Here is a 57,671-nt window from a genome sequence, read left to right as displayed (position 1 = left end):
AAACGTTTCAGAGAAATGCTTAACATAAAGCAGGAAGCATTAGCTTATGATCTGGGAGAAGAATGGAATCAAAAGAAAATTTCTTTACTGGAGCAGAAAGATGTAATTGAAGATAATCTGCTCAAACAAATCTCTGCTGTATTAAAAATTCCTGTTGAAGCTTTTCAAAATTTTGATGAGGAGCAGGCAATAAATATTATTTCTAATACATTTGACAACGGTTCAATTGGGTATCAAAATAATGACACTTGTACATTTAATCCTATAGACCAAGTGCTAAAATTGCACGAAGAAAAAATTGCTTTGTACGAGCGTATGTTGAAAGAGAAAGATGAAATGATGATGAGGCTTGAAAAGTTAATCAGTAAATAATTATTCATAGAAGATATATTAATTCTAAAAAGAGACTTTTGAAGTCTCTTTTTTGTTTTGGAACATTATGTATGGGTGCGAAGTCATGAGATATTCCCATAGATTTTTACAAGAACGAGACTTTTATCAGGTGTAGAACTTATAAGAAGCAAAAATAAATTTTGCAAAGTTAGAGACATTTGCGCAGCTGTTAAGGAAGAATTCGAAGAGCGAGGGGTATTTACCTATATAAATTACGCTGCGCAAATGTCTCTGACTTTGCGCCATTTTAAACAAATATAATTGAAAACAGAGACTTCATAAAGTCTCTGACTTTTAAACTACTTCTCTTAGAATATTTTACTGAATGTAAAAATCCAAGACAATAATAAGAACTAACCGTAAAAAGTCGGGAGATTTTTATCAGGTGTAGAATTTCTAAGAAGCAAAAAAAAAAACGCAAAGTATCAGCAATAGACAACAACGATAGATAATCGGGATGTGATTGTATTTGAAACAAAAATTCATTTTTATCAATAAAGATGTCTTCCTTTTCCAAATATTGGAAAAGGAAATTCTCGGTCATTGTTTAGGATTATTTTAATTTTTTTTTGAGTAATTTTTCTAAATCTTCGGGACTAATATTCCTTGCAACTATTTTACCTTCGGGGTTAATTAAAAAATTTGATGGGGTAAAAGAAATGTATTTTTTTACAGCTTCGCTATCGTCAATACCTCTTTTTTCAATCAAATTTTTCCATTTTAGATCATTCATTTTCAAGAAATTTTGCCATTGTTGCAAATCTTTATCAACGGAAACTGCTAAAATTTCAAAATTCCTGTCTTTATATAAATCATGAATCTTTTGTAATTTAGGAAATGCAGCGATACAGATACTACAATAGGTTGCCCAAAAATCTATAAGATACCATTTCCCTTTTAAAGATACTGTTTTAAATACAGTGTTGTTTTCATCCGGCAATTCAAAATCATAAACCATATCGTTTACATTTATGTCGTTTTTAGGATAAAGTTTTTTTTCTATAATATAAATAGTGCCTTTTCGTTGATTTTTTTTATCTAATTTACTATATATTTTTTTTAATTGATTTTTATCCAAGGTGCTATCCCAACACATTTCCTCTATTAAATTACCCACATAATAATTTTTTGGGTTTTTAACTGCCATTGTGTTTAGCTTTCTGTATAACTTTTGAAGCCTATCTTTAGCAAATAAATTACTAGCAGCAAATCTTTCATAATCGGCCTGTATTAAAGCTGTTTTTGTACCCACAATTGAAGTTGCATGAAAAAAAACTGTCGTATCCTTGTTTTGGATTTCTTCATAAAAAGCTAAGTTGATTTTAACGTTTTTATTTTCGATAAAAAATTCTTTTTTCATTATACAAGGTTTTCCTCTCAACCAGAAAAATACATTTGTCATGTTACCTTGTATACGGCCTTTGAAAGAAAATTTATTGTTTTTTATTAAACAACTATCTTTTTTATCATCATAAGAAACGTATAAATAACCTTTGTAGTTATTTTTTAAAACACCCTTTAATGTAAAATAATCTGGACTATTTTTTTGTGCTTGAATTAGACTAATAAAAAAAAATAGGATAATGATATAGGTTTGTTTTTTCATGGTCAATCTTCTTGTAATTAGAATAATTATTGAGATGTTAGATTTTCAATATCTTGTGCTTGATCTTTTATACAAGATGAAAAAAAATTGCCATAGTAGAAAAACTTAAAAATTGGCAATTAAAATTCATGCATTTGCTACTTATAAATTATTGAGAACTATTCAGTAAACTTAATTTTTTTTGAATCATTTTCTTAGATAAATTTCTTTTAAAATTTCAACATTAGTTTACTACATTGATAAAGCATCATATTTATATGATGAAATTACACTTATCATATCCATATTTGCGTGATTTTCCGGCATAACAAAGCATTACTTAATATTTTCCGTCAGGATAATAGATAATTGGTACGAATTAATTTTATAAGTAATAGAGCAAAAGATATAACAAAATAAAACAACTGTTTTCTGAAATTTGATTAGTTAATAGAGCTGACATGAAAACATTTTTACGAAATAACGAACTTCCTGCCGTTTATAAAAATTCCTTAACATTAGTCCTGCTGGAGAATAATAATATAGACAAATAAGTATGACATCTGAAATTATAATCAAATGCAGCGAAGCCATAGCAGCCAAAGGCTGGAACATTGCCTTTGCAGAAAGCGCATCAGCTGGAAAATTAAGTTTTGAATTTTCTTTGTCTCCTGTCTCAGGACAAATTTTAAGAGGCGGGATTGTGTGTTACGAAGTATTTGTAAAAGAAGAAATCATGCTCGTGCCACACGATCTTATAGAGACCTATACGCCTGAATCAGCAGAAGTGACCAGTGCACTTGCAGAACGCGCTGCTGTTATATTTAATTCCGATATTACCGTTGCCCTAACAGGTCTTACCACTCCAGGAGGAAGTGAAAACGAGGAAAAACCTGTCGGTACAATATTTCTCTCTATAATTACACCTATGGGAACCATAAATCACAGAGAGGTTTTCACCGGCAGTCCGCAGGAAATCCTGCAACAGGCAGCAGACAAAACCGCTTCGCTGATTTTTGAAAAAATAAAATCTAATAAGCCGTATTAATATTTACAGACAATATAAATCAAAACCGCAAGAGCCAAGGTTATATTAAGACTGTCTCTGCATTAAACCTATCATTATGAGCACAATATTTAAAAAAGGACAAGATGTAAAACAGGAATTTGGCGGACCTGTAATGAAAGTAATCGGTTTTGAACCCGATTTGATAGAAAATGTCATAACACAGTGGGAAGACGAACAAGGAACCGTTATAACTGGAAAATTTATGGATTCAGTTCTGGTTCCCGCTCAGCAACAATAGAAATTGAGCTCGATGCAGACATACATAAATTGAATCCATCGCGCAATAACCTAAAGGAAGTCTCTTAAATTCTCAGCAATAAATACAATTACCAATGGATATTGAAAAAATAAAAAAACGAATTGCCATTCTCGGTGGAGGTCCAAGCGGGCTGTTTGTCTATAAGAGATTAATAGAATCAGGAAGAAATGATTTTGATATTGATATTTTTGAAAGAAAAGCAGAACTTGGATCGGGAATGCCATACAGTATTGAAGGTGCCAATGATGAACATGTTACCAATGTGTCGGATAATGAAATACCTGTAATTGTGAATGCTATGGCAGAATGGATTAAAACTGCACCTTCAGATTTACTGGAAAGATTTAAAATTGATCCGGAGCGCTTTAATGAATATAAAGTAGTACCGCGCCTTCTTTTTGGCTATTATCTCAGCGGACAGTTTGAACTTCTTCAGCAAGCAGGAGCAAAAGCCTGTATTGTCACAAAGGTTCATTTAAACAGCACGGTTACTGATGTCATTTGGAATTCAGCAAAACAAGTTGTAAATATTGAAGCAGCTCATAGTGAAAGCCAGGAATTTGATTACGTAGTAATTTGCACCGGACACAAATGGCCTCTACGTTATGAAGGTACCATACCGGGATATTATGATGCTCCTTACCCTCCTCAAAAACTAGCACAACGGCTTAATCATCCCATTGCTGTAAAGGGTTCTTCCCTTACTGCAATTGACGCTATAAGAACACTTGCCAGACATAACGGTAATTTTGAAGAATCAGCAGATGGCAGCCTCTTTTTTGAGCCGCTGGCCGAAAATGATGCGTTTAAAATTATCATGCATTCCAGAAGCGGGATGCTTCCGGCAGTGCGTTTTCACCTTGAAGACTCCCATCTTTCCAACAGCTCCCTGCTCACAGCAGAAGAAATTGATACGCACAGAAAAAATAATGATGGTTTTTTATCACTTGACTTTCTCTTTGAAAAAGATTTTAAAGAAATCTTCAGAGAGAGGGATCCCGAATTTTATCAGCAGATTAAAGGATTTACAATTGAAGATTTTGTAGCTGAAATGATGGAGCTGCGTGAACGGCTGGATCCTTTTCAGCTGTTAAGGGCAGAATTTAAGCAGGCAGAAAAATCCATTAAAAGACAGGAATCTATTTATTGGAAAGAAATGCTTGCTGTACTTAGTTTTGCAGTGAATCATCCCGCAAAATATTTATCGGCCGAAGATATGCAGCGTTTGCAGAAAGTACTCATGCCGCTTATTTCGATCATAATTGCTTTTGTACCCCAGAAATCTTGTTCTGAACTTTTGGCACTTCATCAGGCCGGAGTACTGGATCTGGTTCCTGTAGGAGCCGAAAGCACTGTAGAGCCTCAAAATAACGGCGGCATACTTTATAAATTTACTGATAATGATAATATACAGCAGTCTGTTTATTACAAAACATTTATTGACTGCGTGGGTCAGCCTCATCTCTCGTATAATGATTTTCCTTTTCAGGGTCTGCTCTCCCAGAAGGCTGTCAGCCCGGCACGATTAAAATTTAAATCATCCGAAGAAGGATTCACAGCATTTAATAAAAACAGCCCTACTATTGAAAAAAACGAGCAGGGCGACTATTTTATGCAGGTTCCCGGAATTGCAGTCAATGATAATTTTCAGATTATTGACCAGTACGGAGCCTACAATAAAAATATTTATATGATGGCTGTTCCTTATATGGGCGGCCTTAACCCCGATTATTCAGGTTTGGATTTCTGCGAGGCAGCATCGATGCGAATCGTGACAGAAATACTTGAGACTTACGGTAATCCATGAAGCAATAATGTGGAAATTTATAATATAAAAAACATGTACTATTTAAAATAAAAAACCTACACAGTGTGCAGGTTTTTCATTAATAATATTTCAATTATATTATAAAAAAGTAATGCGATATTATAGCCGCTTATTTCCATGGATCAAGAACTACCTTAACACATCCATCTTCCTTCTTATTGAAAATATCATAAGCATGTGAAATTTCAGAAAGCGGAAGCCTGTGGGTAATAATGTCATCAAGCTGAACTTTACCCTCTATGACGTATTGTAAAAGTTTATCGATATGTTTATGCGCAGGAGCCTGTCCGCCTTTTAAAATTATACCTTTATCAAAAAACTGTCCCAGCGGAAAATTATCATAATTGACAGGATAAACACCCAGAACAGAAACAATACCGCTTCGTCTGACAGCGCTCATACAAGCTTCTAATACTTTAATGGAACCTTTTTCAAAATTGATAGTGGCTTTGATTTTATCGGTCAGACTTCTCTCTGGTTCAAATCCTACTGCATCGATACATACATCTGCACCACGGCCTTTAGTAAGGGCTCTGATCTGTTCAACAACCTCTTTTGGATCATCCCATAAAATAGTAGTGGCTCCCGTAGAAACCCTGGCTTTATCAAGACGATACTGAAGGGTATCTACTATTATCACCTGCGATGCGCCCCTAAGCCATGCACTTTTAGCGGCCATGATCCCTACGGGGCCAGAGCCAAAAATAGCAACGGTCTCTCCTCCTTTTACTTCACCCCAGTCCACTCCTGTATATCCGGTAGGAAAAATATCGGTAAGAAAAAGCACCTGCTCATCCGTAAGGTTTTCAGGCACCACACGCGGTCCATAATTGGCATATGGAACCCGTACATATTGTGCTTGTCCCCCATCATAACCTCCGTAAAGATCCGTATAGCCAAAAAGCGCTCCTCCTTTTTCAGTCAGGATTCCTCCCTCAGGTCCATAATGCTCAGGATTACTATGTTCGCAATTTCCCGGAACATCATGATTGCAGAAAAAACAGTTTCCACATGCAATTGGAAAAGGAACCACTACCCGGTCTCCTCTTTTTAAATGGGTAACTGCTGCTCCTGTCTCCTCTACTATTCCCATAAATTCGTGGCCCAGAACCATTGGAGAAGTCGGCATTGCCCCGGAATAAATATGCAGATCTGATCCGCAGATCGCCGTAGAGGTAACCTTCAAAATAATATCGTCCTGTGCATTGATTTTCGGATCCTCTACCGTATCGTATTTAACAGAACCCGGTCCGTGTATAACTGCTGCTTTCATAATAGTTTTTTTTTAAAATTATCAGAAAACTAAGTAACTGTAAATTAAACGATTAATCTTATACAATAACTCCTAATTCTTACAAATACAACATGAATCTACAGCTAAACAATAAAGAACTGCTGCCAATAATTATTAAGGATAAGACTGGATTTTTATCGGTAAAAAAAAACCTGCACTATTAAAAATAGTACAGGCTCTTTATTTCAAATCAAATCTGGGATTTGCGATTGAAATTATTTTTGATCTTCCTCTTTCGCATCAAAATTGATCGTATTATAAGCCGCTTCAGTTAATAAAACATCCGCTTCTTTTTCTTCAGCAAGTGTTTTTTCAAGCAAAAGTACCGCATCATCTTCTCCCAAAGTCGTTGCAAAAGCCGCCAGTGTACCATAAGTAGCAATTTCGTAATGCTCAATTTTTTGAGATGCGGCAATAATTCCGGCATCTCTTACCGGTCCTGATTCTGTTTCCTCCATAATGCTTTCGCCCTCTTTTATAAGTCCTTCCATAGCATCACACTTTTTAGCTGCTGCTTTTTCGCCTACAGATTTAAAAACTTCTTCAAGTCTGGCTACTTGTTTCTCTGTTACAGCTAAATGATCGTTTATTGCAGTAATTAGATTTTGAGATGTGGCATTTTTTGCCATTTTTGGAAGTGCTTTAACCAATGCTTTCTCAGCCCAGTAGATATCTTTTAATGAATCTACAAACAATTCTCTTAGTCCTTCAGCAGCAGAAGGTTTTGCTTTTACTGTTCCTTTGGCTGTGGTTTTAGATGTTGTTTTAGCAGTTGCTTTAGCTGTTGTTGTTTTATTGGCAGCAGTACCTGTGTTGCCTGATTTGCTTTTTGAAGCGGTCGTTTTTTTTATCGCAGTTTTCATAATGTTTTTTTTAAGGTTAAATGCCAAAATTACAACAGCCTATATCTTAAGACTTTATAGATTTTAAGCAATTTCTTATAGTATTCAAACCTTGCATCGCTTAGATTAAAAAAAGCCTTTTCTAAAAAACTAATATAAATATGTTTTAGGCAAAATCTTATAAAATGTTATATAAATTATGTAAAGAAAAAATTAGTTAACATTCTGAAATTTGTTGTAAATCAATTTGATATGAAGCCATTTTTACACAGATACGGATTATTCATTTATTTTATGCTTATCTCCTTCAGTACGATGATAGTGGGCATTTATCTTTAATAATAACAGTGAGCTTGCTAAAAGATTAAAATGCATGGTTCATGTTTTATTTCTTACTCGCTTACACGCTATTATAACTAACTAAAAAATATCATTATGCATACAGTTACACCTTGGAGCGCGACTGCTCAGGCAGATATTGAGAATAGTGAGATCCTTTTAGAAAGAAAAATTAGTTCTTTTACTTATCAGCTTTATAACACAGGTGATTCGCTCTGGATTGCTGTTATAATGCCAAATAGTGGAAAAATAGCTTTTCGTACTGCCTTTGCTATGAACAGCTGTTTTGAGGTATCAAATTTGTTAGATGATCAAGATAGCATTGTTATTATTTTAAATTCAAGACTTGGGAGCTATGAAGTCCGTATTAATTTTCCGGATACAGTAACACCTGTTTTACACTATACCACGTCATTTACGGCCGTTGTTCCATTGATGATGCCGTTTTGGCCTCGTGATATAATTCCGCTGACACAAAATGGAAATGTCGAAAATACTGCAGGCACAATTCATATGGCACAATTCGGTTCCCGCTCCGGACTATTGTTTGCCAGCATAACAAAGCCTAAAACAGGATCGTTTTTTTATTTCCAAAATCTTACTTCATTATCGGAATATTGTGAGGCTACCCAAACTGAATCTAAAAATACAGTCGGGGGAAAATGGCCCGAACTTGGTTTTCAGCTTCCTGCTACTGATAAACTGCCTCTGCCTGCAGGTAAAGCTTTTATCCTGTCAGATGCCTATGTCATATTAGAAACGGAAGTTGTAAATAAACCAACGGCCATTTGTGAACACTTTTTAAATAATCTTGTCAAAATATATAAGGTATTAGAACAACCCGCAATTGAATATAACAATTGGCCGGATATTGCAAAAAAGGTAATTGCCGACTTAACTAATAATAAAGGTTCATGGACTCAAAAAAACGGAATTCCTTACCTCAATGCTTACTTATGCGATTATGAAACTCCCGCTGAAAGTATGGTTCAGCTTGCTGTACTAACTCCTTTTAAAGAATATGAAAAATGGAGCGGCGAGAAACAGGCAGTGTGCGAAGATTTGATTAAAGGGCTTCCTGCTTTTTACGATCCCAAAATAAAATGTATAAACCGCTGGCTTCCCGCCCTTGCTGATCAGCTGGATGGTTCTGAAGAACAGAAAAAAGAAATGGTGATGGATTCCTGGTACCTGCATCACCCGCTGATGAATCTGGCGAGACTGGCGCTCCAAGGCAATAAAACAGCAGAGAAACTTCTATTGGATTCCGTTGATTATGTAATTAGGACTGCGCGTCATTTTAATTATAAATGGCCTGTATTTTATAATATGGAAACACTGGAAATTATAAAAAAAGAAACTGCCCCCGGCGCCGGAGGGGAAAATGACGTCCCGGGCTCCTATGCTCATTTAATGCTTTTAGTTTATAAGCTCACAAAGGAAAAACGTTATTTAAACGAAGCTGAAAGAGCGGCAAAAAAACTGGAGGATCTCGGCGTTTCTATTTTATACCAGGCCAATAATACTGCCTTTGCTGCCGGTGCCCTACTAGAATTGTATAAAATTACCAAGAAAAAAATGTACCTCGATCTGAGTTATATCTGTCTTGCCGGGCTCTTTAAAAATGTACAGCTGTATGACTGCCGGTATGGATTTGGAAAAAATTACACCAATTTCTTTTCGATATTTCCTCTCAATGATGCGCCTTATACCGCTGCATATGAAGAGCTGGAAGTTTACGCCGCTTTATCAGAATATTTAATTAAAGCGGAAGATGTAGAGCTGCTGCCTGCTGTAAAAACGCTGATTCCTGAATTTGTTAAATATGCCGTCAATAGGATTGCCTATTATTACCCGCCTTTACTTCCGAAAGAAATGCTTTCTGATGAAGTAAAAACTGGTGAGTTGCAGCGTGACTTATGGATTCCGTTAGAAGACCTGTACAACGGCTGGGAAAAAAGCGGCCAGGTGGGTCAGGAAGTCTATGGTGCCGGAATGGCATTTGGCGTTGTACCAAGACAATACATCAAAATCGATGAAGACTTTTTAATCTTTATTGACTATCCCATTACCCGCCAAAGTAAGAAAGGAAAATCAATCACCATAAAACTTGACGGCGATAAGGAAATGTACTGCAATTTGAAAATTCTAAAATTGGGCCAGAACAGCATTAAAATGACTGTTTTTCAGGATAAGGAACTACAAAAGGCTTTTCATAAAAAGGCAGCAATACATGAATATAAAATTTCAGGTCGGGGCACAATTAAAATTCAATGGTAATATTGAATTACAGCTGCAGGATAACTAATAATAATCACTTTATAAAAGATATATAATGGAAAAATTGACAAATTACTTTGGACAGAATATTAAAGGTAAAAGAATAGTAATAACAGGAGGAACAACCGGAATAGGAAAAGCAATCGCCGATGTTCTGGTATCGCTTGGAGGCAGGGTGCTGATTTTTGGGAGAGATGAGAAGGATTTTAAAGATGCCGTTGCTGATATTCAAAAACAATTTCCCGACAGTGAGGTTTACGGTACTCCTGCCGACGTTACTAAAAAAGAAGACATACAGAAAATCTTAAAAATAGCAGACACAGAACTTGGCGGTATTGACATTCTGATCAATAATGCGGCACTGGCAGCTCCGGGAATAACCCAGGAAAGTTATGATGAATATAAATACATCATAGACACCAATATTACCGGATATCTGGCATTTGCACAGGAAGCGGCCTTAAGGATGAAACAGCAAAAATCAGGACATATTATTAATATCGGGTCGATGAGCGCAGAAAGCAAAGAAGCAAAAAGCACCATTTATGTAGCAACAAAATCTGCCATTAGAGGTTTTAGCACTTCGCTTCGTAAGGAATTAAACCCATTAGGCATTAAAGTTTCTTTAATTGAGCCGGGAGCCGTTACAAGTGATATGCAGCCGGACACTAAGGCCGAACAAGAAGAAAAAATAGAAAAATTAGAGATGCTGGAGGCGTATGATATTGCAATGAGTACATTATTTTGTCTTTCCCAGCCCAAAAGGTGTGATATTGTAACCATGCAGATCAGGCCGCATCTTCAGCTCATTTAAGGGCTTTGCTCAATGGGCAGGCCCAGCTCAATGGTGGAAAAATTTTTATTTCCATAATCTCCAAATAATAGCTGGCTCCAAAATATGAGCTGCAATCAACAGAGTTTCAAATAGAATAAAAAAACTGATTTACTGATAATTATGCAAACAAAAACATCTTATTCTGTAAGCTGAATGATTGTTATTGCTTGTAATTTTAAATAAAACACAGAACGTCAAATTAATATACTTATGGAAAATTTACTCACTCAGGAAAATTTGAATGATATCAAAGAATTAATAGAAAATAAAATTGCAGATATTCCCGGAGAATTCCTCCTTCTTGGGGGACTCGGCACCTTACTGTTATCATCTTATCTATTAAAAAAAGGAAATAAACAGGCTGCCGCTGCTATAGGCTCTTTAGCTGTACCCATAGTGGGAATAGGTCTTACTAAATACAAGGATCTTTTAAAATCAGATTTGGAAAGTTTTAAGCAATATGTACAGCCTGCTGAATCATAATTCTGACTATTTTATTGCAGATTAAATTCAGGTCTTAATTCAGAAGGCTTTAGGATTATTAAAAATATTAAATTTAAAAGTCATGGAAAATTTACATAATTACAGCAGTGAAGAACTTCAAAAATGTCCGTACCATCAGCAGTTAAATGCATCTGCTGACAAGAACACAGGTAAGCATGTCAACACAGGAGACTGGGGCGAAGAACGCGATGAGGACGGAACAGATCCAAACCGCTATGAAAAAGGTCTCAACAACAATTCCGGAGAAACAGGAAGCGCGGCCGCTAATAAAATCTATAAATTTTAAAAATATACATTATGCACACTTCAACTATATCCAATAGAAAGGTCAACTCAAAAAGTAACGTAAACGTTTCTACATTAGAACGTATTCTTATGACAGCAGCAGGATCCTATCTGCTGTACAAAGGCTTGACCCAGGAAAAGAAAAGTATTTCGCAGATTACATCTGGAGGCGCCATGCTCGCGCGAGGTATAAGCGGCTACTGCCCTGTTTACAGTGCTGTTGACCATTTAAAAAATGACAAAGGCTCTAATGTTAACATCAGAACTAATGTGACTATCAATAAACCTATCAGTGAGGTATATGCCTTTTGGCGCAACCTGGAGAACCTTCCAAAATTTATGAACCATCTGGAATCAGTGAAGACTATCAGCAGTACACAGTCAGAATGGACCGCTAAAGGACCAGCCGGTATTGGGTCATTGAACTGGAAAGCCGAAATCATCAAGGATCAGAAAGAAAAGCTGTTAAGCTGGCAGTCCAGCGATGGTGCATCGGTTAAAAACTTTGGAAAAGTGCTGTTTAAAGCTAACGGTGATACTACTGAAATAGATGTAACAATATCTTATCGTGCTCCTCTGGGAATTGCCGGTCAGGGTGCCGCAAAACTACTGAACCCACTTTTTGAGAAAATCATACACGATGATATCATAGGGTTTAAAACCTATATTGAATCAAAACAATAAAAAGAAAATGTTCTTTGTTTGTTTTAAAAAACCTTTTGGAAACTGGTTTCCAAAAGGTTTCTTTTCTTTCTGGATTCCAAAAAAACGTATGAATCAAGCAGATAGAATTTCTTACAATTAATTTATTTTAAAAAGAAAAATAGATAAAAGAGTAACAATTAAAATGTAACTTTACTACATGAGAAGAAATGGTGAAATTATTATAATTGAAGATGATGAAGATGACAGGCTTTTTTTGAAAGATATTTTTGAAAGTCTGGATTATCCCAACAAAATAAAGTTTATAGAAGACCCAATGGAAGCGATACCTTATTTATCCAAGCCATCAGTTCTCCCCTTCCTTATTATCTCCGACATTAATATGCCGAAAATCAACGGCTTTGAACTCCGTGAGCAGATCACTTCCATTGCGGAGATCAGCCATAAATGCGTGCCTTATATTTTCCTTTCGACTTCCCGAAATCCTGAAAATGTAAATAAAGCTTACAGCTGTAACGCACAGGGATATTTTAAAAAAGAAGAAGATTTTTCGGTCTATAAAATCATGATGAAAAATATTGTCGAATACTGGCTTACCAGCTTGACACCGGCCGCTATGCTTTAATAAATATACAAGAAAATGGCACTAAGCACCTGCCGTATAAAAGGCACCGACATAACCTGGATCGACATATACGATCCAAGTGAAGAAGAAATCGAATCGGTCAGCAGTAAATACAGTTTGAATTCTTACGCCCTGCTCGATTCACTTGATCCTGATCACCTTCCTAAATACGAAGAGCACAATGATACCCATTTTTTAATCATTAGGCTCCTGCACGACGAAAGTCAGAAACTGCCAACAATACAAAGCCTGAGCAGCAAAATTGCCGTATTTTTTACCGATAGTTTTATCATTACCATACATCGCTCTGCCCAGCCGCTGATTGAAAATATCATGAAGAATGTGGTGAGTGCGGGAAAGATAAAATCTGCTTCGGGAATTGCCATACATATCGTGGGTGATGCCCTGCGTTCATTTGAAGAACCTGCCATGAAACTTTCAGCCGATATTGATTCTTATGAATCCACCCTGTTTTTAAAGAAAAATATACCCGATGATATGATCGAGGATATTTATTACTTGAAAAATCGTGCAGGCCTTTACAAAAAACTGCTCCTGCTGAGCAACGAAGTGGTAAACTCCATCAAAGCCGAGGGAGAAGAACGTCCTGCTCAGCGTGACGTACGTGACCTTCATACCAAACTGGTCCTGCTTTATGACCAGGTACAGGAAGATGCCAACAACCTGCTCAATATTTATCTTTCCCTCTCTGCCCGTAAGACTAATGACGTTATGAAAATCCTCACGGTTTTCTCAGTCTTTTTTATGCCGCTTACTTTTATCGTGGGAATTTATGGAATGAATTTTAAATTTATGCCTGAATTAGAATCGCCTTTAGGATATCCCCTTACAATCCTGTCGATGATTGTAATATCTGTTTTGATTTTTTTCTGGTTTAAAAGAAAAAAATGGCTGTGATTATAAAATTGAATCCAGTATGGCAATAAGTTCTGAATAACTGTTAGGTTTACTAAAGAACTTGATGATTTCATTTTGGTCAAGTTTTAGTTTCATAAACTCCTCAGAAGGAGTTGAAATTAAAATTACAGGAATAACAGAAAGCCTTTCACTACTTTTTAGCTTTTGCAACAGTTCCCCTCCATTGATACGGGGCATATTGTAATCCAAAAAGATAAGATCTGGCAGCTGCTCTGCAGACTGCAGTTCATCAAATGCCCTTTCTGGATTTCCAGCCCATTGCAGCTTTACTTCTCTATTAAGTGCTTTAACAGCTTCCTCGAATATCTCGGCATCTTCGGGGTCATCATCAATGAGTAAAATATTTTTATATGACATTCAAATACATTTTTAATCTGCTGCAAAATACAGTTATTATAGTTACGTATTTTAATCTGCTGCGGTTTAGCAATCTATAAAAAAATATATGGCATTTCTATTACGCAGAAATTATAAGTGGAAATTTTACAACAATACAGAAAAATTATATAAATCCAGTTCTTTTCCAAAAATTATTTTTGCATTTATGTGATACTTTTTTAGTTATACACACTGCTTTGTCAGTATTTAAGATTTATATTTAATCAAGACCATGAGAACAATACTAATCTTTTTCTGTTTTTTAAATGTATGCCTTTGTTATCCGCAGCAACAGCAGCATTATTCTCCCAAAGTACAGCTTGCCATTGAGACGTACGCTTTTTTGAAAGCACAAAGTGCCGCCCTGAAAAAAGTCGCCATGCAGTTTCCTTGCTTTACTAAAGAAGTCAGATCCTTAGAAAAAAATGCTCAGGCAGTATTTGGCAGGGCTGAGAAAAACATTGAACATTTTCTGCAGGAGGAACTTAATGATTCGCAATTCACCAGTTTAGAAAAACATATCGACTCACTTGTAAAAGAACAGCTAAAAAATCCCATACAAAAGAAAAAATATGCAGACGAATTTCTTGAGAATATCAAAGACAAAATAGAGTTTAGCAAAGACGCCGCTGTTCACAAAGGAATTATCTCTTTCGCCTATCATGATGCCCCACATCAGGAAGTTACTGATGGGCATTCTGTAAAATTTACTATAGAAGGCCATCCCAAAGCAGAAGAAACTGTACTCACACTTCCAATACCTAAAAGCTGGACAGCCCAGGAAGCTGAAATGCCTGCTACCGTGCAGGAATTTACCAGCTGTGATGGCAAAGGAAATGAAAAAATACTCATCCTGATTCATGAACTTCCTCAGGAATACCAAAACTTTGTCCTTACTGAAAAATCAGTTTTGGAGATGATACCGACACAAAGCAGACTCATTCGTACAGAGCCGATTACCATCGATAATAGGACAGGCATAATGGTTGAAATTGAAGAAATCTTAGATTTACCAACAAATAAAATGAAAGTACGTATGCTGCAGTATATGCTGGCTCATGAGCAGAAATTATTCTGTCTGCAGGGCAGTATTGGTCCTGTATCGATGCACCAAAATCTGGATCTTGAAATGCGAAAATATGAACCGCTTTTTAGTCTGGTTGCCAAAGGAACGCAGATAGATTAAATGAAGGAAAAATATCATCTGTAATTTAATGAGCTGCTATAATTTTAAACTTTCATGATCAAAAAGATATTACCTCTAAAGGTCAAACTTCGGAGGTTTTTTATGGACATGCACAGCAATAGTTTAAGATGAAAATTGGATAATCCCCAGCACAAATTGTATAACAGATCCATTGTAGTAAAGTATTAATTTAGATATCTAATGAAAATTAGAAATCCAGCATTAGTATTAATTAAAATAATTACAATATGGACGAGATACAAATACAAAAAAACAGCCTTAAAGGAAAAGTTGTCGTGATAACCGGTGCCACCAGCGGTGTGGGCAGAGCCGCAGCTGAAGCTTTTGCAAATGAAGGGTGCACTATTGTTGCAGCAGCCAGAGGCAGTAAAGGTATTGATGATGTGGTACAGTATTGCCGTTCATTAAATGTTCCAGCTTTTGGCATTTCTGCAGACATGTCTATTGCTCAGGATGTTGAAAAGATCGCCAGCACAGCTTTGTCTATAAACGGAAAAATTGATGTCTGGGTTAACAACGCCGGTGTTATGGCCAGTGGCAAATTTGAAGAAATACCAATGGAAATCCATGAGCAGGTCCTTAAAACCAATTTGTTTGGATATATGCACGGAGCTTATAATGCTGTTAAAATTTTTAAAAATCAGAATGAAGGTATTTTAATCAATAATATATCTATCGGCGGATTTATGCCTGCCCCATATAGTGCCGTATATTCGGCATCTAAATTTGGAATAAGGGGGATGATGGAATGTCTTCAAGGTGAAATTTCTAATTATAAGCATATTCATATCTGCAATCTGTATCCGCAATTGCAAAATTCTACCGGAAATCTGCATTCAGCCAAGTATTCCGGTTTTAACATGACAATTCCTTTTATAGCTTCAGATCCGCGTGAAACTGCCGCCAAAATGGTACAGCTTGCCAAAGAACCACAAAAAGACCTTTTTCCCGATTTGCGCGCTGCGGCAATCACAAACCTTTATAGATTATTTCCCAAGACTGTAATTAATACAGCCTCTGCCGCTGTTAGGACTAAAATGGCACTTAATACCAATAAGCAAGATGATTCTGGAAATGTTTTAAATATTTCTAAAGATCCGCTGAGAGTTTACGGAAATGAACCGTCAAAAAATGCTCCCAAAATAGGTTTAGCCATGCTTGCGGGAATTGGCATCACTGCTGGATTATATCTAATGAGTAAAAAGTTATAGACTAAAAAAAATTAAGATAAACGATCAGGATTCAGCTAATTTCCCTCTTACTTCTCTATTTCTATATATTCAAAAATAAGCAACGTTAGAAGCAGCTTAATTTAAAAATCATCATTATATAAAAAATGTCTCAATAGTGAAACATTTTTTATATACCTTTGTGACATGAAAGACACTAAGGGCAAAATAATAGAAGCTGCAATATCAATTCTCAATAAAAATCAAAGCGCTTCTATAGAACAGATAGCAGCAGAAGCAGGAATTACAAGACGTACTATTCATCGTTATTTTAGCGATAGACTGAGTTTAATTGAACATTGCAAAGAGAATATGCTGACTGTATGCAACGAAAAAATGAGCAATGCATATAAGTCCAGTCAGGATCCTATTACTCAAATTGAATATATGCTGTATGCTGCGATTGAAGTAGGTAATCAATATTGCTTTTTGAAAAAATTATATCAGCATACTGATTATTCTGAAATTAAAAATAACAATGAATCTGAATACAACAACATTAAACTGCAATGGTTTAAGCTTATAGAAAATCTGCAGTCTGGTGGTTATATCAATACTGAACTAACTATTGGATGGATATACAATTTATTTGGAGGAATAATTGAAACAGCAGTTCTTTCTGTGCAGTCAGGAAATATATCACTTAACGATGTCAAAAAATTTGGCTGGATTTCTTTCAAAGGAGGTATTGGTTTACATAAATCAGAGTAATAACCGATAGTTTTTCAAAAATAGCAAATAAATAAAAAATGAATTTATACAGCAACGAATCTTTACTACAACAATTGCCCGGTTTTAAAAATAATTATACTACCGTAAACGGAGTCAATATACATTATGTAACCGGAGGACACGGGAGTCCATTAGTCCTTATTCCGGGATGGCCGGAAACCTGGTGGAGTTATCATAAAATTATGCCCCTTTTAGCAGAAAAACACAGTCTAATCGTAATAGATTTACGAGGAATGGGATCATCAGAAAAACCTTTAGAAGGTTATACGAAAAAAAATATGGCTAAGGATATACATGAATTGATTACTCATTTGGGACATCAAAAAATAAATATAACAGGTCATGATATTGGAGCTGCAGTTGCTTTTAGTTATGCCGCTAATTTTCCTGAAAGTACAGATAAACTTATCATTTTAGATACTCCACATCCGGATGAAAACATATACAAACTGCCCATGATGCCAATAGGAAATCCGGTGTTTCCGTGGTGGCTGGCATTTAACCAGGTCAAACAGCTGCCAGAAGAATTACTGGAAGGACGTTATGATGTATTACAAAATTACATTTTTAACCATCTTTTGGTCGATCCGGAAGCAATTAATGACTTTGACAGAAAAGTCTATGCAGAGGCTTATAACAATAAAAATGCAATTAGAAGCTCTAATGGCTGGTACCAAGCCTTTACACAAGACATTGAGGATATAAAAAAATACAAAAAAGTATCCATCCCTGCTATTGGAATTGGAAGTCATGAAGGTGCAAAAATGCTTAGCTTTTTCTTTTCTGTTTATCTTGAAGATTTTAGCATAGAAGAAATAGAAAATTCCGGTCATTTTGTACATGAAGAAAAACCGGAGATTACGGCATTACTGATAAATAAATTTTTAAGTTAAAATCTAACCTGCTGTAAAACTTTAAAATCCCATTTCTAACGAAATGGGATTTTTTTAAATGTCTTTTTTTTATCTTTTTTTTTCTATTTCAAATCAATATCAACTTTATCAATTATTCCAGTAAATTTAAATGGAAGTTTATACGATTTTGCAACCGGAGAACCAGTATCTTCACCAATTCCGAAAGTATCAATTCCGAAACGAGCCGCAACGGTTTTATCGATTCTGCCTTCTCCAACTAACTTATCGTTGATATAAAGTTTTCCGGTTCCGCCTTTTCCGGTTCCGCCGCCATCATAGGCAAAATCAAATCGTACAGTACTTTTTCCAATTGGGAGTAATTCTTTAGAAGTAATAACATAACGGGCATCATCAAAATAATTATAATGATACACTAGTTTTCCATTCTGCACATACAATACAAATCCCGCCGAACTTCCTCCTGAAGCCACAATAACGCCACTATCTGATTTTGATTTTAATTCAATTTCAGCCGTAATACTGTGCGATTTATTCTTAGTATTAGGAGAAGCTGTTTCTGCCAGTCTTATTGCACCTGTGTAAAAAGTAAAATGTTTACGTTTAGGATCTGATGGTGTAGGTTTCGGTGAAATTAATCGGCCTGTACCTCTGTCATCTAATGGATAAACATTATATTTTTTCGCTTCTTCTTTGAAAATTGCTTTTAATTCCTCCAGTTTTTCAGGATTCTTTTTCGCCAAATCAACAGATTCGCTGTAATCTTCATCAATATTATAAAGCTCCCATTTGTCTTTATCCCAATTTCCGGGGGCAAAATCCTGTCGCCATGGGAAAGTATGCTGTGTTGCAGCCACCCAGCCATTATCATAAATTGCCCGGTTACTGAAAATCTCAAAGTATTGTCTGGTTCTGACAGGTTTAGCATTTTTGTCTGTAAAAGTAGATAGGAACGAAACGCCGTCCATAGGTTTTTGCTCTACACCATCAACGTTTTTTGGAGCTGGAAGATGAGAAGCGTCTAAAACAGTAGGAAGCACATCAATTAAATGAATAAACTGACTGCGCATGCCTCCTTTATCTTTTATCACTTTTGGCCAGCTTACCACCATTGGGTTTCGGCTTCCGCCAAAGTGAGAAGCTACTTGTTTTACCCATTGAAAAGGCGCATTTCCTGCCCACGCCCAGCCTACAGGATAATGTGGCTCTGTATCAGGATCACCAATTTGATCTAAATGTTTTAAGTTATCTGCTAAAGGAGTTGCTATACCACTCAAAGCCTTTATCTCATTAACTGTTCCTTCCATTCCTCCTTCAGAACTTGCTCCGTTATCTCCAACTATATAAAATATTAGAGTATTATCAGCATCTGGAAGTTTACTTATAGCTTCCAGAAGCCGTCCTGTTTCATGATCGGCAAAAGAAAGATATCCGGCATAATTTTCCATTAAACGTGCAAAGAGTTTTTTCTGATCTGTCGAAAGTTTGTCCCATGGCGTAACCCAGTCAGGTCTTGGAGTAAGTTTTGTTCCTGGCGGAATAATTCCCATTTTCAACTGGCGTTCGTAAGTTTCTTGTCGCACAACATCCCACCCTTTGTCAAATTGTCCTCTAAATTTTTCACGCCATTCTTTTGGTGCATGATGCGGAGCGTGTGCAGCACCCGGAGCAAAATACAGCATAACTGGTTTTTGAGGTGCGACAGATTTACTGTATTCCAGCCAGTTAATTGCTCTGTCCGTCATATCCGTCATAAAATGATAGCCTTGTTCTGGAGATTTATCTGGTTCGACAGCTTTAGTATTTTCAAAAAGAACTGGATAATATTGATGTGTTTCTCCTGCATTAAATCCATAAAAGTAATCAAAACCTAAACCTGTAGGCCAGCGATCAAAAGGACCAGTAACAGAAGTTTCCCAGTCTGGCGTATTATGATTTTTCCCGAACCAACTCGTGCTGTATCCGTTTCCTTTTAATATTCTTCCTGATGTTGCAGTAGTTTTAGGAATCATGCAATTGTAACTCGGATACCCTGTCGCCCATTCGGCTAAAAAGCCGGAGCCAGCATTATGATGATTTCTTCCTGTTAATAATGCAGCTCTTGAAGGGCCACAAATTGCGGTGGTATGAAATCTATTATACTTCAAGCCATTTGCAGCAAGTTTATCCAATTCGGGAGTTGGAACGGGCCCGCCAAAAGTACTTACCTGTCCAAAACCAACATCGTCTAAAAGTATAATAATAACATTTGGTGCTCCTTGTGGAGGTGTAACCAGTTTTGGCCATTCTTCTTTCGAATCTTTGTAAGTTTCTCCAATTTTACCACCAAAAGGTGGTTCAGGAATTGGAAGTATGGTTCGGTCTAATTCTCCAGAATCTGTCTTTTCTGTTACAGAATCCGTTTTCTGAGATTGATTGCAGCTGAAAAAAAATACAGCCAAAATTATGAGCAGTTTTGGGTAAGTAAAGGATTTCATATTTCTAAATTTTTGACAAACACTAATTTACAAACATGAGTAGTATAAAAATTTTTAATGATGTTTCAGATTATAATTTGCAACAAACTTTTTTAAAATTTGAACATTTTATCTCTCTAAATGCTACATAAATTTATAGAAATTCTCAGGTCGAGCTCACAAAAATTAAAATCCTATTTCTTACGAAATGGGATTTTTTTATGTTTTTTCGAGTTATTTTAATTATCTAAAAAAAGTACAACAAATAAAAAAAGGCCGCTTCATAAAATTATGAAGCAGCCTATTATATTTTGTAAGAGAACTCTAATTCAACTTCTAGTATAAATAATTCAGAGCTGTAACATCATTAGCATTGAAAGCTCCTGTCTCGTTTGAACTAAAACATGCTCTCATGTAAGATGTTGCATCATATCCTGAAGGTGTTCCCGGAATTTGGATTGCTCCAACGCCAGCTGTTCCTTCATTTGAATTTTGCCCGCAGCTTTGACGGCTGAACCAGTCTGTATGGCGTAAACCAATACAGTGTCCTATTTCATGTGCTGCTACGTGTGCATTTACATTTGTTGAATAAGAATCTAATCCGGAATATAATGTAACTGAATTATATGGATTTCCTCCAGATGGGAATCCTGCTACTCCACCCGCAGATCCAGTTTGTCTCCGGACAACAATATTTGCTCCAGAAGTACTTGAACTAAAGGTTAGTGTAAAGTTAATAGACAATCCTAAATTATTGTATCTGTTTATTGCAGCCTGCAATCCGTTGCGCATATTTGTGGTTAAGGCTGTCGTACCAGTTCCTGATAATCCAACAACTCTAATAGTTCTTGGGGCAGATACTAAATTAGTAGTACGGTATTGTTCTGTAGTAATACCACCATGAAGATCCATTTTATTTAATTGATCTTGTGTCACGATAATATCTCCTTCTATAAGGAAAGCATCCTCAACATTACCATCTAAATTAGTATTCTTAATTACCTGAACATCTGAGGTATTTAATGACAGTGATCTAAGTTTGTTTAACACCTCTGGTGTTACTTTAAGAGATTCCTGATTTGATTGTACTGCTTCATCTTTGTTACAAGAAAACAGTGTTAGCGCTATAAATGACAGAGCTAAAATTGATTTAATTTTTTTCATAATAAGTTCTTTAGTTTGTTAAATAAGTTGATAAATAGGGGCTCTTTTACAAAATATTGTAATATTTATTATCAAATTTATATAAATTTTAATCTTAAAATACTTATAAAATAATTATTTAACAAATTTAACACTTTTTGTTATAATAATTTAATAAATGTTTTTAACAAAAATTATCTCATATTAATACAAGCCCAGTAAAATCAGTAAGAAAATACAAATCAGCTTGTTAAGCATAAAAAAATATTTCGAAATTTTATTTTGTTTTGAATGTGTTAAAAAATGATTTTACAGTTTTTGTATATTATTTAAAATATAAAACCGACTTCAAAAGAGAATATCTTTCCTGCCGATTTTGAAGATTATGCAGGAAATAAAAAATCATATTTTTTTTACAAATATTTTAATAACTTTGATTTACACACAACAGATAATTATTTCAAATAGAAATCATTATGTATAAATTTCATCTTTGCTTTATCTAAATGAAGACAAAAATTACTTTTTTCATTCTTATGATAACGACAATCAGTCTCTCACAAAGCTCTGATAAATGGAAACAATACATAAAAAAGGAAACCGAAAGAAAATTTGAAAAATATTATTTTACGTCTTTAGAAAACGCACATCACAACAACTACAAGGTTGTGAAAAAACTAGACAATACTTTTTGCATTGTTGAAAATCAAAGTAGAGGGCTTCAAAAATCTTCCCAAAAAAATTTTCCGGTTAATAATTTATGGAAATTACCTTCCAATTTTTCAAATCATAAAGAAGAAAAACAATATATAATAGCAACAGATTCTCTCAAAGAATTAATCACAGACTTGAAATCAATGAATATTTCTGGAATCGAAATACTGGATAATCATCTTGTAAGGATAAAAAGTGATTTCCAAAAAATCAATAATGAAGTGATAGCTCTGAACAGTGTATCTTCTATTTCGCAAGAATCGCTGCAGCCAAAAGCTGAATCTAAAATAATAGATCAAAACTTTAGTATCAATTATATAAATAAAGCCCATGCAGATTTTCCTCTTTTAAAGGGTGAAAATCAAACTGCTGTAATCAAAGATGATTTTTTTGATGTAAATGACATTGATCTTTTAAACAAGCACATTACTTCCACCACACAATCTAATATTGTATCAAGCCATGCAACGGCTATGGCAACTATAGTCTGCGGATTAGGAAATAGTTCTGCTTTAGGAAAAGGCGTCGCGCAAAAGGCAAAAATATTATCATCAGATTTTTTGAATATTTATCCTGATGAAATAGCGACGTTACAAGGAGCCGCCACTCAAAACCATTCCTATGGTACAGAAATTGAAAATTTTTATGGTTCGCTTGCTAATGCTTATGACGCTCAATTATTTTCAAATTCAGATTTGACTCATTGCTTCTCTTCTGGAAATACCGGTCTTCAGGGGTATAAATCTATAACCGGTAATTTTAAGCAATCTAAAAATAGTATCGTATTAGGCTGTATTGATCAAAACGAAATAATTATGCCTTTTTCTTCAAAAGGTCCGGCTTATGACGGCCGAATAAAACCAGAATTAGTCGCGTTTAGTACACAGGGAACTTCAAATTCTACGGCATTGGCTACAGGAATTATTACGCTGATGAAAGAACATTATAAAAACATCAACAATGTGTCCCTGAATAATGCTATGACAAAAGCAATTTTAATTAATAGTGCCAAAGATTTAGGCAATCCTGGCCCTGATTTCACCTATGGTTATGGTAATATTAATACTGATAAATGCTTAAAAACCATCAGCGAAAATAGAATTATATCCGGCAGTTTGACATCTGGACAGACGAATGCACACACGATTAATGTTCCGGAAAATGCAAAAAACTTAAAAATCACATTAGTCTGGAATGATCTGCCTGCCGAAATCAACAGTAATATAAGTTTGGTTAACGATTTAGACCTGGAAGTTATCGCTGCTGACAACACTGCTTTTTTACCCTGGATTCTTAATCCTGATATTCCAGAACAGCAAGCTGTGAGAGGAAAAGACAAACTTAATACTATAGAACAAATTACTATTGAAAACCCCATATCAGGATCTTATACAATAAATATTAAGGGTTTATATGTTTCAAATACTTCTCAGCAATACAGCATTGCTTATGAATATGATTTGAAAAATCAATTTGAATGGAATTACCCCATTGCAAATGATAATTTCCCTTATGATGGTAAAACTATTTCACCTTTTAAATGGGATGCTTCTTTTTCTGGTACTTCGGGAGAATTGTCTATTAGTTACGATAATGGGCAGACTTGGGAAATTATCGCAAAAGGTATTAATGTGGATTCTGAACAATTTCTCTATACTCCTTCTGAACAAAAATTTTCGAAAGCAAAATTAAAAATGACCATTGGTACTACTGATTATATCTCTGACAGTTTTATTATTTCTTATGATTTAAATATCAGTACCAGTTTAGTTTGTGATGGCACAACAGAAATTTATTGGGAAAAACCTGCCAATGTTGCTTCTTTTAATATTTATCAGCTCACGGGAGATTATTTAGAATTTAGAGAACAAACAACAAACGCCAATTATACCTATACAGATGGAAAAATTTACACTGTTACTCCGGTATTTGACAATAGCGAAGGAATAAAAAGTGAGTCAACTTTACAGTATGCCCAAAACTCAAATTGTTATTTTGAGCTCGCTTTCGCAGAAATTTATCAGGAGGATCAAGTAAAAATTGATGCCAGTCTTTTTAGTTTGTACAACATAAAAAAAATTGAGGTGATAAAAATAACTAACAATACCGAAGAGGTCATTAACACCATAAATAACATCGATTCAAAAACATTTTCTTTTGTCGACAGCAAGCCCATAAAAGGCAGTAATCGATATAAAATAAATATAATTTTAGAAAACAATACTATAATAAGTTCTTCAATTCTTGATGCCAATTATTTAGGCGATGATTTGTTTTTTATCCATCCTACGTTATTAGGCAAGAACGAAGAATTATTTGTCGAAGCCAAAAAAGACGAAAACGCTGTTTTTTATTTATACAACATGAGCGGACAAAATACATTTACTTCTCCCCTAATTTCTAAAATCAATAACATTAATCTTAAAAATATGGCTTCGGGAATTTATATCTACAAAATAATTACAAGTTCGGGCGGAATTCAAACAGGGAAAATTGCAGTTTTTTAAGCAATTTATAGAATTAGAATAACACATTTAAAATCCATTTTTAAATAAATGAACTTTTTATATCTTTCTTATTATCACGAATAAGAGAAAATCGATGTTGAGGTTTTCTTAACATCAAAAAAAGATCAAACATTTTAAATATTTGATCTTTTTAATTGATTTTTTAATAAGGTTTCGAATTCGTTGTATTAAAATTCCAAGGGAATATAAATATTAGTGATTTTCAAATTCTCTTTGATTGTAAAAATTATCATCATCACTGTCAAAACCGGACTCATTTTTAGGATAATAGGACTTCAGCACATTTTTTTCATAATCCCTGTCAAAATTGTGTTGTCTGTTGTATCTGCTTGTGCTTCTAAAAGTATCATATCCTATACTGTTAGCCATGACAATTTTTGTATCTTTATTTATACTTACAGATCCAATTGGTATAATAATATGGCTGTCTCCATCTTTATATATAAACTCCCTTCCATTCTCGTTTGCTATAGCATCATGCACCTCATTGCGGCTGTCGTCTATTAATCCTTTATCTAAATTAACATCCAGATAAACAACGCGCTGCATATCTTTATTAACCCAAAGATTATCTATTTTGCCTATAGTTCGGTTATCAGAATCTACTATTTTCCAACCTCTAACATCAGAATAGTTAGAAGCAATTTTGTAATCAGAAAGTTCGTCGAGTCTGTATAAATTTCTTTCTTTATTTTCCATACTTTCTTTTTTAATATTATAATTTATTTTTTATGGTAAGTCTCGCTGCAGGAAACTTTTTCACTTACGTCATCCCTTACCTCTTTACAACAAATGCATTTAGTTTGTCGTGTTATCTGTACTTGTAGTGTTCTCAATTTGTACGTTGTTTTCACTTTGTACCTCATTATCTCTCAAAAAGATATAATATATAATTGCTGAGATTAACAGAACAGCTACAATCCATGGCCATACTGGCTTTTTTTTCTCAATTTTAATTTCTGCCATAATTTATGTTTTTTTGATTATCAACATTTTAACTTGATAATAAAGTTACAAATGACAACGGACTATGAAGTATTTAATTTCAGCAAGAAGTTATACAATTCCCAGTAGAAAAAAATTGAAAAGATGATGTTGTATGAGATTAATAAGCCTTTAAAAAAAGAAATTCATTCAGTGATCGCTATGTTTTATTTATTCCGTTACAAAATCAATCTTATTCTTTTTCCTGATTTTTTCAACGCCCCTTTCTCTTATAATTTCTGCTGCATCGAGCATTTTGATTAAATGAATATAAGGCGTTGTTATGTCAGATTCCGGATCTCCAATATCTGGAGACAAGGAATGCTCGAGAATTTGAAATAGAAATAATTCAAATTCTTCAAGCTTTTTTTCATCAAATGCTTTTTGAAATACAATAAAAGGATTATTGTATTCTTCCTTTGTTAGGGATGAAAAATGAAAAAGCCTTTCACTAACCAAAGACGCTGTAATTTTCCATTTTTTGCTTTTCTTTTGCAGGCAGTAACACACCTTGATAAAAAAGCTGAAAGCTGTATATAAAACAAAAACATCGCTGGGATTTTCTTTTTTGTGCACTTTTCTTTTATAGCTGTAAATTACCGCCTCACTTAAATTTTGTTTATAATAATCAAGAACTGCAAAGTCAAAAAAGGCTTCAATTGCCTTAAATGGATTTCCTGCCTCAAACCCTGCCCAAAATCCTGTATCGTAGGATATTTTATTCATTTTCATAATAATGAGATTTAAAATTATCAAGCGAAATTCTATTCTTTTAAAAGGATAACCTATTCTCAACATAGGTATAATATCTTACAAAATTGATGTATTATGGGATGTTTTTATCTTTTAGAAAATTCAGTTTTTTTAATTCAAAACTATTATATAAAAAAAGCCGGGATAATAGTATCCCGGCAATTAAAGTATGCTTTAAAATTATTATATAACAGGAAGACTTCCTCCGTCTATTGCATAAATAGAACCTGTTAGATAAGATGCCCTTGGTGAAACCAAAAAACCAACAAGATCTGCAACTTCTTCAGGTTCAGCCATTCTCCCCATAGGTACACCACCAACATGTTTCATCAATTCCTTTTCGGCATCTTCATTTTTAATTCCCGATGAAAGAGCAAAATCTTCAACGAATTTTAACATTGGCGGAGTTTTAGTAGCACCTGGTGCAACAGTAATTACGCGTATTCCATCAGAAGCTACTTCTGTTGACAAGGCTTTACTGTAGCTGTTTAATGCAGCTTTAGAAACGGCATAAGCCAGATTAAGATTCCATAAAGCCTGTTTTCCTGCAACAGAGGAAATATGTATAATTACACCGCTTTTCTTTTCTTGCATTTTAGGCAGTAAAGTTCTGTCTAAACGTATTGCTGAAATCAGATTCAGCTCCAGCTCATTCTCCCAATGTGAATCAGTTAATACTTTGTAGCCGCCACCCGGTGTTGTAAGTCCGCCAACATTATTAATAAGAATGTCAATAGTGCCAAATTTTTCAGCAATTTGTTCTTCCAGTTTTAAAACATCGTTAGCAACCGTAAGATCAGCAGCAATAAAATGAGTCTTAGTGTTTTCTAATTCAGGTTTATTTCTTGCAGTAACAATTACGACTGCACCTGCTTGGTACAAACGTTCAGCAATAGCTTTTCCAATTCCTTTTGTTCCGCCTGTAACCAAGGCAATTTTACCTTCTAATTCGGTATTGTAATTTGATTTGATTTCCATTTTAAAATATTTTTAATAAAATTCAAATCTATATAGTTTTTACTATACTTTTGTTATCAATTACCTTTAGGAAAGTTACTATTTATGGATAAAAATTTTTGTATAGAAACCAGTAAAGAAAATATGCTGGCATTAAAAGATTCTCTCGAATTGCTTAGCGGAAAATGGAAATTTTGTATTCTTTTGAGTTTATACATCTATGGAAGTCAAAGATTTAAAGATTTACTTGCAAATTCTGTAGGAGGTATTTCTCCCAAAGTTCTATCTAAAGAATTACAGGATCTGGAAAATAATTTACTTATTACCAGAACAGTAAATAATACTAAGCCAGTTACAGTTACTTACGCACTTACCAAGCATGCTGCTGAAACGCAGCCTGTTATAAATGCCTTAATTACATTTGGGAAAAAACACAGATCTCAAATTATAGCAAAATAAATTCATATTGCATTGCTCTATTTCATATTACATTGGGATATGCCGGAAATTGGTCTAAAATAGAAACAGAAACGGTATAATATCTGACAAAATAGATGTATTATGGGATATTTTTTTATCTTTGAAACTCAGGATTTTTAAGCCAAATGGCTTTATCTTTGAGCCTTCAGTAAAATTGATATTCATTATGGAACAGAAAATACATCAGGGAAGAAACGTAAAACGTTTCAGAGAAATGCTTAACATAAAGCAGGAAGGATTAGCTTATGATCTGGGCGAAGACTGGAACCAAAAGAAAATTTCTTTACTGGAGCAGAAAGATGTAATTGAAGAAAAGCTGCTGAAACAAATCTCTGCAATTTTAAAAATTCCTGTTGAAGCTTTTCAGAATTTTGATGAAGAACAAGCGGTGAATGTTATCGCAAATACATTTAACAACAATGACAGTGCAATTGGTTTTGTAATTAACAATCATAATCCAATTGAAAAAATTATTCAATTACACGAAGAAAAAATTGCTTTATACGAGCGTATGTTGAAGGAGAAAGAAGAAATGATGGTGAGGCTTGAGAAATTGATTGGTAAATAAAATGATAACATTTTCTTTTCTTATTATTTTTTTCGGTATCACATCAATTGTTTTATATACAGTAAAAAACAATAAAAATCCAAACGAAAACAGCACCATTCTAAGGTCATATGATTTTTCCAAAGGTAAAAATGAAATGAATACTATAAATAATTATGAAAATAAAAAGTATTTCATTCTAGATTATCAATATAATTATGAAGTAATAGCAATTCATTTTGATGAACATAATAAGAAAACGTATCAATTGACATCAAGAGATTACTCTTTATATTTAAAATTATACGACCGTGAACTTAATTTTTTGAATGAAATTGATTTAAAACTTGATCATTCTCCTGAGTTTACCAAAGATGTTGTAATAGAAACATTTAGAGAAGATGATGAAGATTACACTATAATAGTTCTGATTAATGCTGACAGCATCAATTATTACCATTTTGACGCTGATGGAATAAAAATTTATAAAAAATATTTTTCAGTAACTAATAATGAAACCTACCTGATTTATCATAGAGAAAATGAGTTTATTCCAATTCTGGATGAATATCATAATTACAAACCCATAAAAATATTTTGGAAGAAGGATGAAGTTTCTTTTGAAGTTTTATTGAGTGATGACATGATTTATCCGGAAAAAGAATGGTGTGGTTACGAGTACATTGAATCAGTTACAAAGACAAACATAACAAACCAATTTGCTTTTATAACGCATCATGCAAATTATGGTGTTCAAGGCGTAAAAATATTTAAAATCAATCATTCAAAAACTATTGATTTGATTTATGATATGGATGACCTTGACTTTAATGGAGCATTTCATCATTTAAGTTTTAATTCAAAAGGAGATCGTTTTGTAGTACTACTATATACGAACGATAAATTTTACAACGATAGTTTTTCTATTTTGGAATATTCTGTCCTAGATAATAAAAAACCAATACGAATAATTAAAACTAAATATGCTTATTGGGAATTTGGCACATTACATACTCGTTATATTACGGATAGATTGGTTTGTGTGATAAGAAATTCTGACATAATAATCTACGATTTAGAATTCGAAAAATTAAAACAAAGACTTAAAAGAGATTTCAATTCTGCATTTTATGCAGGAAACGGTATTTTAATGTATCAAGCTGAAAATGAAGTTATAGTTTTATCTTTTTAAGAATTATAGGTTTTGTACCCGATCGCGCGGATTTATAATCCGTGCCCCGCTGGCGCGAGCGTCTCGCTCGTGAGCGTCAACTATTTTAATATTTAACTAGAACTAATTTTTTCTATATTATATTAAGCAAAAAAATAAAAGTTATTATATGCGCCAAACTTATCTTATTTCTTTCCTATTGTTTTTAATTGTAAATACTTTACATCCACAAAGTAATGATTTGTCTGTTTCAGACTTCACAGGAAAAGTAAAAACCGTAGTAACTTACGTAAATAATGAAAGAGAAAAAAGCATTTCTTATAATGAGGATGGAAATATAATAGATTATGTCGGATATGATCCTAAAACGCAATATTTCAATAAAAAATATGATGTTAAAGGAAGAATGATTTATTATAATGATGACTATCGCATCACAATAAAAAAATACAACGATTCTGAAAACTCATCTTTCGAATATACAATGCTTACATTAAGAAAAGACACAACAAATTCTTATTTTAATCAATTTGACAAAAATCAAAACTTACTGCTTAACAAACACATACAATATAGCAGTGGTAAAAGATGGTATTATCAAATCACAGAATATAGATATGATACTCTTAATAGACTTACTAAAGAAATTTTTACGCAACAAAATTCTAACAAGACAATTGGAAAAGCTTTAATAACTTACAAAGATTATATTTATAATAACGGTATTATTAAAAAAATAGTTTCGGATGGCGAAGGTCATGAATTCATTACAGAAGACTTTAAATTCCCCTCAAATACAACACTTTACAAAAGTATTTACGATTACTACAAGTTCAACAGCGATGATTTTATTTATGATAAAGAAACGAAATTAACCAAAGTAGTTAGATACATTAATAAAGATCATTCGCAAAAAAAAATTTTAACATTTTCTGCTAATAAATTACTATTGGTTGAAGAAGAATATGCAAAAGAAATACTAATTCTTAAAACTGAAAACAAGTATGACGAAACCAACAATATTATTGAAAAGATCATGAAGGATTATAGAAATGGAAAAACTCGAAAAATTAAACACGTAATTACATATTATTAAGCCCGATAGCGCGGATTTGCAATGCGTGCCCGCAAAGTATATCGTTACAGATTTAAAAAGAAAATCCAGTATTTAATTCTATAACCCGATAGCGCGGATTTGTAATCCGTGCCCGCAAAGTATATCTTAGCAATAAAAAACTATTTTCATTTAAAATATAATTTCCCTCAACAAATCAACAATAACCTATACTCCCCTTCATTTTCTATAGGTGCTCTATGAATACAAGGCAGAACTTGTTGTTTTGGATGATCGACAGCCAGACGCCAAAGATGTCCTAAACCTAAATTAACAGGTTCTGCATCTTCATGTACCTGATAATGCAAATCAAAATAATTTTCTGTTAAAAAGTCTTCGAATTCTTCTGCTGGTCCATCGTGCAGCTCTTTTAGCTTTTCTCGGATTTCTGGAATCAGGATTTTTTGTTCTGCCTGCGAATTAGAAACAATATCGCTTGCCGCTCCGTAATAAGTGCATAAAAAAGTATCGGTTACTATGGGCGAACGATCAACATGAAACGAATACACATCTGTCGAAATGAAATCAAATTCATCATCACGTTCGTAACATTTCAGTAAATTAAGAGAAGGCGAAGCGCCAAAATCAGTTAATAATTGTAAATCATTTAAGATTATTTCTCTTGCTATATTTCCCTTTTCTGAGAGTTGGAGAGCGATTAAATCTTCGGGATGAATTTCTGTTATATTTTCTTTTAAAGATAACTTGGCTACAATTTCGTTAAAATCTCCATCTAAATTTCTGTGCCAGCATAACGCATTCATTTCTCCCTTGAAATTGGTATGTACAAGATCTGAGAATGTAGATACAACTCCAATTTGGCTGTTTTCAGAAAATATATTATTCATAATATGATATTAAGAGATTAAGTTACTTCTCTAATAAAAAATAGAAATGATACAGCCATAGTTTCTGCTGAATCACAAATTAAAAAAACTTTAAAGTCAAAAATTATTTGACCTCTTTCTCCATTACAACCATACCTTTAAATTCGTCTTTTATAAAAGGATATGTCAAATCCATTTCGGCTGTCACTTTAAAATTTTGCTTTTCATAAAACTTTAGTGCGTCTGAACACTTCATTGCTTTGAGCCAAATCGTCTTTTTATTTTCATGAGCTGCAAGTTGTAAAACCATTTTAAGAGTAGCTTTTCCTAAACCTTTCCCGGCAGCTTCTTTTAGAAAATACAACCGCTCAATTTCTAAAGCATTAGTATCTTTTTTTCCGTCTGCAGATTTATTATTATTAATTTTTAATACGCCTATAGCTAATTCCTGATCGTAAATGAGATAGAACTGAGTTTGGGGCACATTCATTTCTGAAATTATTTTTTCTTTTGTAAAGCTGGCGTTCATATAATTTTCACCATTATCAGTCCATAAATAGAGATAATGTTCTTTATAGGACTGCTTATATACTTCCAAAATCTGCGGTATATCATCTTCTGAACAAATTTTGTATTCAGGTTCTTTTATCATGTGCTAATATTTTCAATCTTGATTTTTAATAGAAACGCAAATGTAAGCATATAATAAATAAATTACAGCCGTATTAATTACGATTAGCACTACTCGCCTGCCTGATTGCTTTTGGATCTGTTAAATTAAAACGATACACAAAACTAAGTCTGTAGCGGGCTGCATTTGGAATACTGTTTTCGGTAATATAATAATCTGTACCCGTTGTTGTGCTTTTATTTTGGCGTAAGTCAAAAGCATTTGTTACATCAAATACAATGGTAGCTTTATCTTTTAATAAAATTTTGCTTAAACCAAAATCAAGCGATTGCAATGCATCATTTCGTGTTTGCGCATTTTGCTGTGCACCTCGAAAGTTATAACGCCCCTGAAAACTGAATTTTGATGGAAGTTTAACCTGTGTACTTAAACGTCCTGTAAAAGTTTTTCCGCTATAATCAAGGTTTTCGTCCTGATAAATTCCTTTTTGTGTAAAATGATAAAAATTCATTTCTAAATTGACCTGAAGCCATTTTAACGGATTATATAAGGTCGAAAGTTCTATACCGCTTCGTATTTCATGCTGAATATTAATAGGCGTTGTAAAAAATATATCATTTTCACGATACGTAAAATCCTGAATATAACCACTCTCCCATTGATAATAAACAGAAGGATTAAGCGTAAGCTTTTTCCACGCTTTAAGAAAACCCAGTTCAAACACATCAGAATAAGAAGGATTTAGATCTGGATTACCAACATATTGCGCATTTAAATCGGTCAGTTCGTTAAAAGGGTACAAAGCATATAACGGCGGACGGTTAATGCGTTTGCTGTAATTTAACTGCAAAGTAGATCCTTCAAACTTGTAACTTAAATTAACGGTTGGAAATAATCTATTGTATTTTTTATCGTCGTTGTAGGTGTTTTTAATATCTGTAATAGAAATTTTGGTGAATTCTGTACGAAGCCCAAACATATAATTAAATCTCCTAAACTTGTTGCTGTATTGCGCGTAAGCACTTGAAATGGTTTCGGTATAATCCAGATCATTGTCAATATTTTGATAAATCGACCAAACATTCCCCTGTTCCTGCTCTGCCAAAAACTGACTGGAAACTTTACGAATCTCTGTTTTAACACCCATTTCAAATACAGAAACAGAATCAATTGGCTGGACAAAATCAGTTTGTATAAGCAAATCTTTACTGCTTCCTATTGAGTTGGTTCTAATACCGGGATAAGCCGGCGTTTCCGGATATATACGCTGTGTTGAAAGATCCCACTTTTTATCACTGTTCCACCAATCGTACTGAACATCGATAGTCCATTTTTTTGATGGCTTTTTAAAAGTCTGCGTATAATTAAACTCGAATTGGTTGTAATCTCTTTTTTCTAATGATTTTCCTTGTCTTGTTAAAAGACTGTCTTGTACATGGTTTGCATTGCTGTAATCATACAATAAACGGGTTTTATCATCATCTGTCGTGGCATTTTTTAAAAAAGCTGCAGTAATGGTGTGATGTTCATCAATATAATAATCAGCACCCAGATACATCAATTTTCCGTCGTCGTGGCGATCCTCATTTTGCACATGGTTAAGGTAATTTGGAGTACCATTATTCATAGTCGACTGATTTGTAGTATATAATCCAACATAATCCGAAGAACGTATACCAAAATTGGAAAAAATATTAATTTTATCCGATTTAAAATTGATGCTTGGATTAAGTCGGCTGTCATTTGGCGATCCGGCAACTAATCGAACCTGACCGCTGAAACCACTTTTTTTATTTTTCTTTAATATAATATTGATAATTCCTGCCGACCCCGAAGCGTCATATCGGGACGAAGGATTCGTTATTACTTCAATGCGTTCAATTTGGTCGGCTGCAATTTGGTCGAGTGAATTGCTTTGCGTTAAACCAGACTGACGTCCGTTGATTAATACCAAAACGCTGCTATTGCCACGAAGACTTATTCCTCCCGTTGGACTAACTGTTACCGAAGGAACTCCGTTTAAAACATCGTGAGCAGAGCCATTCTGCGAAAGCACATCTTTACCTACTTCAAAAACTTTTTTATCGAGTTTTAAACTTACGCTGGATTTTTGTCCTGTAACTTCAACTGCATTTAATTGCACAGCATCGGCATTTAAAAGAATAGTTCCTAATTCTGTTTTTGGTTTCCCCGAAATGATTTCGAATGTTTGAATATAATTTTGATATCCGATATAACTAAAAGAAATGATCATTTTACCGCTTGGCAGTTCTTCGAGATTAAACATACCTTGGTCGTCTGTTACGCCAACTGCAATTGTTTTTGAGGTATTGTCTTGTATGGATACGGTCACATACGGAATTGCTTCTTTAGTTATATTGTCCTGAACTTTGCCCGAAACAGCTGCTTTCTGCGCCAGGCTAAACATTGGAATAAATAAAATTAAAATACTGGCTATTAAGGTTTTCATATTTATTGGTTTTGATGATACAAGATTACTTTATAAAATAAAATCTTACCTTTTAAAACATGCAAACGGCTCTAAGAGCTTTTGAAATGCATTTAGGTATTCGATATTTATTTTATCTTTATCTCATGTATCGACCGCCCTTTTTTATAGTTTTATTACTGCTAATGTTTTCATCCTGTAAACAATATACTGAGTACGTGAAATCGGATGTAACATATTATGTTGATGATGAAAATCGTCCTCATGATTATTTGGGCAAATCCGACAACTCTGTTTTTAAAGTTCCAATAGAAATCGAAATCCTTAAACGTGAAAATAAATCTACTCCGTTAGGTTTACAGGTAACTGCTTTTGGTTCTTTTGATGTTTATTGGGATGGTGTTTTTGTGGGAAGCAACGGTAAAATGGCAAAATCAGGACAGCCTGAAATTCCGGGAACTGAACTGACTTATTATCAAATACCCGAAAAATTGGCTAATACAGGCAAACACATTGTTACGGTAATTGGAACACAATCTAAAATTCGGGATGCAAACCGCAGCATTGGCTTAAAATTGGAGAGCTTTTTAAGACTTCATCGTGCACCGCTTGTTGTGATGTCTTTTATGAATTTGATGGCTGGGGCTTTTTTAATTGCCTTTATTTATTATTTCTTTCTCTACATAAATAGTACTCATAAAGAAGCAACCGTTTTACTTTTTGGAATAATCTGTCTGCTCTTTTTCTGCCTGCTTATTATAGAATACGTGAAATTTTATATTGATATTCCGTATACCCACTTTTATACCCGATTGCAGATTGTCGGTTTACTGACATTTGTAATTTCAATACTGGTTCCCTGGTATTTTATGCTGCAGTTTAGTTTTAAAAGAAAACGATTGTTTTTATTTCTTTTGATTGTAACTCTTCTAATAATTTATATTGTTTACTACGGTCATTATGATTACACGGCCATTTATTTTAGTTATGCCATGTGTGCTTTATCTTTAATTATTGCTATCGATGCGGCATTTAGAAAAATTAAAGGCAGCTTAATAGTCGTGATGGGTTTACTGGCAAGTGTAATTGTAAATAAATATATGTTTTATGATTTTGGATTGTTTATAGCCTTTACAATCATTGTCCTTTCTATGCTTTATCTGCATACTATCAGGGCAAAAGCACTCGAAGAAGCTCACAATGCTTCGCTATTGCTTTCATCGAGATTACAGCTAGAACTCGTTAAGAAAAATATTCAGCCGCACTTTCTGCGTAACACACTGACTTCATTGATAGACTGGATCGAAGAATCTCCGCAGCAGGGCGTTGTATTTATTCGGGCACTGGCTGATGAATTTGATATCATGAATTCTATTGCAGAGGATACCTTGATTCCAATTCATCAGGAAATCGAATTATGCCGAAAACATTTAGAAGTAATGTCTTTTCGAAAAGAAGTTTGTTATAACTGGGAAGAAAAGAATATTGATGCCAATGAAGAAATTCCGCCTGCAGTTATTCATACCATTATAGAAAACGGAATCACACATAGTTTACCTCCAAAACAAGGCTGTATTACTTTTTGTTTGAGTTTTACCAGAGAAAAACAATACAAACAATATACCTTGTTAACCGTGGCAAAAAACCGAAACAGAAAGAAAGAAAACAGCAACGGAACAGGTTTTAAATACATCAAAGCCCGATTAAATGAAAGTTATGGCAGTAATTGGGAATTTGACTCTTTTGCTGTAGAAGATGGATGGTGTACAACAATTAAAATTTTTGATAAAAAATGAAAATTCTAATTATTGAAGACGAAGCCCGAATTGCCAAAAGAATCGAAAGAATGACCCGTGATTTTTTTGATAAAGAGGTTCAGATTCTGCTTAGCGATTCTGTTGAAAACGGACTAAACACAATCGAAAAACAGTCCATTGATTTACTGCTTCTCGATTTGAATTTGAATGGCGAGGACGGATTTGAAGTACTTCAGACCGTTGTCGCAAAATCTTTTCAAACTATTATTATTTCCGCTTATACAGATAAAGCGATTATGGCTTTTAATTATGGTGTTTTGGATTTTGTTCCTAAACCATTTGATGCAAACAGACTTACTCAGGCCTTTACACGTTTTACAACACCGGAAAAAACAAATAGTCAGGATATTCAGTTTTTAGCCGTAAAAAAGGCAAAAACAATTAAACTGATCACAATTAAAGACATAAGATATATAAAAGGCGCAGGAATTTATACTGAACTACATTTGGTAAACGGCCGTGTAGAACTGCATGATAAATCTCTGGAATCATTAGAAAAACTCCTCCCAACAGATTTCGAGCGAATTCATAAATCCTATATTCTGTGCTGGCAGGAAGCAGATAAACTGATTGTTGAAGCCGGCGGAAAATATAATATATTACTTAAAAGTGGTGAGTTATTACCTGTGGGTCGTTCAAAATACAAAGAAATCAGACATAAGTTGATTTAGTTTTTGGTTTGAATAATTACTCAGATTCAGACATGTTATTTTAAAAAAAGATCAGATAAACTTTATTTTCCAGATGTTTTAATATTATAAACTATTTTCTGGTAAGTCTGTCTTACCTTTCTGAATTGTGATAAGCTAATTATAGGAAACTGTCAATTTTGTATCTGGAAGAGATATTCTTTAAGAGTGTCATAATATTGCCAAAGGAGTTGTTACAGCTTTGGCCGCTTTTCAGTTCATGAGAATTTCTGGGAAAGAGGGAAAAATAATTCTAAAAAAATGAATTAAGACAAGAAATGTTCTAATCTGGTTTTTAGTGTTTCTTCATTTATATGACCGAAATGATGTCCTAAAATATTATAGTTGTCATCAAAAATAATAAAAGAAGGAGTTCCTTGTAATTGATTAATTGTGAAGGTTTCTGCTATTAAAGGCATCTCAGAGTAATATGACTTTATTTTCATCAGTAATATTTCTTTTTCTTTTTCTGAAAAATTTGAAAAATTTGGAATAGCATTACAAATTACTTCAATCTTATCTGAGTTTATTAACTCTTCAGAAGATATAATACTGTCAAAAGCTACAGGAAATTTTGGAATTTCTGAATAGTTAGAAAGTCCATAATTTGATTTAAAATATTTTTTGGTTTCTCCAACTAATGTACCGTTATCTAATAAAAGTTTTAAGTTTGCTTCGTTATTGTATTCAAAGTCTTCAAAAGCAGTTGCTACACCAATAAAGCCAACATTACTGCTAAATAATCTGTAAAGATTATTTATAATAGGAATACCATATATAAAACACCCCGGGCAGTTTACTTGAAATACAAATGCTATATTTACCTTTTGTATTTTAAATTCCCCTTGAACTAATTTCTGAATATTGAGATGAAATTTTGACATTGGTGAAATAATTATTCATTAAGTTATAGTACAAAATTAGTTAGGATTGCTAACTTGTTAATAGACCAGTTTTTACAATAACTCTTATTTTCTGGTATACATAATGCTCAAAAAACATATAAAAAAAGCCTCTAATTAAAGAGGTTTTTTTTATATATAAGATCAGAGCAATACAGTTACTATATCATTACTTAACTCCATTCCGGAAACTGGGTTTTATTTAAGTCCAATTTTTCAATTGCACTCATATCTCCTTTATCGAGTTTGAAATTAAATATATCAAGATTTTCTACAATGTGTGCTTTTTGAGAAGATCTCGGAATGGCAACAATACCGCGTTGATAATGCCATCTCAAATTTACCTGAGCAACGGTCTTATTGTACTTTTTGGCAATCTGAGTGAATACTTCATTTGTAAAAAGTCCATTGCGACCTTCGGCAAAAGGGGCCCACGCCTCCATTTGGATATTATGTTTCTTTAGTAAATTATAGGCATCTCCCTGCTGAAAATAAGCATGTGTCTCAATCTGGTTTATAACTGGTTTTACCTGAGCATAAGACAAAAGATCAGCTAATTGATTTGAATCGAAGTTACTTATTCCTATAGCTCTAATTTTTCCAGCTTTATAAAGTTCTTCCATTGCTTTCCAGGATCCTTTCACATCACCTCTCGGACGGTGTATAAGATATAGATCAAGATAATCAAGTCCCAATTTAGTCAGTGTTTCTTCAAAACCTTTTTTTGCATTTTCATAACCGGCATCATCAACCCATAGTTTTGAGGTAACAAAAAGCTCCTTTCTGTTGATTCCGCTTTGTTTTATTCCTTTTCCTACTGCTTCTTCATTTCCATATATTTTTGCAGTGTCAATAAGGCGGTAACCTACTGATAAAGCATCTGCTACAGATTGCTGGCATACTTCACCTCTTAATCCGTAAGTTCCAAATCCGAGGATCGGCATTTTTACGCTATTGTTCAGCTTAACATTTGTAATTTCTTTAGCATTATTATCCATTATTTCATTACCGAATAGATTGGGCATTCCAAATAGACCCAGGTAAATTCCTGCAGCTGCAGTGCTTTGTAAAAATCTGCGTCGGTTTATTTCATTTTTTTGGTTTTGGTTATTCATAATAGTTAGTGTATTAGTCAATTTAAATGAGCTAATAAAAGTAGATATTATATTTTAAATTGAATATTAATTTTTCAATGCGAAATTAATTATTAGGATGTCAACGCTTACTATAAAAAAAACTCCAAATCAATGATTTAGAGTTTTTATAATGCATTTAAATTATTTTTATAATCATTACTGAGACAACTCAGCTTCAGTATGCAAAGCACAAACCCAATTATTATTTTGTTTGATCCAGGTCGAAGTGCAGGCACATTTTACAGGAGCTTTTTCTTTAGCATCTTGTATTCCTAATTCTATTACGTATCCTATTATTGCAGTATTTTCAATCGACTTTGCTTCGACATCAGAAATACTTAATACTTTTATTTTATCACCATCGCCTGATTCAAACATCTTTTTAAATTTGGCTTCATCGACACTTTGTACACCATTTTTGCCGGCAATTATACAAGGAAAATATGTAAGCTGTTTTACCGTTTCGTAATCGTGATTCTCCATTCCCTGCCAATATTTTTTTTCCAGTTCAATAATTTGCGTTTCCATAATCAATCTTTTAATAATTAAATAGTTATACAAATTACAAACTAATAATGAAATGCAGGTAAAGCTTTAACATAGATTTAATCCTTTATAAATTACATTATTTCTTAAATAGATGACAAAACAACCTTTTTGTTATTTTACATGTTTCTTTGTTCTGTAGGAACATCTCATTGGTAGAAAAATTATATTGCAATAATGGTTTACGTTCCGTAGGAACGTTTGATTTTGACATGGTTTTTAATAATCTGACCTGTCAAACGTTCCTACGGAACGTAAATGTTACTGATCTTTATTTTTTCTACCTACGAAACATTCCTACGGAATGATAAATCGGATACCAAAAAGTGATCAATTGAATCACTAAAAACAAATTAATTATACTAAAAGAGGCTGTCTCAAAAATTGAGACAGCCTCTTTTATATTTATTTTCAAAAATTAACGCCAGCCCAGTTCCGGGGCAATATATTTTAGAATAGAAGATAATATATGTACATTATAATCAACTCCCAAAGTGTTGGGTATAGTTAGCAATACTGTATCTGCTTCCTGAATCGCTTCATCCTGAGCAAGCTCTGCAATAAGTTTTTCCGGCTCGGCGGCATAACTTTTTCCGAAAATGGCACGTTTATCACTTTCAATATAACCAAAACTATCGGCTGCTTTACCCTGATTTCCAAAGTAAAGTTTATCCTGATCGTTTACCAGAGCAAAAATAGATCGGCTTACCGAAACTCTTGGTTCGCGATCATGTCCGGCTTTTTTCCAGGCTTCTTTGTATATCCTGATTTGTTCTGCTTGCTGGATATGGAAAGGTTTTCCGTTTTCGTCAAATTTCAGTGTTGAACTTTGCAGATGCATTCCGTTTTCAGCTGCCCAAACAGCAGTAGCATTAGAGGCTGCTCCCCACCAAATTCGATCGCGTAATCCTTCTGAATGTGGTTCCAAACGCAATAATCCCGGCGGATTTGGAAACATCGGATATGGATTTGGCTCGGCAAATCCTACACCGTCTAATTTCTCTAAAAATTCCAACGCTTTTTTACGTCCCATATCAGCATCAGTTTCTCCTTCTAAAGGTTCATAACCAAAAGAGCGCCAGCCGTCAATAACTTGTTCCGGCGATCCCCTGCTGATTCCTAATTGTAAACGTCCTTCTGAAATTAAGTCTGCGGCACCGGCATCTTCAACCATATACAAAGGATTTTCATATCGCATATCGATAACGCCTGTTCCAATTTCTATTTTGCTTGTTTTGGCACCAATGGCCGAAAGCAAAGGAAACGGAGACGCAAGCTGCTGCGCGAAATGATGTACTCTGAAATAAGCTCCGTCTATGCCTATTTCTTCTGCAGCAACGGCTAAATCAATTGATTGAAGAAGTGTATCGCTTGCTGTACGTGCTTTATATGATGGATGATTGGCCCAATGCCCAAACGATAAAAATCCTATTTTTTTCATAGATAGCATTGTTATAATTTATAATCTCAAATATACGCATCATTATTGAGTGAAACTATACTCTTTATATCTAAACTGTTATGATTTGCTAAGATTTGTCGTAACGAACACGTAATATGCTTTTAAGTTTTAGCAGGAAATTCATCTCGTGTAAATATCCTTTTTATCTTTTCAATTGTTTCTGTACATTTTTTCTGTATCACTTTTCATCAACAAATTATAACAGTTTTTTAAAAATTTTTTGATCCAAAAAGTATGAGCAGCTTTGTTTTTTTCAATAGTAAAATCAACTAATTCCTTAGCTTCTTTAACTGCTGATGTTTCTATTTTATTTTTAAATGAATTCGAAAAGAAATTTTTAGCTAAGTTTATTTTAGGGTCAATTATAGGATTTATAATTTTCATAATCTTTAAAATAAATTCTGTTACTATAAACCTAAACTATTTTAGAGATTAATAAAACAGCAATAAAGAAAACGATGGCAAACACCATTAAATTGATAAATCTATCTTTATTCTGCAAAGATTTTTTTGATACATATAGTTTCGTAATCTCCTTACTTCTTGTTTTATCTGCTTTCATATTAGTTTTAATTGATATTGATTTATTTAAATTTCTCTAACAGAAACAAATGACATGCCAGAGCATTTTAGATAAAAGCAAAATACTAACTATCAACAAACTACAAAAAAAGAATATCCCTCTTATTTTTAAATACCTATCAAAATGATAAGATAGGCTATTCAAAATGAAAGGGATATGCTCTAAAAAGAAGTTCGAAAAGAACTTGATTCGACTTTTTATTTTAAATTCTTCAAAAAGAGTAACGCTTTTACTCTAATTATTTTTTGGATAATTCCAATTCAAGTTCTTTTACCCTATTTTCCAAATCAGAAATATATTTTTTCTGCGGTAATAAGGCCTGTTCAATTTCTTCAGTTGAATAACGCGGCGTAATATGCTGCGGACAGTTCCAGTCGTAAGCCTGAATTTCAAAAACCATCATGCGCTCCGGACGAAACTTATAATCTTCTGGTTTTAAGAGATCATATAGTTCCTTGTTCTCTTCTAAATCAACAATTTTCGCTTTTGCATACAGTTTTAATCTAGCTCTTTGCGGATACGAAACCATAATTAAAGCTACTTTTTCATTCTTAGAAATATTCCCCGTAGAAATATATTGTCGGTTACCCGAAAAGTCAACAATTCCAATTGTTTTATTATCAATTACTTTAATAAATCCTGCTGGTCCGCCTCGGTGCTGAATGTATGGATATTCATTTTCTCCAAAACTGGCCATATAAAAACTATCTCTGTCACTTATAAAGTTAATTTCGTTTTCTGTCAATCCGTCTACAACCGACATTTTTTCCATGCGATCATAAGCGCTTCTGCTTCCCGCTTCTTCCTGCATTTTTTTAATAGTATCTGTAAAAGCTAATTGTCCGTAATTCATAATAGAAAATTTAAATTGTTTTTAATCTTTCCTGTAATTAACTGTAAAGTTCAACTATTAGATTGTAATATGAAATGGACAATTTTTACTTTATGATGGATAATTATTATAGATGCAGAAAACAAAAAAGGTTCGCTATTGCTAGCGAACCAAATCATCTTTTTTAACACCTAAACTGCTGTCTATTTTTTCATTTAGTTCTATTCTCGCTTTCAGGATATAAGTGATCGCTGTGCTAATTAGAAAAAATAAGGAGATAATCAGTATTACTAATGTAACCAGAAGTCCTTTTATTATTTTCCAGGAGTTCATCATTTTAAAATAAACGAACAGATAATCCTGCCTGAATTTGCTGGCTGTTTGCCTTTTCGCCAAAATTACTCACATCAGAAAATCCCCAGATATATCTTCCATAAATAGTAATAGGTCTTATATTTATTTCGGCTCCGGCAACAACGGCAAAATCTGTTTTTTTGAAAAGCTTTTTACTATTATCTAAAACACTTTGATTACCGCTGGCCAAAAAACTGAACTGAGGCCCAGCCGTAAAAGTAATGAACCCTTCACTGTTTAAACGCAGTAATACCGGAACGCTTACATAATTAAGTGTTTTATCTTTTTTGAAAGCATCTTTAAAAATGTCTTTATAACTATCTGTGATTTTGGTATTGGTTTGATTGAATAATACTTCTCCCTGAACGCCTACAAAATCAGTAAAATTGTAATATACAAAACCGCCAAGCTGATAACCCAGCTCAAAATCACTGTCAAAATTTTTACCATCTAATTTATTCATATTTACCCCTCCTTTAACACCAAGATGAACCTGACTGTAACTAAATACAGACATGAATAAGGCAGTTGCTGCAATAATTTTCTTCATTTTTTAATCTTTTAAATTTGAAATAATGGCTATTTCGTGATACTATTTTTTCGTGTAATTAGAGTATTCCGTAATTGTTTGAATGTTCGTTGCCTGCCCTATAAATTTAGCTTCCATAGTAAGGTTTTCATTTACAGGAACAAATTGTTTTGCCTGATCGTTCCACTTGTATTTTAAGACAATATCAAATTTATCAGCAGTAAGAATGTTCACTTTTACAGGCTTTTCGTTTAGCGTTTGTACTTGCTCCAGTTTTTTAGTTTTAAGATTGATTGTCATATAAAATCGGCAGTCTTTTACAAAAGCATTTTCTTTGGTAAGAGAGCCTGGATCGACTTTATAACTAATCACCAATTGATCTGGCGTTTCCTTTTCAATCTTATACGTTGCATCATCTGTTGGAGTTGGAGCTGCTTCTGAAGCTTTTCTTTGATTTTTTCTAAAAGAATTTGCTTCTGATTTTGATGGCGATTTTCCATCAATAGAAACAACAGTCCATGGTTCTGTTCCTGCATTAGACGGATCAAATTTGGCGATTGTTTCCGTTTCCTTCGCGCTCGTTATAATGGTTTGTTTAAAATCGAAAGCAAAGTTGTCAGGCTTTTTTATTTTTTCGGGATTAAGAATACTAGAGTCAATTCCGTATTTAAAAAAGGCATCCAGTATTTTTGATTTTTGTGCCGAAACCGCAGAAGTAAACAGAACCAGAAAAAATAGAATTAATGCATTACGCTTATAATTTTGCAATTGAGAATTCGATTTTGCAGTACTAAAATCTTCCTTTGTTATTACCATTGTTTTTTTCATTTTTGTGATATTAATTGTTATAATTATGGCGCAAAAATATTGTTGGTAAATCTGTTTCAGAGAATTTTTAAAGTGAAGCGGCAAATCTGTACGGTGAACCGTCAATTTGGGATATTGAATTGAAACGAGATTGTTTTTATTTTACGAAACCCTTTATATACAGCACATTTACAGATGATTAATAAATAAAAAGTACTGTTGATTTATTTTAAAATCCTTTTATTTGCACTCTCAAAAAGGAATCTAACAAACTTTTGATTTCCTGTAAAAACAAATTTTGTGAACCACACCGACGAAATAACTGATCCTGTAAAAAAGAGCCACTTAAAGAGTCTGCTCTTAATTACGTTTCTATTTTTAGGCTCTTACTCTACCCTGTTTATCATATTTCCATTTGCTTATTGGAAAGAATATTTTAATCTGCCAGCTCATTTAATGCTGATAGATATAGCAACTAATGTCCTTTTTTGCATTACAATATTGGTTACTAGTCTTTTTATTGACAGGGTTTTAAATAAGAAAATCTCCTGGATGGTTCGCCCTATAACACGCTTGATTATTCAAATTGTATGTCAAACCTTTGGAGCATTGCTTGTCACAATTGTTTTAAGCACTATTTATTATATCTACGGAGAGTATTTAATTGTGATACAGCCAATTGATGTAGGTGTACGAGAAGCAGTATATACTATTATTTCAATCGTATTATGGGCTTTAATGGTAAGTGCTCTTAATACGGGTGATTTTTTACTTAAAAATTGGAAAAACGCGACTTTAAAAGCGGCAGAATATAAAGTAAAAGCAGCCGAGAGTAAACAAATAGCAGCCGAAATAGAATTGCAGGCACTCAAATTACAGCTGGATCCGCATTTTGTTTTTAATAACCTCAGTGTACTTTCGGAGTTAATTCTTAAAGATCAGCAGTTGGGATATGAATTCACCGAAAATTTTGCTAAAGTGTACCGTTATTTGCTGGTTAATTCCAAAAAGAAATTGGTTACGTTACAGGAAGAATTAGATTTTCTCGATGCTTATCTTTTTCTTATTCAAAATCGTATGGGCGATAACTGTACTTTTCAAATTGACATTGACAAATCGAAACTACATATGCAGATTCCTCCCATTACGCTGCAGCTTTTCATTGAAAATGCACTGAAACATAATCGTACGGAAGAAGAAAACCCATTGCTTGTTAAGATATATTCTAATGATAATGATGAATTAGTGATATCGAATACGATTTTACCGCTCATAAAAAAAACTTATTCTACCGGAATTGGATTAAAAAATATTGTAAATCGTTATGCTTTATTAAGTGATCGAAAAGTTTCTATAGAAGAAAATAAAGAGACTTTTACCATAAAAGTACCGCTCATTAAATGAATACTATAAAAAAAATATTGATCCTTGAGGATGAAAAACTGAATTCGGAGAGAATTAAACGTTTGATCATCAAAATTAAACCCGATGCCGAAATTGTGGGTGTTTTATCGAGCGTTAAAAATACGGTTTCATGGCTGTCTGAAAATCCGTCACCAGATCTTATCCTTATGGATATTCAATTAGCAGACGGATTGAGTTTTGAAATTTTCAATCTCACCAATCTCACCTGCCCTATTATATTTACAACTGCTTATGATGAATATGCCATTAAAGCTTTTAAGTATAATAGTGTTGACTATCTTTTGAAACCAATTGAAAAAAACGAACTGGAAGCGGCTATTATAAAGTTAGAAAATTCTTTACAACAGCCTGTCAATCCTAGTTCACAGATTGAAGAACTTCTTGCTTACATGCAGCCCAAAGAATACAGAAATCGCTTTCTTATTCCTTACCGGGACGGTTACAGAAAAATTGATGTGGAAGATATTGCTTGTTTTTATTCTAACCTGAATATTAATTATGCTTATTTGTTTAATGGTGAAGAAGTTGTTGTACCACACACTCTCGAAACGTTGGAACAGGAATTAAACCCAAAAATTTTTTTCAGGGCAAACAGGCAGTATATCATTCATATAAATTCAATTGAAAAAGTAAATAATTATTTTAATGGAAAATTACAGCTTAAGATAAAACACAGCAAAGACGAGGCTGTAATTGTGAGCAGAACAAAAGCTTCACTATTGAAATTGTGGCTGGATTATTAAAAGAATGCCTCTTTGAACATATTTAATTTAAACACATAGAAACATAGTTTTTCAATGTCGTTAAAGGCGTTTCACTTGCATTAACACATCCCGATAGCTATCGGGACTATGTGTTAGAAACATGTTTCTTTTTATATTCTTTTGCACACATAAAACCTATGTTTCTATGTGTTAAAAAATCATTTTTTACTTCATTCAAAACTGGTTATTAAACTGAAAAAAACTTTTTGTTATCTTATAAAAATCAATACATTTGTCGCTCATCCAGAACAGAAAATGAAAAACTTAATTAACATCTCTATTATTAGCAGCATTATTATCATTCGATAATGATCAGGGATGTTATATAAATAAGTACACGATACAATTTAAAACCTCCCTATTTGGGAGGTTTTTTTTTATTTAAAATATACATGAAAAATTCAGTACAAATTATTATCAGCGCTATTATCATTATTCGTCTACCGTGACGAGGCAGGATTCTATTGCATAATAAAAGCCTTTCTCTGTCAAACGAGAAAGGCTTTTTTATTTCTAAAAACATCTATTATAAATAATATTAAACTTTTAAATGAAACAAGAATATACTTTAACTGCCTACACAGAAGATCAAATGGGATTACTGAATAAAATAACCGTTATACTTTCCCGACGAAAAATCAGTTTGGAAAGTCTCAATATCTCTACTTGTGAAATCGACAAAATGTACCGATGTACGCTCGTTATCAATGATACTTTTGAAATAGTTAGAAACATAGCGCTTCAAATCGAAAAAATTATCGAGGTTTTTAAATGTTACTGCAGCACAAACGACGAAATCGTATGGAAACAAATGGGTTTATTTAAAGTAAAGACTTCGAGCATCATGAACGAAGAAATTAATCATTTACTTAGAAAATATAGCACCCGATTTATAACTATCGAAAAAGATTTTACGGTTTTTGAAGCAACGGGACATGAAAACGAAATCAATAATCTGGCTGCCGAATTAAAAAAATTTGAATTGATCGAATTTATAAAAAGTGCCAGAATTGCTGTTACTTTAAATAGTGAAGCTTTTCAGGTGTAGCTATATTTATTTATTCTATTAAACCCTAAAAAAATTAGCCCCAACCCAACGCTCCTTCCAACTCTTCCAAACATGTTCAAACTGAACATCATTTTCTTTATAATCAATTTTAAACAATTCTTTTGCTGCAGCAATATCTTTATGCTCTTTCAAAAAACATAAAAACTCATATTGTTCTTTGTGTAAATCGTAAATTGCTAATTTGAATTTGTGTCGTAAAACCACGCAATAACTTTCGTTTTGAAGAGGCAAATCAGGATTCTTGTCATTTTTGAATTCAGAATAGTACTTTCGAACAGGAAACTGGAACTTAAATAAGGCAAATACTGGTAATAATTTTAGTTCATTTTCTGGTGTATCGATTGTGGCTAACTGGTAGTTTTCTTCCGCTTTTTCATCAAAAAGAACACCAATGGCATATTCAAATCGAGCGAGTTCGATCATAAAATCAATCCAATCTTCTTTTATATCTTCATCAGCGTCGGGTCTGTTATTTTCCAGATATTCTGCAAAATGAGCTCCCAAAAAAGATAAATTGTAATTATGAGAAGGTTTTGAAGCCAGATAATCATCGGCGAAAGCGCAAAAAATTGCTTCGCCTAAAGCATATTCTAAAGCACTAAATTGCTGCGACATGCAATTTCGCAGTCGGGCAATATAACTTCGCTGGTAAATGGCTAAATGTTCCTGAGCTGTAAGTTTTTCTGAATGACAAATTACGTCTTCAATTGAAGCTGCATTTTCTGCATTCGAAAGCAAATCATTGGGGTTCACTCCTGTTTGCTGATAAGGATCAAGCAAAAGCTGCTGCATCCATTGCTGAAAGTCTTTTAATGGTATTTTTACCGTTTTCTGCATCTTTGGAGTTTATAAAAATTTGTCTACAGCGAATAAATTCAATGGGTTTGAAACTTGTTCTTTATCAATAGACAAAACTTCTTTTTCAACTCCAACAAATGCTGCGTCCATATATTGTTTTGATTTAAGTAATTCAGAATGATATACATCAAAAGCAGGAATATTTCCATCCCACTCTAATAAAATGGATGCCTGATCTGCCAATTGATAAGCTTGTTGAAACAATTTCCAAACCTGATTATTTACTTCTCTATCGTGTGTATCAATAATATAATTGCCGCAATTTTGATGGCCTGCCAAATGCATTTGAACTACTTTTTCATGCGGAATTCCGTTGATGTATTCTACAGGATCAAAATCATTATTAAAAGAAGATACGTATACATTGTTTACATCGAGGAGCAATCCGCAGCCGGTTTCTTCGGTCATGATTCGCAAAAATTCCCATTCGGGAAGAGTTGAATTATTGAAGGCTGCGTAGGTACTTGGATTTTCAACAATCAGCGGTCGTTCTAAATAATCCTGAACTTGTCTGATTCGGTTACAAACATGTTTTAATGAATCTTCATTTAGCGGAAGCGGCAATAAATCGTGAGAATTGGTCGTTAAAACTCCCGTCCAGCACAAATGATCGCTAATCCAAGCTGGCTTGACTTCACTTGCGAGTTGTTTTAAACTCTTTAAATAATCAAAATTTAAGGGATCAGTGCTTCCTATAGAAAGCGATACCCCGTGCATTACCACGGGATATTTTTCTGCTATTTGTTGTAAAATATATCTTGGACGTCCATGTGAATCCATAAAATTCTCAGAAATTACCTCAAACCAGTCTACGGCAGGGTTCTTTTCCAGAATATGTTCAAAATGCTGGCTTCTGAGTCCTAATCCCAATCCTAAATTGGGTAATCCAAGTCTAGTGTCCATTATTTTTGGGTTGACAATTTGAAAGGCTTTCCGGTAATTTTTTCGCGCTTTCTTCTTCCATTTTCAAAACTCTTTCCGCTGCTGCAATTTTTCTTTTAGCAGGATCGTTGATGTACGAACAAGATCTTGAACCGCTTTGTCCGCAAGAAGAATAATCTACGCCTGAAGTTCCGCGAATGGAGTTAACGTATTCATCGCTTGGTCCATATTGCTGCGGAGCTTCGCCAAAGGATTCTCCTTTTTTTATTCTTTTTTCTTCAAAACGTATTCTTGCTAATTGCCAAACACTAAGTCCTTTGTTAGGTCCTTGTGCCATAAAACGGGAAGATAAAATAGGCACACCGCAGCTGCCTTGATAACGACAATCATTTTCGCCGGGATGGCAAAGTTCTTCTGTTGTACCAAAAATCCCGCAGCCTCCCTGCCCTTTACAAGCGTTTAAGGTGTGGCAGGGATGACCAACTGCTGTTGAGCAATCGCCTTGGCCTGCACAATCATTATTTCCTGAATATCCCGCATTTTTGCATGAATTAAGCCCCATGCATACATGAAGTTCTTTTGTTACTAATTCTGACATGTTGTATATTTTTATATTAATGATTATGTCTATAAGGTGTACTTGGTACTTTAGGAATATCGGCTTCAATGCTGTAATCCAATCCTACGTCTGGTAAAGACGGGAAATAGTTTTCGCTTTTGATAGCCCAGCCCCAATTAACAGGATCGGCTTTCGCCAATTGATCAACTAAACTCATGATTTGTGCTTTTGGTCTTAAGAAACTTTGCTCAAATGAAAAAGGTTCAAATGTTAAAGCGCCTTTATAAGCCTGATTGCCTTTAGTATAAGTGTATTGATTAATTTGGTTACCAACACCGCTTAAAAGCCAGATCATTGATTTATGAATACCAAAAATGAATAAATCATATTGCGTACTTTCATCTTTATAATAACAAGCTTCAATCATTAAAAGAATATAAGCAAAAACTGCATTACCTAATTGTGAACATAATGCCAGTGCCTGATTGTTTGAAGCTATATAATCAGCTGTTTTAGGATTTGCATCGGTATCATATACAAAATAGCTGAAAAAATCATCTAGCCCCTGAATTTTACGGAACTTTTCCTGATAATGTCCTCCGAAAGTATAGACTTCGAGAAATTTGGCAAAATGAGCTGGTTCTTTTCCAGAATCATCATAATCACCTTCCCAAAAAACTACTTTGCCATCCACAATATCCATTGGAACCGGCATTTTATTTTCACCCAAAATTAAGGTATGCTGCTTGTATTTACTTTTTCCTTCTCCCTGATCAATGATACGTTCTATAGCTTCAATTGCCGAGTGAGCGTCATGTACGCCAACAAGTCCTTCACTATCATCTGTATTGGCAAATTGCGGATTGTGCTCTCTGTCATAATGTACCGTATTCATTGAATTTTGAGAATAATACGGTCTCGGACGATTTGGGTTATCCGGAGGAAGCAATTGCGGTCTTTGCTCATAAGGCCCCGGGAAATCCTCTTTTATACATTTGATAATCATTTCATACAAACTTCCTATGGTTTGATATTCAACCGTATTCAGCAATTGTTCATTTGCATAAGGATCTTTAAACGGCTCAGGGCTTTCAATTTGCAAAAATGTAGTCAATTGCTTCAATGACAATTTTGCTGCATTAATTTGAAATTCAGGAATATGTCCGTCTAATTGTGTTGGAAATGTTAATACTTTTCCAATACCCATTAAATCAGGCGCCTTTTGACAAACTGCTTGTTTTACATTGCATGAAAGTGCCAGATGCAGCATTTCTTCGATAACAACGCTCATAATTAACGCAGCCGATTTATTCGAATAAACTAATATATCGAGTTTTAGTTCTTGTGCTAATTCGTCGATTTCGGCAGCAGTACGCACACCCGATTGTGAAAGCTGCGCATGAAGTTTAGCGTATAGTTTATCCTGATCCTGCGCTCTGTTTATGGAATAATAGGTCGATAAATACGTTGGAATAGTAGCAAGCTCCAGCGCAATTGCCTGTTGCATTACTTCTTCGATATTATCTGGTGTTACCGAAGTAGAATAGGTAAATAGTTTTTTGTTTTTCATTTGTTTTTGGTTAAAATAGATTACTCCGGACTGATAAATGGATAGTATTTTTCGTCAATAATAGGTTCAATTCCAAAGAAATCATTCAGCACAGATTCGGCAGTACAAAATGCACCTTCTACCCAAGCCTGATCGTTTGAATAGGTTTCTCCTACAATAAAAATTTCGCAGTCTGTATTTGGAACAAGTTGTGACGGTTTTCTAATTTTTCTTTGCACATCGCCTAAATTATAGTGCGATTTATAGGCATGATATCCTGCATTAAATGGAGGAAGCGACCAGTCCATATATTTCGTTTCTAAAGGTTCCGGCACATACGAATAATCAGCCTGTGGTCCAAAATGCAATGACGCTAATTGTGAACGAAGCATTTTTACCATTACCGGAGTGGCATCTCTTGGCCCTTCAAGCGGCTGTAAATCTCTTGATTCAGGAATTTCACGAGTTGCATCTGGTCCAAGTTCTAAAGCCTTCCAGAATGTTGCGTATAGAATATCATCATAACTGGCCAAAATACCATATACTTTTTTCCCTTTTCCGTCTCTGGCATTATCTCCAAAATAAACTACTTGGCGAATAGGCATATCTGTAATACTTGGCCCAATAGTATCTAATTCGGCTACAGTCGAAATTTGTTTTTCTTGTTTAAAAGTCAAACGTTCTTCGATTGCATTTTCTACAGCAGCTATAAAGCTTACTTTATCGTTAAACGAATTAACAATGATAGCCGGATTTTTAGCCGATTCTATTTTTTTAAGATAGTTAGAAGGAAAACCCTCTTTTCTTAATTTCTCAATTCCTTCTTGTGTTAAGAAATAACTTGTAAGTTTTGCAGGATACGTTGGGCTTCCGGCCTCGGTAGTTCTCCACCAAGGTGTATCGAAAAACATCCCTATTTTGTATGAAGGTTCCATTAATACAGACTCTAAATACAACTGTACTTTTTCATGATTTAACACATCAGTTGCTTCTTCATCACTGTATCTGCTTGCCTGCGCTACTAAGTCAATTGCTGCTCTAGGCATAGCAAGAAATGCTGCATCACATTTTTTTCTTTCTGCAAGTGCATCTGGATCTTTGCGTGTTGCAGTTGTAAAATTCACTCCTGATTTGGTGTGCACAATAGAACGCAATCTAATGTTTGGATAATAATTTAGAGTAATCCCTTTTTGTTTTGCCAGTTTTTCAACTTCTTCAAATAAAGAATCAAATAAGCTGGAATATCCTTTTATTAAAGTTTTGTATTCTGTTCCCGGAAGAAACTCATCATTCACATTAAATGACTGTGCACTATTACTGTTTACTACGTTTGAACTATACCCATTTCCATCAGATAAGTAGCTAAATCCTTCTTGGTCAAGCATATCATAACCCAGGTTCCAATATCCAATTTCCTTTAGTAAATCTCCTTTTTGGTAGATCGAACTATCAGGCATGTCAATATTGATCCTTCCTTCTTCATAAAATTTGCACCATTCTCTTCGGGTAGTCGGCCCTGATGTTTGAGTGATCGCTACAGATTGTATGGTTGTAAAACCATCATCTGGCGGAGCATCCTGAGCGTAATTGTTTGCGAAATACGGAGCTGGCTGATTAGAATTGATATCTGAGATATACATGTTTTTTGAACGCAAAGACATCAATGGGTCTGCTGATTCATTAAACGGAACTGAATCTTTCTTTAAATCCAGTTCTTCAATGGTTTTAGTCACTAAACGGTGTCCCGGTCCTTCAGGAGTTCCATCCCAATATAAATATCTCATACCTCCTAATTCAAGGTACGAATTGTCTTTGTCGTCTTTATAATGCCATGTACAAACACGTGCGCCCGGTTCTCTGGTTCCCGGATTTTTTTTAGAAAAATCATATTTTCCCCAGTCGTAAAGTTCTAATACATCGCCCTTAACGAGCATTTTTTCGTTTTTGGCGAGTTTAGATTTCCCATCAAGTAATCTCCACGCCGTATAGAGTCCGGCTGCACCTGCTCCAAAAATAGAGTATGTTTTTTTGCTCATGATAGTATGTTTTTAGATTTTTTAGTAGTTATAGATAGTGGTTTTATTCATTTCCAAGTCTTGCCATTTGCTGTGCCAGATCTTTTTGAGGAATCACAATTTCTACCAGAGTTGGAAGATTTGTTTTTCTCTTAAGTTTTAGAAGTACTTCGTCTAACTCTGAAACAGTTTCAGCACGATAGCTGTTTGCTCCAAATGCTTTGGCAAGTGCCTGATAATCCCATTTTGGAAGAATATCAAATGCATCAAACTTATGATCCGGTCCTGCTTTAAAGGAGTCCATGTCGACATATACCTGCTCAATTGCATATACTCCATTGCTCATCACAAAGATTACGGAGTTGATGTTGTATTTTACAAGGGTTGAAAGTGATTGTGCAATCATCATAAAGCCACCGTCACCGGCTACAGTCCAGGCTTGTTTACCGCTTCCCAACTGAGCTCCTGAAGCTGCACCTGTTTCAAAACCAATACACTGCCACGCAGCCGAAGAAATATAAGCGTTTTGAGATAATCCGTAAATATTGGTAGCCACGTACATTGATGAACTTACACCAAAAGTCATTACAATATCGTCCAGCATTTTTTCTTTTTTCAGAAAAGATGTTGCATGTTCAAAAAAGCGGTTAAACGTTATTACTTCCGGAGTTAAATCGTATTTAGGATCAGAGTTCGATCGCCATGGTTCCGGGAATTTTGGCTGAGCCGGAGCTATAGCTTTTAAAGGATATCCAGAAGCTCTTTTAAATCGTTCTGTTAATGCTTCAATAAAATCTTTTAAAGTTACTCCCGAATAGGTAAAATAACCAACTCTCGTTTCCTGAGTAGTTACCTGAATCATATCCGAAAATTTATTTTCTACCAGCCATAAATAGTCATCGGTAATGATAGTTCCTAAGGATAAAATACAGTCAGAAGCTTCGACTAATTTTATAACTTCGGGTATTGAAGCCTGATCAGAATAGGTACCGATAAATTTATCGCCTTTTTCATCCAGAACCGTTTTTCCAAGTGAAGTTGTAGTATATAACATTCCGCTGGCTTTTATAAGTTCTTCTAATTGCTTTGTTAGTTTATGTCGCAAAAGCTCTACTCCGGCAAAAATCAAAGGATTTTTTGACTGACTAATTTGTGACCATGCCTGAGAAACAGCATTTTCAAGTGCTGCCGGTTCACTTTTTATTATTTCAGGTTCTAGTTTTTTACTGGAAGGTTTTGGGCAAGGTTCGCCCCACACCTCTTTATAACACGCTATATACACAGGACGTTGGTGTGTAAGTGCTGCGATAAGTAATTTATCAATTTTTTCAGGAGCGCCTGCAGAAGTGCTTAGTGTCTCGGCAGCAACAGTTACTCTTTCATAAACTTCCTGATCTGCGTTAACATTGCCTGTAGAGTGATGGTAAAGTACATTGTACATACTTCCAATTTGTCGTGCATCGGCTCCGGGTGTTGCACTAATTACAACAACTGGACTGCGTTCTACATAAGCTCCTGCAATAGCATTTAATGCGCTAAAAGTACTTACTCCGTATTGTAAAGATACGGCGGCTAAACCTCTGGTACGTGCGTAAGCATCTGCCGCGTAAGAAGCGTCTAGTTCGTTTGAAGTTCCAATGGTTTCAATTCCGTCAAAGTATTCCAGAGCCTGTGTAAAATGCTTTACATAATCCCCCGGAATTTGAAAAACCTCGGTGACATTTAATTGTTTGAGTCGGGTCAGCAGATAATCTGCGACCGTAAATTCTTTGGTAGGTTTCATTTTTTGGTTATTAGAATTAGGAGTATTTTTGTTTTCAGTAATAAATCTCTTCAGCATAAAACTGAAGAGATTTATATTAGTCTTTTAAATTTTGATACGTACCTGCAGACTGCCAATATTATCGGCTAATCCAGCTCCGTATTCTGCATTTAAATCATCGTTGATGCATAACTTCAATGGTCCGCTTTGACCTGCAGGAGTTGTAACAGGTCCATTTCCAATAAAAAATGGAGCATTATTTCCAACTTGTCCAATAAGTGAACCCATATTTACATTTTGAATAGGATATCCTGATTGCGTTACAATAATGCCCGGACATCCGTTTGCGTCATACAGGTTACCATTATTAATTTGCGGATCTGCTGTCCATAAACCAGATTCGTAACTTATTGTTATCGTATTACCGGGCTGTACGGCAATTCCAGTGTTTTGCCATGCTTGATTTGCATTAACCGGAACAAAGGTTTCTACCAGCTGTAAAGTATTAGCATCGATATGCAAAAACTGAGTTGGCATACCATTAATCAAAAATTGTAAAACAATATTTTGAATGTATTGTAACTGAGTAGTTCCGTTACTTAAATTTTCAACATACCAAGTGGTGGTCATTGAAAGCACTTTTCCAAAAGAAGTTTCAAAATTTATATTGCTTACTGCACCACCTTCATTATTTGTACTCACCGTAATACTTGAGTAGCTGTCAACCGTAATTCCCTGGCTGTTCAATGCCTTTAATTGATTTGTCAAATAGGTTGACGGATCAATTATCGTAGGATCTGTAAACGGTAATTTAGTTCTGTCTGCGGTTGGAAAAACCGGATTTCCTGTTCCTGAAACAACTGGCCCTCCAGTCATTAAAACGGAAACACCATGAGGCACCGAAATTTGTTTGTTATACTGGGTTGCCGGATTTTGCACCGGAATTGGATTTGAATCCGGAACAAAACCAGAACCATAAGGGCCTTCAACCTGATTTTGTATTACGTGATAAAGCCACGTTCCGTTCTCAGCATGAATTAAAGTATTTTGAATGGGCTGTGCTCCGTTTGGATCTGCATTGTTGGCAATGTAAACTCTTTGTTCATAAAATAGTACACTGCTTGCCTGTGTGTATTGCCCTTCCCTATTTGGTGCTCCGCCGGCTATAGCCGAAAATGAGATTTCTTCGAAATAAGGAAAGTTTTTAGTGATATAACCACTTGGAGCATCTGTTTGCGGCAAAGGCATAACATTGTAACCTGTGGCATTTGCTCCCGTGGGACTATTCCAGGTGCCAATAAAACTATTTATAAGACCAAGATTATTAGTGCCCACAACCGGCGGCTGATTTGTTGTTGATACAAGCGGAGTTGTAATGTCTGGAATTACCGCTGGTGCTGCAGCTGGTGTTGTTATTGCTGTTCCCGCTGCTTGTTGAGCCTGATAAGGGCATTTTTGCTGTTGTAAACCGTTTAAATTTTCCATTTTGTTATGTATTTTGTTCCTTTTCAGGTTAGTTACGTCTCGTTTAGGAAAGTGATTCTAAGGCACATTAGCGCATGCATCTTATCTCATTTCTGTAATAAAATTAGTGTGAGGCCATAGTTCAAATTAAAAAAAAGGCATGAGTGCGGAATTTTTATCCATGAGAGGTCGAAATAAAAGCACAAGATCATTTCGCTGCATTCTTGAATATTTCGTTTTATTTAAACATGCTTTATTTAAGAGAAAAATCAACATTTTGACAAACGGATAATTAATAAGAAGTAAAATCAAAATGATGTAAAACAAAAAACCGCTATGACAGCGGTTTTTAGTGTGAAGGTATATAAATGACTTTATGTTGTATTACAGTAAAATTGACTGTAACAATCTGAAAATCAAATAAAACTTATTCTTTTTAATCGTTATTGTAATATTTTATTTACCTTTAAGCTCTTCTACAAGCCGTCTATGTATTTCACTATTAGACAATTCTCTACACTACCAAAAGATTACTGCAAATAAATCCATACTCAGAAAGGAGTATTTATAGAATTAGAAAATCAATTTTATATAAATCAAACCATTATTAACCATTAATTTTAAGAACCATGAAAAAAAAGATTATTATTAGTACCATACTATTATTATCATTATGCATTAGTCCAGGATTTAATGCTGCGACACCCAAACAAAAACATGATAATACTATAAACAAATTTTATACAAGACCCATC

Annotated in this window: 55 protein-coding genes (2 of these 55 only partly in view); 26 read left to right on the top strand and 29 right to left on the bottom strand. The window is 34.2% G+C overall.

Annotation, left to right across the window (positions count from 1 at the left end; genetic code table 11):
* Nucleotides 1–372, top strand: partial view of a helix-turn-helix domain-containing protein gene (locus NLJ00_RS17445; RefSeq protein ID WP_256634760.1) — the 3' portion only. Its footprint begins 33 nt before the window's first position; 372 of the gene's 405 nt are visible here — the last part of the coding sequence; its start codon lies beyond the left edge, outside the window; it ends in the stop codon at nucleotides 370–372.
* A 574-nt stretch (nucleotides 373–946) separates the two neighbouring features.
* Here NLJ00_RS17445 and NLJ00_RS17440 read toward each other — a convergent pair.
* Nucleotides 947–1,999: a TlpA disulfide reductase family protein gene (locus NLJ00_RS17440; RefSeq protein ID WP_256634759.1), complete on the bottom strand. Its 1,053-nt coding sequence runs from the start codon at nucleotides 1,997–1,999 to the stop codon at nucleotides 947–949.
* A gap of 535 nt (nucleotides 2,000–2,534) precedes the next feature.
* On the opposite strand from NLJ00_RS17440, the gene NLJ00_RS17435 reads away from it, so the two are divergent.
* The 3 genes from NLJ00_RS17435 to NLJ00_RS17425 all read left to right on the top strand — a co-directional run bounded on the left by NLJ00_RS17435 (nucleotide 2,535) and on the right by NLJ00_RS17425 (nucleotide 5,113).
* Complete coding sequence (locus NLJ00_RS17435) at nucleotides 2,535–3,026, top strand: CinA family protein (RefSeq protein WP_256634758.1); 492 nt, start codon at nucleotides 2,535–2,537, stop codon at nucleotides 3,024–3,026.
* 76 nt (nucleotides 3,027–3,102) lie between these two features.
* Nucleotides 3,103–3,285, top strand: a complete 183-nt coding sequence (locus tag NLJ00_RS17430) for a hypothetical protein (RefSeq protein ID WP_053471225.1) — start codon at nucleotides 3,103–3,105, stop codon at nucleotides 3,283–3,285.
* Nucleotides 3,286–3,379: 94 nt separating this feature from the next.
* Complete coding sequence (locus NLJ00_RS17425) at nucleotides 3,380–5,113, top strand: FAD/NAD(P)-binding protein (protein ID WP_256634757.1); 1,734 nt, start codon at nucleotides 3,380–3,382, stop codon at nucleotides 5,111–5,113.
* A gap of 130 nt (nucleotides 5,114–5,243) precedes the next feature.
* Here NLJ00_RS17425 and NLJ00_RS17420 read toward each other — a convergent pair whose 3' ends face one another.
* Both NLJ00_RS17420 and NLJ00_RS17415 read right to left on the bottom strand, forming a co-directional pair.
* Nucleotides 5,244–6,407: a zinc-dependent alcohol dehydrogenase gene (locus NLJ00_RS17420; RefSeq protein WP_180860323.1), complete on the bottom strand. Its 1,164-nt coding sequence runs from the start codon at nucleotides 6,405–6,407 to the stop codon at nucleotides 5,244–5,246.
* Nucleotides 6,408–6,643: 236 nt separating this feature from the next.
* A complete protein-coding gene (locus NLJ00_RS17415; RefSeq protein ID WP_180860326.1) occupies nucleotides 6,644–7,291 on the bottom strand; it encodes a YciE/YciF ferroxidase family protein in 648 nt (215 codons plus the stop codon).
* A gap of 414 nt (nucleotides 7,292–7,705) precedes the next feature.
* Between NLJ00_RS17415 and NLJ00_RS17410 the strand changes: the two genes are divergently transcribed.
* The 7 genes from NLJ00_RS17410 (at nucleotide 7,706) to NLJ00_RS17380 (ending at nucleotide 13,719) form a co-directional block, all read left to right on the top strand.
* Entirely contained in the window at nucleotides 7,706–9,889 is a 2,184-nt protein-coding gene (locus NLJ00_RS17410) for a hypothetical protein (RefSeq protein ID WP_256634755.1), read from the top strand.
* 55 nt (nucleotides 9,890–9,944) lie between these two features.
* A complete protein-coding gene (locus NLJ00_RS17405) occupies nucleotides 9,945–10,703 on the top strand; it encodes an SDR family oxidoreductase (RefSeq protein WP_256634754.1) in 759 nt (252 codons plus the stop codon).
* Between the two features lie 231 nt (nucleotides 10,704–10,934).
* Complete coding sequence (locus tag NLJ00_RS17400) at nucleotides 10,935–11,207, top strand: hypothetical protein (protein ID WP_053471219.1); 273 nt, start codon at nucleotides 10,935–10,937, stop codon at nucleotides 11,205–11,207.
* Nucleotides 11,208–11,289: 82 nt separating this feature from the next.
* Nucleotides 11,290–11,514 carry a hypothetical protein gene (locus NLJ00_RS17395; protein WP_256634753.1) on the top strand — a complete coding sequence of 75 codons (225 nt, stop codon included), beginning with the start codon at nucleotides 11,290–11,292 and terminating at the stop codon, nucleotides 11,512–11,514.
* 11 nt (nucleotides 11,515–11,525) lie between these two features.
* Nucleotides 11,526–12,197 carry an SRPBCC family protein gene (locus NLJ00_RS17390; RefSeq protein ID WP_408611578.1) on the top strand — a complete coding sequence of 224 codons (672 nt, stop codon included), beginning with the start codon at nucleotides 11,526–11,528 and terminating at the stop codon, nucleotides 12,195–12,197.
* A 178-nt stretch (nucleotides 12,198–12,375) separates the two neighbouring features.
* A complete protein-coding gene (locus tag NLJ00_RS17385; RefSeq protein ID WP_053471216.1) occupies nucleotides 12,376–12,801 on the top strand; it encodes a response regulator in 426 nt (141 codons plus the stop codon).
* 15 nt (nucleotides 12,802–12,816) lie between these two features.
* The gene (locus NLJ00_RS17380; protein ID WP_256634751.1) at nucleotides 12,817–13,719 is read left to right on the top strand and encodes a magnesium transporter CorA family protein; all 903 of its coding nucleotides are present in this window, start codon (nucleotides 12,817–12,819) and stop codon (nucleotides 13,717–13,719) included.
* Here the strand turns inward: NLJ00_RS17380 and NLJ00_RS17375 are convergent, their stop codons facing one another.
* A complete protein-coding gene (locus tag NLJ00_RS17375; protein ID WP_053471213.1) occupies nucleotides 13,720–14,097 on the bottom strand; it encodes a response regulator in 378 nt (125 codons plus the stop codon).
* 253 nt (nucleotides 14,098–14,350) lie between these two features.
* Between NLJ00_RS17375 and NLJ00_RS17370 the strand changes: the two genes are divergently transcribed.
* The 4 genes from NLJ00_RS17370 to NLJ00_RS17355 all read left to right on the top strand — a co-directional run bounded on the left by NLJ00_RS17370 (nucleotide 14,351) and on the right by NLJ00_RS17355 (nucleotide 18,179).
* Nucleotides 14,351–15,304: a hypothetical protein gene (locus tag NLJ00_RS17370; protein ID WP_256634750.1), complete on the top strand. Its 954-nt coding sequence runs from the start codon at nucleotides 14,351–14,353 to the stop codon at nucleotides 15,302–15,304.
* A 248-nt stretch (nucleotides 15,305–15,552) separates the two neighbouring features.
* Nucleotides 15,553–16,536 carry an SDR family NAD(P)-dependent oxidoreductase gene (locus tag NLJ00_RS17365; protein WP_256634749.1) on the top strand — a complete coding sequence of 328 codons (984 nt, stop codon included), beginning with the start codon at nucleotides 15,553–15,555 and terminating at the stop codon, nucleotides 16,534–16,536.
* 165 nt (nucleotides 16,537–16,701) lie between these two features.
* Nucleotides 16,702–17,265 carry a TetR/AcrR family transcriptional regulator gene (locus NLJ00_RS17360; protein ID WP_256634748.1) on the top strand — a complete coding sequence of 188 codons (564 nt, stop codon included), beginning with the start codon at nucleotides 16,702–16,704 and terminating at the stop codon, nucleotides 17,263–17,265.
* Nucleotides 17,266–17,303: 38 nt separating this feature from the next.
* The gene (locus tag NLJ00_RS17355) at nucleotides 17,304–18,179 is read left to right on the top strand and encodes an alpha/beta fold hydrolase (protein WP_256634747.1); all 876 of its coding nucleotides are present in this window, start codon (nucleotides 17,304–17,306) and stop codon (nucleotides 18,177–18,179) included.
* Between the two features lie 83 nt (nucleotides 18,180–18,262).
* Here the strand turns inward: NLJ00_RS17355 and NLJ00_RS17350 are convergent, their stop codons facing one another.
* A complete protein-coding gene (locus NLJ00_RS17350; protein ID WP_256634746.1) occupies nucleotides 18,263–20,635 on the bottom strand; it encodes an arylsulfatase in 2,373 nt (790 codons plus the stop codon).
* A gap of 315 nt (nucleotides 20,636–20,950) precedes the next feature.
* The gene (locus NLJ00_RS17345; protein ID WP_053471208.1) at nucleotides 20,951–21,778 is read right to left on the bottom strand and encodes a M57 family metalloprotease; all 828 of its coding nucleotides are present in this window, start codon (nucleotides 21,776–21,778) and stop codon (nucleotides 20,951–20,953) included.
* Nucleotides 21,779–22,293: 515 nt separating this feature from the next.
* Here NLJ00_RS17345 and NLJ00_RS17340 point away from each other — a divergent pair.
* Nucleotides 22,294–24,978, top strand: coding sequence for a S8 family serine peptidase (locus NLJ00_RS17340; RefSeq protein WP_256634745.1), 2,685 nt, complete (start codon nucleotides 22,294–22,296; stop codon nucleotides 24,976–24,978).
* A 213-nt stretch (nucleotides 24,979–25,191) separates the two neighbouring features.
* Here the strand turns inward: NLJ00_RS17340 and NLJ00_RS17335 are convergent, their stop codons facing one another.
* The 4 genes from NLJ00_RS17335 to NLJ00_RS17320 all read right to left on the bottom strand — a co-directional run bounded on the left by NLJ00_RS17335 (nucleotide 25,192) and on the right by NLJ00_RS17320 (nucleotide 27,714).
* The gene (locus NLJ00_RS17335) at nucleotides 25,192–25,698 is read right to left on the bottom strand and encodes a PRC-barrel domain-containing protein (protein ID WP_256634744.1); all 507 of its coding nucleotides are present in this window, start codon (nucleotides 25,696–25,698) and stop codon (nucleotides 25,192–25,194) included.
* A 99-nt stretch (nucleotides 25,699–25,797) separates the two neighbouring features.
* Complete coding sequence (locus NLJ00_RS17330; RefSeq protein ID WP_165590681.1) at nucleotides 25,798–25,965, bottom strand: hypothetical protein; 168 nt, start codon at nucleotides 25,963–25,965, stop codon at nucleotides 25,798–25,800.
* 189 nt (nucleotides 25,966–26,154) lie between these two features.
* Nucleotides 26,155–26,715, bottom strand: coding sequence for a hypothetical protein (locus NLJ00_RS17325; protein ID WP_256634743.1), 561 nt, complete (start codon nucleotides 26,713–26,715; stop codon nucleotides 26,155–26,157).
* A 204-nt stretch (nucleotides 26,716–26,919) separates the two neighbouring features.
* Nucleotides 26,920–27,714, bottom strand: a complete 795-nt coding sequence (locus tag NLJ00_RS17320) for an SDR family oxidoreductase (protein WP_256634742.1) — start codon at nucleotides 27,712–27,714, stop codon at nucleotides 26,920–26,922.
* 84 nt (nucleotides 27,715–27,798) lie between these two features.
* Between NLJ00_RS17320 and NLJ00_RS17315 the strand changes: the two genes are divergently transcribed.
* The 4 genes from NLJ00_RS17315 to NLJ00_RS17300 all read left to right on the top strand — a co-directional run bounded on the left by NLJ00_RS17315 (nucleotide 27,799) and on the right by NLJ00_RS17300 (nucleotide 30,987).
* Nucleotides 27,799–28,152, top strand: coding sequence for a winged helix-turn-helix transcriptional regulator (locus NLJ00_RS17315; protein ID WP_256634741.1), 354 nt, complete (start codon nucleotides 27,799–27,801; stop codon nucleotides 28,150–28,152).
* A gap of 187 nt (nucleotides 28,153–28,339) precedes the next feature.
* A complete protein-coding gene (locus tag NLJ00_RS17310) occupies nucleotides 28,340–28,741 on the top strand; it encodes an XRE family transcriptional regulator (protein WP_256634740.1) in 402 nt (133 codons plus the stop codon).
* Between the two features lie 136 nt (nucleotides 28,742–28,877).
* Nucleotides 28,878–29,912 carry a hypothetical protein gene (locus NLJ00_RS17305; RefSeq protein ID WP_256634739.1) on the top strand — a complete coding sequence of 345 codons (1,035 nt, stop codon included), beginning with the start codon at nucleotides 28,878–28,880 and terminating at the stop codon, nucleotides 29,910–29,912.
* 148 nt (nucleotides 29,913–30,060) lie between these two features.
* Nucleotides 30,061–30,987 (top strand): hypothetical protein, encoded by a 927-nt coding sequence (locus NLJ00_RS17300; protein ID WP_256634738.1) that lies wholly within the window; start codon nucleotides 30,061–30,063, stop codon nucleotides 30,985–30,987.
* Nucleotides 30,988–31,154: 167 nt separating this feature from the next.
* Here NLJ00_RS17300 and NLJ00_RS17295 read toward each other — a convergent pair whose 3' ends face one another.
* From NLJ00_RS17295 to NLJ00_RS17285, 3 genes are all read right to left on the bottom strand, one after another.
* Entirely contained in the window at nucleotides 31,155–31,853 is a 699-nt protein-coding gene (locus NLJ00_RS17295; protein ID WP_256634737.1) for a DUF1826 domain-containing protein, read from the bottom strand.
* Nucleotides 31,854–31,956: 103 nt separating this feature from the next.
* Complete coding sequence (locus tag NLJ00_RS17290) at nucleotides 31,957–32,484, bottom strand: GNAT family N-acetyltransferase (RefSeq protein WP_256634736.1); 528 nt, start codon at nucleotides 32,482–32,484, stop codon at nucleotides 31,957–31,959.
* Nucleotides 32,485–32,557: 73 nt separating this feature from the next.
* On the bottom strand, nucleotides 32,558–34,933 hold the full coding sequence (locus NLJ00_RS17285; protein WP_256634735.1) for an outer membrane beta-barrel family protein: 2,376 nt from the start codon (nucleotides 34,931–34,933) through the stop codon (nucleotides 32,558–32,560).
* A gap of 164 nt (nucleotides 34,934–35,097) precedes the next feature.
* On the opposite strand from NLJ00_RS17285, the gene NLJ00_RS17280 reads away from it, so the two are divergent.
* Together NLJ00_RS17280 and NLJ00_RS17275 are read left to right on the top strand one after the other, a co-directional pair.
* Nucleotides 35,098–36,708, top strand: coding sequence for a histidine kinase (locus NLJ00_RS17280; RefSeq protein ID WP_256634734.1), 1,611 nt, complete (start codon nucleotides 35,098–35,100; stop codon nucleotides 36,706–36,708).
* Nucleotides 36,705–37,400: a LytR/AlgR family response regulator transcription factor gene (locus NLJ00_RS17275; protein WP_256634733.1), complete on the top strand. Its 696-nt coding sequence runs from the start codon at nucleotides 36,705–36,707 to the stop codon at nucleotides 37,398–37,400. The genes NLJ00_RS17280 and NLJ00_RS17275 overlap by 4 nt, the downstream gene beginning before the upstream one ends.
* Nucleotides 37,401–37,684: 284 nt before the next feature.
* Here the strand turns inward: NLJ00_RS17275 and NLJ00_RS17270 are convergent, their stop codons facing one another.
* The 9 genes from NLJ00_RS17270 to NLJ00_RS17230 all read right to left on the bottom strand — a co-directional run bounded on the left by NLJ00_RS17270 (nucleotide 37,685) and on the right by NLJ00_RS17230 (nucleotide 44,590).
* Complete coding sequence (locus NLJ00_RS17270; protein ID WP_256634732.1) at nucleotides 37,685–38,302, bottom strand: hypothetical protein; 618 nt, start codon at nucleotides 38,300–38,302, stop codon at nucleotides 37,685–37,687.
* Between the two features lie 191 nt (nucleotides 38,303–38,493).
* On the bottom strand, nucleotides 38,494–39,435 hold the full coding sequence (locus NLJ00_RS17265) for an aldo/keto reductase (protein ID WP_269468171.1): 942 nt from the start codon (nucleotides 39,433–39,435) through the stop codon (nucleotides 38,494–38,496).
* A 177-nt stretch (nucleotides 39,436–39,612) separates the two neighbouring features.
* Nucleotides 39,613–39,984 carry a nuclear transport factor 2 family protein gene (locus NLJ00_RS17260; RefSeq protein WP_053471192.1) on the bottom strand — a complete coding sequence of 124 codons (372 nt, stop codon included), beginning with the start codon at nucleotides 39,982–39,984 and terminating at the stop codon, nucleotides 39,613–39,615.
* A gap of 436 nt (nucleotides 39,985–40,420) precedes the next feature.
* Nucleotides 40,421–41,443, bottom strand: a complete 1,023-nt coding sequence (locus tag NLJ00_RS17255; protein WP_256634731.1) for an LLM class flavin-dependent oxidoreductase — start codon at nucleotides 41,441–41,443, stop codon at nucleotides 40,421–40,423.
* 171 nt (nucleotides 41,444–41,614) lie between these two features.
* Nucleotides 41,615–41,848, bottom strand: a complete 234-nt coding sequence (locus NLJ00_RS17250) for a hypothetical protein (RefSeq protein WP_256634730.1) — start codon at nucleotides 41,846–41,848, stop codon at nucleotides 41,615–41,617.
* 437 nt (nucleotides 41,849–42,285) lie between these two features.
* Nucleotides 42,286–42,900: a pyridoxamine 5'-phosphate oxidase family protein gene (locus tag NLJ00_RS17245; RefSeq protein WP_256634729.1), complete on the bottom strand. Its 615-nt coding sequence runs from the start codon at nucleotides 42,898–42,900 to the stop codon at nucleotides 42,286–42,288.
* Nucleotides 42,901–43,041: 141 nt separating this feature from the next.
* On the bottom strand, nucleotides 43,042–43,215 hold the full coding sequence (locus NLJ00_RS17240) for a hypothetical protein (protein WP_165590663.1): 174 nt from the start codon (nucleotides 43,213–43,215) through the stop codon (nucleotides 43,042–43,044).
* A 1-nt stretch (nucleotide 43,216) separates the two neighbouring features.
* Complete coding sequence (locus NLJ00_RS17235) at nucleotides 43,217–43,783, bottom strand: porin family protein (protein ID WP_256634728.1); 567 nt, start codon at nucleotides 43,781–43,783, stop codon at nucleotides 43,217–43,219.
* 42 nt (nucleotides 43,784–43,825) lie between these two features.
* Complete coding sequence (locus NLJ00_RS17230) at nucleotides 43,826–44,590, bottom strand: hypothetical protein (RefSeq protein ID WP_256634727.1); 765 nt, start codon at nucleotides 44,588–44,590, stop codon at nucleotides 43,826–43,828.
* A 531-nt stretch (nucleotides 44,591–45,121) separates the two neighbouring features.
* Between NLJ00_RS17230 and NLJ00_RS17225 the strand changes: the two genes are divergently transcribed.
* The 3 genes from NLJ00_RS17225 to ilvN all read left to right on the top strand — a co-directional run bounded on the left by NLJ00_RS17225 (nucleotide 45,122) and on the right by ilvN (nucleotide 47,806).
* Nucleotides 45,122–45,973 carry a sensor histidine kinase gene (locus tag NLJ00_RS17225; protein ID WP_256634726.1) on the top strand — a complete coding sequence of 284 codons (852 nt, stop codon included), beginning with the start codon at nucleotides 45,122–45,124 and terminating at the stop codon, nucleotides 45,971–45,973.
* The gene (locus tag NLJ00_RS17220) at nucleotides 45,970–46,737 is read left to right on the top strand and encodes a LytR/AlgR family response regulator transcription factor (protein ID WP_256634725.1); all 768 of its coding nucleotides are present in this window, start codon (nucleotides 45,970–45,972) and stop codon (nucleotides 46,735–46,737) included. Before NLJ00_RS17225 ends, NLJ00_RS17220 begins: the two co-directional genes overlap by 4 nt.
* Nucleotides 46,738–47,308: 571 nt before the next feature.
* Nucleotides 47,309–47,806, top strand: a complete 498-nt coding sequence (gene ilvN / locus NLJ00_RS17215) for an acetolactate synthase small subunit (RefSeq protein WP_256634724.1) — start codon at nucleotides 47,309–47,311, stop codon at nucleotides 47,804–47,806.
* A gap of 18 nt (nucleotides 47,807–47,824) precedes the next feature.
* On the opposite strand, the gene NLJ00_RS17210 is transcribed toward ilvN, so the two are convergent.
* The 7 genes from NLJ00_RS17210 to NLJ00_RS17180 form a co-directional block, all read right to left on the bottom strand.
* The gene (locus NLJ00_RS17210) at nucleotides 47,825–48,664 is read right to left on the bottom strand and encodes an HvfC/BufC N-terminal domain-containing protein (protein ID WP_256634723.1); all 840 of its coding nucleotides are present in this window, start codon (nucleotides 48,662–48,664) and stop codon (nucleotides 47,825–47,827) included.
* Between the two features lie 9 nt (nucleotides 48,665–48,673).
* Nucleotides 48,674–49,588, bottom strand: coding sequence for an MNIO family bufferin maturase (bufB, locus tag NLJ00_RS17205; RefSeq protein WP_256634722.1), 915 nt, complete (start codon nucleotides 49,586–49,588; stop codon nucleotides 48,674–48,676).
* Nucleotides 49,578–50,165: a hypothetical protein gene (locus tag NLJ00_RS17200; RefSeq protein ID WP_256634721.1), complete on the bottom strand. Its 588-nt coding sequence runs from the start codon at nucleotides 50,163–50,165 to the stop codon at nucleotides 49,578–49,580. Before NLJ00_RS17200 ends, bufB begins: the two co-directional genes overlap by 11 nt.
* A 16-nt stretch (nucleotides 50,166–50,181) precedes the next feature.
* Nucleotides 50,182–51,696, bottom strand: coding sequence for a ferritin-like protein (locus NLJ00_RS17195; protein ID WP_256634720.1), 1,515 nt, complete (start codon nucleotides 51,694–51,696; stop codon nucleotides 50,182–50,184).
* A 20-nt stretch (nucleotides 51,697–51,716) separates the two neighbouring features.
* A complete protein-coding gene (locus NLJ00_RS17190) occupies nucleotides 51,717–53,711 on the bottom strand; it encodes an FAD-dependent oxidoreductase (protein ID WP_256634719.1) in 1,995 nt (664 codons plus the stop codon).
* 43 nt (nucleotides 53,712–53,754) lie between these two features.
* Nucleotides 53,755–55,473: an alpha-keto acid decarboxylase family protein gene (locus NLJ00_RS17185; protein ID WP_256634718.1), complete on the bottom strand. Its 1,719-nt coding sequence runs from the start codon at nucleotides 55,471–55,473 to the stop codon at nucleotides 53,755–53,757.
* 84 nt (nucleotides 55,474–55,557) lie between these two features.
* Nucleotides 55,558–56,937, bottom strand: coding sequence for a heme-binding protein (locus NLJ00_RS17180; RefSeq protein WP_256634717.1), 1,380 nt, complete (start codon nucleotides 56,935–56,937; stop codon nucleotides 55,558–55,560).
* A gap of 608 nt (nucleotides 56,938–57,545) precedes the next feature.
* Between NLJ00_RS17180 and NLJ00_RS17175 the strand changes: the two genes are divergently transcribed.
* Nucleotides 57,546–57,671 carry the 5' end (the start) of a hypothetical protein gene (locus tag NLJ00_RS17175; RefSeq protein ID WP_256634716.1) on the top strand. It continues 240 nt past the right edge of the window, so 126 of the gene's 366 nt are visible here — the first part of the coding sequence; it begins with the start codon at nucleotides 57,546–57,548; its stop codon lies beyond the right edge, outside the window.

Source organism: Flavobacterium panici (assembly GCF_024499525.1).
Lineage (GTDB): Bacteria > Bacteroidota > Bacteroidia > Flavobacteriales > Flavobacteriaceae > Flavobacterium > Flavobacterium panici.
The sequence above is the reverse complement of the archived record's forward strand: the minus strand, read 5'-3'. Positions and strand labels throughout refer to the sequence as shown.

Bases quoted from the DNA above. Each gene is read 5' to 3' on its own strand.
- NLJ00_RS17265 (WP_269468171.1), bottom strand. From the start codon at position 39,435: ATGAATAACCAAAACCAAAAAAATGAAATAAACCGACGCAGATTTTTA.
- NLJ00_RS17225 (WP_256634726.1), top strand. From the start codon at position 45,122: ATGGTTCGCCCTATAACACGCTTGATTATTCAAATTGTATGTCAAACC.
- NLJ00_RS17275 (WP_256634733.1), top strand. From the start codon at position 36,705: ATGAAAATTCTAATTATTGAAGACGAAGCCCGAATTGCCAAAAGAATC.
- NLJ00_RS17180 (WP_256634717.1), bottom strand. From the start codon at position 56,937: ATGGAAAATTTAAACGGTTTACAACAGCAAAAATGCCCTTATCAGGCT.
- NLJ00_RS17200 (WP_256634721.1), bottom strand. From the start codon at position 50,165: ATGTCAGAATTAGTAACAAAAGAACTTCATGTATGCATGGGGCTTAAT.
- NLJ00_RS17405 (WP_256634754.1), top strand. From the start codon at position 9,945: ATGGAAAAATTGACAAATTACTTTGGACAGAATATTAAAGGTAAAAGA.
- NLJ00_RS17410 (WP_256634755.1), top strand. From the start codon at position 7,706: ATGCATACAGTTACACCTTGGAGCGCGACTGCTCAGGCAGATATTGAG.
- NLJ00_RS17250 (WP_256634730.1), bottom strand. From the start codon at position 41,848: ATGAAAATTATAAATCCTATAATTGACCCTAAAATAAACTTAGCTAAA.
- NLJ00_RS17235 (WP_256634728.1), bottom strand. From the start codon at position 43,783: ATGAAGAAAATTATTGCAGCAACTGCCTTATTCATGTCTGTATTTAGT.
- NLJ00_RS17280 (WP_256634734.1), top strand. From the start codon at position 35,098: ATGTTTTCATCCTGTAAACAATATACTGAGTACGTGAAATCGGATGTA.
- bufB (WP_256634722.1), bottom strand. From the start codon at position 49,588: ATGGACACTAGACTTGGATTACCCAATTTAGGATTGGGATTAGGACTC.
- NLJ00_RS17360 (WP_256634748.1), top strand. From the start codon at position 16,702: ATGAAAGACACTAAGGGCAAAATAATAGAAGCTGCAATATCAATTCTC.
- NLJ00_RS17310 (WP_256634740.1), top strand. From the start codon at position 28,340: ATGGAACAGAAAATACATCAGGGAAGAAACGTAAAACGTTTCAGAGAA.
- NLJ00_RS17255 (WP_256634731.1), bottom strand. From the start codon at position 41,443: ATGAAAAAAATAGGATTTTTATCGTTTGGGCATTGGGCCAATCATCCA.
- NLJ00_RS17230 (WP_256634727.1), bottom strand. From the start codon at position 44,590: ATGAAAAAAACAATGGTAATAACAAAGGAAGATTTTAGTACTGCAAAA.
- NLJ00_RS17285 (WP_256634735.1), bottom strand. From the start codon at position 34,933: ATGAAAACCTTAATAGCCAGTATTTTAATTTTATTTATTCCAATGTTT.
- NLJ00_RS17365 (WP_256634749.1), top strand. From the start codon at position 15,553: ATGGACGAGATACAAATACAAAAAAACAGCCTTAAAGGAAAAGTTGTC.
- NLJ00_RS17305 (WP_256634739.1), top strand. From the start codon at position 28,878: ATGAATACTATAAATAATTATGAAAATAAAAAGTATTTCATTCTAGAT.
- NLJ00_RS17195 (WP_256634720.1), bottom strand. From the start codon at position 51,696: ATGAAAAACAAAAAACTATTTACCTATTCTACTTCGGTAACACCAGAT.
- NLJ00_RS17380 (WP_256634751.1), top strand. From the start codon at position 12,817: ATGGCACTAAGCACCTGCCGTATAAAAGGCACCGACATAACCTGGATC.
- NLJ00_RS17340 (WP_256634745.1), top strand. From the start codon at position 22,294: ATGATAACGACAATCAGTCTCTCACAAAGCTCTGATAAATGGAAACAA.
- NLJ00_RS17425 (WP_256634757.1), top strand. From the start codon at position 3,380: ATGGATATTGAAAAAATAAAAAAACGAATTGCCATTCTCGGTGGAGGT.
- NLJ00_RS17220 (WP_256634725.1), top strand. From the start codon at position 45,970: ATGAATACTATAAAAAAAATATTGATCCTTGAGGATGAAAAACTGAAT.
- NLJ00_RS17320 (WP_256634742.1), bottom strand. From the start codon at position 27,714: ATGGAAATCAAATCAAATTACAATACCGAATTAGAAGGTAAAATTGCC.
- NLJ00_RS17375 (WP_053471213.1), bottom strand. From the start codon at position 14,097: ATGTCATATAAAAATATTTTACTCATTGATGATGACCCCGAAGATGCC.
- NLJ00_RS17430 (WP_053471225.1), top strand. From the start codon at position 3,103: ATGAGCACAATATTTAAAAAAGGACAAGATGTAAAACAGGAATTTGGC.
- NLJ00_RS17370 (WP_256634750.1), top strand. From the start codon at position 14,351: ATGAGAACAATACTAATCTTTTTCTGTTTTTTAAATGTATGCCTTTGT.
- NLJ00_RS17420 (WP_180860323.1), bottom strand. From the start codon at position 6,407: ATGAAAGCAGCAGTTATACACGGACCGGGTTCTGTTAAATACGATACG.
- NLJ00_RS17315 (WP_256634741.1), top strand. From the start codon at position 27,799: ATGGATAAAAATTTTTGTATAGAAACCAGTAAAGAAAATATGCTGGCA.
- NLJ00_RS17435 (WP_256634758.1), top strand. From the start codon at position 2,535: ATGACATCTGAAATTATAATCAAATGCAGCGAAGCCATAGCAGCCAAA.
- NLJ00_RS17270 (WP_256634732.1), bottom strand. From the start codon at position 38,302: ATGTCAAAATTTCATCTCAATATTCAGAAATTAGTTCAAGGGGAATTT.
- NLJ00_RS17355 (WP_256634747.1), top strand. From the start codon at position 17,304: ATGAATTTATACAGCAACGAATCTTTACTACAACAATTGCCCGGTTTT.
- NLJ00_RS17350 (WP_256634746.1), bottom strand. From the start codon at position 20,635: ATGAAATCCTTTACTTACCCAAAACTGCTCATAATTTTGGCTGTATTT.
- NLJ00_RS17385 (WP_053471216.1), top strand. From the start codon at position 12,376: ATGAGAAGAAATGGTGAAATTATTATAATTGAAGATGATGAAGATGAC.
- NLJ00_RS17210 (WP_256634723.1), bottom strand. From the start codon at position 48,664: ATGCAGAAAACGGTAAAAATACCATTAAAAGACTTTCAGCAATGGATG.
- NLJ00_RS17390 (WP_408611578.1), top strand. From the start codon at position 11,526: ATGCACACTTCAACTATATCCAATAGAAAGGTCAACTCAAAAAGTAAC.
- NLJ00_RS17395 (WP_256634753.1), top strand. From the start codon at position 11,290: ATGGAAAATTTACATAATTACAGCAGTGAAGAACTTCAAAAATGTCCG.
- NLJ00_RS17300 (WP_256634738.1), top strand. From the start codon at position 30,061: ATGCGCCAAACTTATCTTATTTCTTTCCTATTGTTTTTAATTGTAAAT.
- NLJ00_RS17295 (WP_256634737.1), bottom strand. From the start codon at position 31,853: ATGAATAATATATTTTCTGAAAACAGCCAAATTGGAGTTGTATCTACA.
- NLJ00_RS17325 (WP_256634743.1), bottom strand. From the start codon at position 26,715: ATGAAAATGAATAAAATATCCTACGATACAGGATTTTGGGCAGGGTTT.
- NLJ00_RS17260 (WP_053471192.1), bottom strand. From the start codon at position 39,984: ATGGAAACGCAAATTATTGAACTGGAAAAAAAATATTGGCAGGGAATG.
- NLJ00_RS17245 (WP_256634729.1), bottom strand. From the start codon at position 42,900: ATGAATTACGGACAATTAGCTTTTACAGATACTATTAAAAAAATGCAG.
- NLJ00_RS17190 (WP_256634719.1), bottom strand. From the start codon at position 53,711: ATGAGCAAAAAAACATACTCTATTTTTGGAGCAGGTGCAGCCGGACTC.
- NLJ00_RS17415 (WP_180860326.1), bottom strand. From the start codon at position 7,291: ATGAAAACTGCGATAAAAAAAACGACCGCTTCAAAAAGCAAATCAGGC.
- NLJ00_RS17290 (WP_256634736.1), bottom strand. From the start codon at position 32,484: ATGATAAAAGAACCTGAATACAAAATTTGTTCAGAAGATGATATACCG.
- NLJ00_RS17330 (WP_165590681.1), bottom strand. From the start codon at position 25,965: ATGGCAGAAATTAAAATTGAGAAAAAAAAGCCAGTATGGCCATGGATT.
- NLJ00_RS17345 (WP_053471208.1), bottom strand. From the start codon at position 21,778: ATGAAAAAAATTAAATCAATTTTAGCTCTGTCATTTATAGCGCTAACA.
- NLJ00_RS17335 (WP_256634744.1), bottom strand. From the start codon at position 25,698: ATGGAAAATAAAGAAAGAAATTTATACAGACTCGACGAACTTTCTGAT.
- NLJ00_RS17440 (WP_256634759.1), bottom strand. From the start codon at position 1,999: ATGAAAAAACAAACCTATATCATTATCCTATTTTTTTTTATTAGTCTA.
- NLJ00_RS17400 (WP_053471219.1), top strand. From the start codon at position 10,935: ATGGAAAATTTACTCACTCAGGAAAATTTGAATGATATCAAAGAATTA.
- NLJ00_RS17240 (WP_165590663.1), bottom strand. From the start codon at position 43,215: ATGATGAACTCCTGGAAAATAATAAAAGGACTTCTGGTTACATTAGTA.
- ilvN (WP_256634724.1), top strand. From the start codon at position 47,309: ATGAAACAAGAATATACTTTAACTGCCTACACAGAAGATCAAATGGGA.
- NLJ00_RS17185 (WP_256634718.1), bottom strand. From the start codon at position 55,473: ATGAAACCTACCAAAGAATTTACGGTCGCAGATTATCTGCTGACCCGA.